Source organism: Nonomuraea sp. NPDC026600, from assembly GCF_040638335.1.
In the GTDB taxonomy this organism is placed as follows: domain Bacteria; phylum Actinomycetota; class Actinomycetes; order Streptosporangiales; family Streptosporangiaceae; genus Nonomuraea.
The window spans coordinates 1-55,804 of sequence record NZ_JBEZYD010000005.1; the positions used below are offsets into that span (position 1 = coordinate 1).

A 55,804-nucleotide genomic window follows, 5' to 3' on the forward strand; every position below is an offset into this window, starting at 1 on the left:
CCGCCCAGTCCTCCACCTTGATCACCCTCCAGAGTGACTGAAGGGGGTCAGTTTTCAGCCGTCGCCACGGGGTCAGTTTTCACCCGTCGTCGACAACAGGACACGCGGAGCTTCGAAGCCGGGTGAGAGTTTTCTCCATGTCTTCAAGTCGCCGCTTGTTGGGTGGCGGGCGGCCGGGCGGTCCGGGCAGGCGTGCGGCCTCTCCGGGCCGGTCCAGCTTGGCTACCCCGCCGCACATCGAACGAGGCAGAACTGTCGGCAGGAAACTCACCAGCTCGACGTAGGCAGGTCACAGTGCCAGCTGGACGTGCCGAGATAGCAAGGCTTGAAAGCCTATTTCTGCACCAAATCTCTACAGTGCGCCCGCTATTCGATCATAAGGATGTGCTTCTCTAGCTAGAGGCCACCGTGGCCCTGCTCGCGGGAGCATGTGGCAATTGGGGGTCCGTGGTTGACTGGCGCAGCGATCAAGTCGCATCCGGCGCGGGCGAAGATGAGAAACCGCTGGCCGGTCCTGGTCCTCATCGTCCTGACCGTCGTCTTCTCCTCAGGATGCGGACTCTTGGAAGTGGCCGCCGGTGGGCAGTTGTGTCAGAAACGGGCGGATTATGAGAACGCCCTTGTCCGGAAGGCTTTGAGCCCCGTTCTCTCCCAGGCGGGGCTGGTCGGGTCCATGGAGGACCAGAGCGACTGCGATTCCTCCACGTACGGGTCGTCTGTGTATGTCTCCATTGAGAATGTGAAGCCGAAGAACGTCGTGGCCGCCTTCGTGAAGGCGGGGTGGAGCAGCAGGCCGACCTCCGAGCACACCCGGGACTGCGCTGCTGGGTGCGACGCATACGACGTGACCAAGAAGTTCGGGGAGCGGGTCGTCGACCTGGCCGTCGAGGGAGCCCATAACGTGAAGATCTTGGCCTCGGCGGCCGACGACTGCTGGGATGCCGACGGCTACCGGTGCGTCGACGGGTAAGGGACAACGTTCCCGTGATCTGTACTTCCTTGTTGGGTGGCATGCAGAAGCGGCGTGGAGGCCGTGACGATCGCTGACGTCGGCGCTCGCCGTAGGTGACGTCCTGGAGCGGACTCGCGTCGTGCTGTTCGTGCTCGTCAAGCGGACTCCTCCGATCATGGTGTCACGACCGATCGTGGGCCCTACAGCCCGAGGGCGTTCGACGAGCGGTGTACGGCGACAACGCCTTAGACGATCACATGTCGCCAGCCCGCGACAACCGCCTGCTCTGCGGATGAGCTGCCTTCCTACTTGGGGATCAGGCGTCGTAGGAGCCGTCCCAGGGTTCGTAGAAGCCGATGGTGTCCGGGTGGATCTCGGCGTGTTCGATGTCTTCGAAGGTCTCAACGACGAGACGGAATAGCACTCTCGTCGACGGCCGCTCGGTTGTTGTCGCCTGTTCCGGCGCCTTCGATGTGGGAGCCGAGGTGATCTCCGCGAGCGTCGACGACTTCGGGTCCTGCCAGAACTGCTCTACGAGCGGGGCTAGTATCTGAAGCCGCTCTCAGCCGGAGGGCAGGACGCGTCCGCCCAGCTCATGCCATGTGAACCGGCTGGATATCCACTGCTCCAATAATCCAGGTGTTGATTAACTGGTGCGGTGACGATCACGTGCTTCGGTGCAGGCCGTCCGTGATCGGGATGATCGGCGCCGCGCCTCTCCTGAGGCTGGGTGTCTGGTATTAGCAATTGAAAGACTGAAGGTTGCCGCCTGAGGATGCCGGGATGAGACACTTCCGCCGGCCGTGGGATGAGGACCGTGGAGACGAGTACGCCAGTTGGGGGACGTCGATCTACTACCTGTCCATCGACGACACCGGAACCGCGCGTCAGCAGGTCGAAATGTACGCCAACGGAGTGGTCCTCGCGTACGACGAACAGCATGATGAGGACGAGTTCGGGGGGCTGACTTACGCGGATCTCGATCTGGAGGAGTTCGCGCCGTTCGAGATCACGCGGCAGGAGTTCGCCGATGCTCTGGCTGAGCTCAAGCCCATCAATCGGCGCCGCGGTGAATGACTGACAGGGGTGACGATCGGTGCGTACGACCGCGGACGTTCGCGGACTTCCGCCGACCGTTCGCGCAGGTCAGACGGCGTGATGGGGTCCCGGACCGGTGTACGGGCTCGCGCATTCAACTGTCGTTGGTTCTCCGCTGGGGTAGCGAACGGCGGCGCGACGTCGCGCGGGATCAGCCGCGCGCGCGGGAGCGATAGCCGGCGATTTTCGCGAGGTTCCCGCAGCGCTCCATGGAACACCACCGGCGCCGGCGCGCCTGGGAGTCGTCGAGGAACAGCAGCGTGCACCCAGGGTTCTCGCATTCCTTGACCCTGGCCAGAAGCGGGCTACCGACCAGCAGCACCGCGTCGCGCGCCACGCCGGCCAGCGCGGCGCGCACGGGATGCGCGGCATGCCAGCGCAGGATGGTCTGGGGTTCGTCCCCTTGGGTGCCAGGCAGGGCCAGCTGGGGGGCGAGATCGGGACGGGCAGCCGCTTCATTGACCCGTTGAACATCAGCCGGATCCGGGGCATGTTCGCCCATCGTGGCCAGCAGGAGCCGATAGAGCGCCTCACGCAAGGCGCGCGCGACGGTCAGGTCGTGCGCGGCGACGCGCATGTCGTCCTCGCCTGCACACAGCTGCGCCTGACTGATCCAGCGAGCCAGGGCGGCCGGGTCGGGCAGCCGCTCGATGGGAGAAGTGCGGCGCTTACCAAGAGTGGCGACGAAATTCAGGCACGGGCGCCCCCCGATGAACGGAAACGACATCTCTGGGTCGGCGGCATCCCTGGAAAGGGGCGGGGTCATGCATCGATCTTAGCAATTGACACCAGTTGATGCGGTGTCACATGATGACACTATATCAACCGGTGTCATCGAAGGGGTGGCCGCAGCCAGAAGGTGCCGCCGCCGTCGCTTCGCCAGGATTCCGCCCCGAACCACCACAGACCAGAGGAGACCCATCAGTCATGAAGATTCTCGTCGTTGGAGCCGGGGCCACCGGAGGGTTCTTTGGTCTCCGCCTCGCCCAGGCCGGGCGGGACGTCACCTTCCTCGTTCGCCCGCGCCGCGCCGAGCTCCTGCGCGAGCGCGGACTGCGTCTGACCGGTCTGGACGCCGATGACGTGCTCGTTCCCAAGCTCGTGACCGCGCGCGAGATCGCCGAACCCTACGACCTCATGCTCGTCTCGGTGAAGGCCGATTTCCTGCCGTCCGCACTCGGCGACGCCGCTCCGGCGGTCGGCCCGCACACCGCCGTGGTGCCTTTCCTCAACGGGATCGCGCACATGGACGTCCTGAACGCCCGCTTCGGCGCCCCCGCCGTACTCGGCGGCGTCGTGAAGGCCATTACCATGCTCGACGACGCGGGCGACATCGTCCAACTCGCCCCACTCGCCGCAATCATGGTCGGCGAGCAGGACGGCCGCTCCTCACCTCGCCTGGGCGCGATCGAGCAGACGCTGACCGGCGCCGGGTTCGACCTGAGCGTCTCTCCCGACATCATCACGGCGATGTGGCACAAATGGGTGTTCATCAGCACCCTCGGCGCGCTGACCTCCTTGATGCGCGGCGCGGTCGGCGATGTCGTGGCCGTTCCCGGCGGTGAGCGGCTCGGCCCGGCCATTCTCGCCGAAGCGGCCGCGGTCTCGGCTGCGGCAGGACACCCGGTCCCGGCCCCCCAACTGGACGCCACCTCGGCGGTCGTGACCGAGCAGGGATCGCCGGACACCGCGTCGATCTACCGCGACCTGGCCGCCGGCCGTCCCACCGAAGTCGAACACATCCTCGGCGACCTGACCGCGCGAGCACGGGCGCTGGGCGTGAACACCCCCCTCCTCGACCTGGCCACCCTGAACCTGAGAGTCCACCAGCAGCGGGTCACCTCCGCGCCGCAGGTCAGCCAAGGCCGAGATGCCCTGACCCCAGCTGTCTGCCAGCCCAGCCCGGCTTGAGACAGGGCTGTCGCCGCCACGTCGGCGCCGATCACCGCGCACCGCTGGGTGGGAAGGCGTCGGATAAGCCCCCCAGCGCCGTACGGTGAAATCTGAGCCGTTCCGGTACGGCAGTGTGCTGGTGAGGGCTCGTCGCGATCGACGCACCGGCGCGATCGTGATCGACGGCGGAACGTGACCACCTGGAGGCCGTCAGGAGGTGACCGCGACCTCGGGCCAGCCGTGCACACCCACGCCGATCCCGCCGAGGTACAGGTCGATCCCTGCGGCGGTGTACGGCACGGTGTTGTCCGGCAACTCTCGAAGTGGCGCCCATGTGAGTTCGGCGCATTTGCCTGGTTCGGCGTTCACCGGCTCGCTGTACCACCGCGAGGTGGCGAAGAAAACACCGATCCGGGGACGTCCTTCGGGAGACAAGTGGTGGACGACAGTGGCAGGGCGCAGGTCGTGCGGGTCGATGGTGACGCCGACCTCCTCGCGGGCTTCCCGGATGGCGCAGTCGATCACGGTTTCGCCCTCTTCGAGGTGGCCGGAAGGCAGGCAGTACCAGCCGTCGCGGTATCCGGTGCCCTCGCGCAGGCACAGCAGGACGCCGTCGGCGCGTTCGAGGATCACGTGAACGTCGATGGTCACCTGATACCGCGGCTTCATGGCACTCCTGCTGTCGGCTACGCGGCTTGGACGCGTGACAGTAGCGCGCTGGCGTGACAGATGATGGCGTGAACGGCGGCTTGCGGCGAAAACTCACTGGTGTCCACTCGGAAGATGGGGAAGCCGTCGTCGAGGAGTACGGCGGCCAGTTCGTCGTGCAACTGCACCTCCGGGGCGCTGGAGCCCGCGTGCTCGAACCGGGAATGTGAACCACGCTCGGCCAGGTGCGCCTCCAGCAGATGAGGCGCGGCCGTGACGATGACGGCCAAGTCCGGCCGACGGGCGGGCGCGTTGAGGTGGCCGACATAGTCGAGCCTTGTGGAGTTGCGCGAAGGTGACGGCATCCTCGTGCGGCGATCGTGTTCGCGGCCACCATGGGGTGCACCTGGCGGCAGGGTATGAGATCTCGAACCAAGACCTAGCCATAAGTGAGTCGCTGTGGGCCTTCCGCCATCTCCGCCAAGGTGATCCTTGGACTGATCTCTCTTTGAACATCTTGTCTACGTATTCGGATGGAATGGGCATCTGCATCGCAGTTTCGGCGGCTGGTCGAGCCACACATGCAGGACCCAACGAGACACCAAGCCACCTGGTCACGTAGAGTTGCTCCCATCATGGCGTGCGGTTCTTCCGCACGAGAGGGGCTATGCGCCCCGCGATGAGGAGGGCAGCCGGGTAATGCTGCTGAGTTTCCGCGTCAGCAATCACCGCTCGCTTCGTGACGAGCAACAACTACTACTAACCCCAACATATGGGGAAGATGATCTTGGAGGCGGTTGGGAAGCGGTCCCTGTCGCGGCGCTTTTCGGCGCCAATGCTTCCGGCAAGTCCAATGTTCTGGATGCTTTGGCATATATGCGCAACATGGTGCGCGGTTCCCTTCGAGAGAGCGAGCCTGGGACTGGGGTTTCGCGCCATTCATTCGCATTGGATCCAGCCATGCGCGATGAACCATCCACGTATGTTGCTGATATTGTCCTTGAAGGGATTCGATACACATACGGCTTCGCGGTTGACGACTCACAAGTGGTCGAAGAGTGGATGTTCAGCTATCCAAAAAAGAAGAAGAGGGAGATCTTTCATAGACGTGGCGACGATTATTCAATCGGCGACCAATCTCCTGCTTCTATGCACCAGGTGGCGGCGATCACGGAGTCGAACGTGCTGTTTCTCTCCGTCGCGGCACGCTCAAAGCAGGATTTGGTTCGGCCGGTCTATGATTGGTTTTCCGAGATAATTTATCGCAACCCCCAAATTCTTCGATTTTCGCGCCTGAGCGCACTTGTCGAATCTCTGGAGCGTTTCGGCTATCTGGAAAGAATGACATCTCTACTTCAGGCCGCAGATACCGGTATCGAATCTGCGGAGATCGTGGAGGAGAGTGATGCAGAGCTGGCCCAAAGGTCCGCGCTCATTAAGGGGCCTGGCGGCCATTCGCCTACACGGCGCAAGGATGTACTCTTCAGGCATCGAGGTGAAAGCGGCACGTTTCCGCTAAATCTGAGAGACCAGTCTTTGGGGACGCAGACGCTGTATGATCTTGGGCTCGGTGCTTTCGGATCGCTGGACACCGGATCGGTGCTCATCGTTGACGAGCTGGATTCAAGCCTGCATCCTTACTTGACGGCCCAGCTTGTAAGATTGTTCCGCGATCAAGATGTTAACGTGCACGGTGCTCAGCTGATTTTTAGCAGCCATGACGCTACTCTCCTCGGACGGATCCAAGGAGAAGAAGTGCTACAACGCGACCACGTCTGGTTCACCGAAAAGAATGAATGTGGCGTTACCGAGCTGTTTTCGCTTTCGGACTTCAAGCCGCGTCGTGAAGACAACCGTGAACGCCGATACCTGGCTGGTCGCTACGGTGCCGTTCCGATCGTCAGTGATGAACTCTTCGCTACCGCACTAGCTGAACGTCGAGAGGCGGACGATGTCCCCTCGAACACCTAAGAAAGGAAAGGGAGGCATTCGGACAGATACCGATCTTGAGCACAAGAAGAAGGGGACGCGGAAAGAGCGTGCGAGCTTCCTAATCCTCTGCGAAGGAAAGACTGAAAAGGATTACTTCGTAGGGATGCGGTCGCGACAGGGTCCTCATATTGATGTTGACGCCCCCAAGGTCGATCATCTTTCCATAATCCGTGAGGCTGTCGCCAGACGATCGGACGAGTACGATGCCGTCTGGTGCGTGTTGGACACGGAGTTGGATGAGGGTCTTACGTCTGCGCTGATAAGTGAGGCAAAACGTGGTTCGATTGACCTTTGCCTGTCGACCCCATGTTTCGAGGTCTGGTTGATCATGCATCACACAGACTGCACCCGATCGTTTCTGTCGGCGAACGAGGCGAAGCGCAGGCTGAGATCTGTGGCACCAGGCTGGAGCGAAGGGAATACTCGATTTTCCGATTTCCTCCATGGGTTGGATGCGGCCTGCCTTAGGGCTCGCCAGCTCGATCCGACCGGAGAAGACTTTCTAAGGAACCCTTCAACTAATGCTTGGCAACTAGTTCTGGCCATTCGACCAAAAGCATGATCCGATGTTCCCTGGACAAGATCAACGCCGTTGTGTTAAATCGCTGGGCTAGGCGTCAAGAGGTTGAAGAGACAAACGGGACTCCTGTAGATTAACTTTCGCCAGGGAGCGATCACAAAGGACGCCCGAGCGTTAGCGTCGGACGCCCCGTGGCGTGCTCTCATTCGAGAGCATCTCTGCCGTTTCGCTGGAGGAGCCATCGGTAGGGCGTTACCCCAAGGCGAAAGGCTCATCTTGCCGCAGGTTTCCCGATTATCGTGGTTGGCGCTGCCGGCATGGACGGCGGCTGTGGTCGCCGCCGCCTTCCCAACATGGGAGCTGTGGCGCGAACGACTCGCCAGTGAGGAGTTCGCCCGGACCCATGAGGAGCCCGACCGAATTTATGGGTACGTGTGCCAATTCAGCGGCGGACCGACACTGTCCCCGCTTGCCCCTCTGCGCCGTGATCTCGATGCGGTCATGGAGATCACTGCAGAGGGGGCGCTTCCGGCTCTCGTGGTCCTCCTCGGCCTCCTCGCGTGTCTCGCCCGCAGGGATAGTGGGGTAACAGCCCGGCGGGTGGCGGGACTCCTCGTCCTGATGTCAGTGACCGGACCTCTCGTCTCGCCGTACAGCGAGTCGGTGTCCTGCGGCGAGATGCTCCCGCTCCTCAGCACTACTTGGTTCAGGGTTGTGGCCGGCGCGTGGGGGACCACCCAACTGTGTCTGCTGATGGCTGCGGTGCTGGTGCTCGCAGCGTCGTGGGCGATACGTCCTTCCAGCGGAGAAGAACCGGTCCCGTCAGAGACCGGGATGGCATGGCGCCGAGCGGCGGCGGCTCTGGTCGACTACCTGATCGTAGCTGGGGTCCTGGGCGTCGTCGTGGGGCCGCTCTGGGCTGTGGTCGGCATCGGCCCCGGGTCTCACGTGGGGGCCGGACTTCTGGAGCATGTCGGCGTGTTGCAGAGCAGCGTGAGGCCCGCTGACCTGGCCATCCCGTCCGGGCTGTTCCTTTACTTCTGGGTGTCGCACGCCCTGTGGGGGCGGACGTTGGGCAAGAGGCTCCTGGGCGTGCGTGTCGTCGCCGCAGGGACGGGCGGACGGTTGGGCGCGGGCAGGGCGGCTCTTCGCACGCTGGCTTTCCCTCTCCTCGTTTTCGTCCCCGAGGTAGGGCTGCTGTGCCTTTTCGCGGACGGGTTGTGGATGCTCATCGATCCAGAGGGCCGTGTTATTCATGACCGCTGGCTGGGCGCCGCGGTGGTACGCGACCGGGCGAAGAACGCCCAGCCTCAGACGTAGAAGGGCTTTTCTTCTGGGAGCGCCCCCGTCGCCGACGAGCGGTACTTAGCATGATCGTCGGCGGCCCGACGCTGGAGACCTCTACGATGCCGCGTGTGGATCGTGACCAGATTCTCCTGACCCATCCCGGTACCTCGAAGCCCAAGTACCTGGAACTCCGGATCGACGGGGTTGAGCTGCACCGGAATTGGTGGGCCGGTACCGGGAAGCCTCAGGGACGCACGAAGTCGTTCGAGCACGGGCGCGCGGCGCGCGAGGCCCTGGAGAAGGTCGTCGCCGAGAAGATGCGCGACGGGTACGCCCTGCTCCGAGACGTCGCCGCAACCGAACCGGGCGACGTCGTCGTCCAGTGCGCGACGCGGGCGACGAACGGCGTCGTGGCGATCGCCCTGCACCCGGACGGCCACACCGTCGCGGTCGCTCGCGGCATCCCCGGCCAGACCGGTCAGGCCGGCGCCGATGTGCAGACAGTGGACCTGCGGACCGGTGCCCGCCAGGTGATGTACACCGATGCGTATCAGTACTCACTGATCCACACCATGGCGTTCGAACCGGACGGATCGCACCTGACGTTCACCGTCCGCAACACGAGCAGCATGGCGGAGGCGAGCTACACGGTGGCGCTCGCCACCGGTCATGTCCAGCGCCTGCCCTACACCCGACCAGGGTGGGACACCGCCCGCCAGCGGATGCTGGTGGTTGACAACGATCATGCGCTGCGAGTGCTGGGTCCGGACGGCGGTTCGTGCCTCGATCTTCCGGCGGGCAAGCGCTTCCAGACCACCGCCGCACTGTCGCCGTCGGGCCGGCTCGTCGGCCTCACCCACGACCCGGACAACCGCGATACGGAGTACGACCTCGAGATCTGGGATGTTGACGCTGGTCGCCGAGTGCTCGCCGCCCCGTTCCCCTTCCCAGCGGGATTCCAGGGGATCAGCCGCCGGTTCGACAAACTGGCGTTCGACGGGGCCGAGCAGATCCTCGTCGCGAGCGGCGCGACGTCAGGGTGCTTCGGCGTCTCGGTGGAATCCGGTGCCCTGTGCTGGGCGATCGAGGGCAAGCGGGATGGGTACGAGCGGTTGGCGGACTTCGCGCTGTCACCCGACGGGACCCTGCTCGCCGGCGCCCGCCAGGGTGGCCCGGTCATCGTCCACGACGTCGCGACGGGACAGCCGCTGGAGCCGCACTTCGCTGTACCCGGTGAGTCGTCGGCCTGGTACCAGGCGGTTGGTTTCTCCGCCGACGGCCGGCTTCTGGCGGTCGGCGATTACCCCGGCCGGGTCACGGTGTTCCGGTTCGACGGCGTGGAGTTGACCAAGCCAGGCGGTTGACGGCCCGTGGCGGCCGGATCCCCCGGCTCACCATCGACGACGTGCTTACCCGTACTTAAGAGTCTTGGGTTCGAATCCCGAAGGTGGCTCCAGCTCGAAGGCCCTTCCCGATGAAGTCACCGGACTTGACCGCTCAGGAGGCGTCCCCATAGCTCGTTGGCAGCCGAGGCGGACACCCATGCACTCTCGACGATGCCGGTCGAAGCGCCGACCGAGGTGCGCCGCACGAACCACAGGCCGCCCGCCGTACACAGCTCGAATTGCGGGTTCTGACCGATGCACGTGTGCTCGCGCACCCGTACCCGGTGCGCGCGTGGAAGGCTCGGTTCCCACAGCACCGACTCAAGCTGCGCCTGAGGAGCGGCTACGTGCATGAAAGCCCAGCTCAGATGGGCATGATCTGGTGTCGAGCCTGGTGTCAACCTTCAGTTGATGTTTGACGGTTTGGCATCGGCTGATATTCACACCGTGCCTGGATCTCGTAGTCGACGTGGCCGCCGGCTCGCAGCTGGGTGTTCTCCAGAACGACGGTGACGAGCACACACCGGCGAGTTTCTCTATCAAGAGAGCTCGTGCTTATCCATCGACGTGACAGACGCACACCCATCCAGGATGGGAGAATTCTGGTATCCCCACCCTGGCGAGGCTTCCATGACTGAGATCATTGTTGCCCTGATTGGGCTGCTTGGCGTGCTGATCACAGCGGTCTTCGGCTACGTACAGTGGCGCAAGACTCATCGCCATATGGTTCTTGGGAAGAGCCAAGCAGCGGTCGCTGCTCAATCACGGACCAGAACCGAGGAGAAGGTTCTTGGCAAGCAGCGCGCACGCCTCGTCGATCGGCTGGCCGACGACCTACGGCATGTGTCTCTGCTGAATCGGGCCAAGCCGCTCGACCTGGACAAGCTCTATGTCCAGCTCCGGATACACAACCAGATGCCACTGCGTTACGTGCAGCAAGAGGAGATTCGGGACCTTCGGGGCAAGGATTTCATTGACCTCCATCGGCTCACCCGCACCAGGCAGGAGGAGAAGGAGGCCGAACCGCTCACTCCCGAAGAGGCGCTGGCGAAGTTCCGCCGGATCGTGGTTCTTGGCGATCCAGGCGCAGGCAAGACGACCATGCTGCGCTATCTCGCGCTTCAAGCGGCGCGGGGGCAACTATCCGGTAAGGCGTGTCTGCCGGTCTTCGTCGAGTTAAGGCGCTTCGTGCGCATGGAGGTGCCCGATCTTCTCGGTTACGTAGAGCGTGCGTGGGCCGATCGGTACGGGGAACCGGACGCAGCCACTCTTGCCGACCACGTGTTGACCACGGGGGAAGGGGTGTTGCTCCTGGACGGTCTGGACGAGGTGCTGGGCGGAGAAAGCAGGGACGCCGCCGACCAGATCTACCAGCGGGTCCTCCAGGAGATCGACCGCTTGGCTGCGCGCTATCCCAACGCGCGGATCGCAGTGACCTGCCGCAGGGCAGGCTGGCGCGGGCAACTGCCGGCCTTCAGGACACTGGAGGTGCTCGACTTCGACGATGACCAGATCAAGCAGTTCATCACTCACTGGTTTGGGTCAGATCTATCGCGGGTCAACGGTCTGACCGAGGCGCTGGCTCGTAGCAATCGGATTCATACTTTGAGCAGTAACCCACTGCTCCTCTCGCTGATCGCAATTGTCTACGAGAGTGACCTCGAACTTCCCGAACGCCGATCCGAGCTGTACAAGCGCACCATCAGCGTGCTGCTCACCGAATGGGACGCGCACCGGGACATCAAGCGCTTCGCTCGCTTCACCAGCGATCGGAAACGCGACCTCTTGGAAGAGATCGCCTGGCACTTCCACCGCCAGGGCTTGGCCTACTTTCCCAAAGACGAGCTGCTGCTCATGATCGCGGAATTTCTCCCGACAATCGCCATCGATGCCGCCGACGCACCTCACATACTGGCAGAGATAACCGAGCAGTACGGCCTGTTGAAAGAGCAGGCGCACGAGATATACGGCTTTCTCCACCTGACTTTGCAGGAGTACTTCGCGGCCGAAGTGGCGACCAGGATCGGGCAGCCCGCCATCGATGTGATCAGTGTGGCCAGTCACGATCCATGGTGGGAGGAGGTTATTCTGCTCCTGGCCGGCCGCCTGCATGATGCGACTCCGCTGCTTCTCGCATTGCTGTGCCGCACCGAGGCACCCTCGCCTGGCGAGCCACTTGCAGTCAGCGACGACATGTTTCACAGTGATCTCTTTCTGACGGCCCGCTGCCTGATCGGTGTGCCCAGGGTTAAGGCCGGATGGCTGCGTGGACAAGTCATAGACGAGGTGAAAGCGGTGATGCTGAGGTCTCCGCACGCCTTCGTGTATAGAAGAGCGGGAGAGTTGCTCGCGGAGATTTGCCGGGAGGTCGAGCTCAAACCGGAGGACATCCCACCAGACCGCCGTGATCTGCTCGTCACTGGGCTCGGGCTCGACAAACGCAATTTCGTGGCGAAGTTGACCGTTCCTGTGCCGGGCGAGCTCGTTGCCTTCGCGGAGGTACTCGATCGCATGGGGCTTCCTGCCGGGTCGGATCCTGACGCTGAACTCCTCGCTCCACTTGCGCCTGAATGGCTTCAGCGGCTCGCACCCTACTTTGCTCACCCAGATGTCGGGGAGGCGCTGGGCGAGCTCATCGAGTCTGCGGGCACGGAAGGAGCCACAGCGGCGGTGCCGGCCCTTCGCATGTTACTTGACATTGCGATAGAGGATTCCCGCGCCGACGATCTCCTGGTGCCCTGTAGGAAGGCTCTCGTCCAGCTCGGGGAAATTCAGGTCGACGAGCTGTGGGCGCTACTGACTACAGGTCATACAAATGACGAATATAACATCGTCCACGAATTGTGCGAACTCACCAGTGACGGACTGTGGCGGCGCCTCCTCGACCACCTGACGGACGCTCGGACGAATCCTTACCATCTTGACGAACTCGGCAGAGAACTCGCCAATGCCCGCACCCCTGAGATGGTGCAGCCGATTCTGGAGCTCCTTGGCGACGAGAGCCTTCCATGGGTCGTCCGCTGGCCGCTCACAGAGGCGCTCGACAAGTTCGACACCCGCACGGCTCTACTGGACCTGCTGGACAATAGAGCTCTCCACCCCATGATGCGGATGGGTATTGCAGCTACACTGACCGTTCAGGGATACGAGGAATGCGTGCCGATGTTACTGGCCGCGATCAGGGAAGATTCCCTTGACCTGGGCGCCAGGACCAGGCACCCCGAGTCGCGATACCGCTACATAAAGATCTATGCTAATCCGCTTGAACGCGTCCTCGGCGCGCTGAGCAATTCCACGGATTCAACGATTCCTTCGACACTCCTCGCTTGCTTCGACATCGCGATCGTGACCGAACCTCCAACGAGCCGCAATCCCAGGATCTCCTTCAAGGCATACCAACTCGTCCTTGCGCTGGCGAAGGTGGCGCCGCAGGAGATCACATATCGGCTGCTAGACCTCATCCAGCGCCTTGACCCCATGTCGCACGCGGTAGGTGTCGACGCCCCACTCCGAAGCCTGCGAGAAGCCTTTCCAGCGGATTTGGCGGCCCACATGCTCAGCCGTCTACGCGGCTTCTCCCTGCCGGTTGGCGCGGCAGGCGATCTCGCTCGCCTGCTTGACACGGTTGGAGATCGCGCCGGTGATGTTGCCACGCTGACTCAGCTATCGGAGATAGCGGCGGACCCCAACCTCCTGTGGAACACAGAAGCCGCCCTTGTCGCCCTTGAGAAGGTGAGCAGGCGAGCGAAGATCCGCATCTCACCCGATGGGACCGTCCAGGAGAGCCCGACATCTTGACCGAAGGGCTCGAGCTCCGCCCGCGCACGCATCGCCACTGGTTGGCCAGACCTGCCGAGAAGAACGCGGAAGTGGTCGGCCAGCTTTCTGGGCAGGTTGGGTCAGTCGTCCAATTCCTCCACCGCCACCGTCTCGTCCGCGGGCGGCGGCTGGATGTCTACCTTCATCCCCCAGTTCGACAACCGGAGGTCTTCCACACAGGGGTAGTAGGGGTCGTCACCGGCGGACCTGTCGCGGCTGTCGTTCGGTTCGCGCCATGAGCTCCATGCTCTGCGAACGAGCTGGTCGCGGCCGATCCACAACCGCCAGGACACCTTCCAGGTGGCGTACTTGCCGGTGGGCCTGCTGCGGAAGCCGATGCGCATGTCCGGGTTCGCCTTGTAGAGCTGAGCGAAGGTGATGGCACCCTCGTAGAGGGAGGTGCGCACACCGTCGTAGACCCCGGCGGGCCGCTTACGCGTGGTGGTGGCAAGCACGGCTCTGAGTGTGGCCGGGTCGCTGAGGCTGACATGGCCGGACTTCAGGAAGAGCCGGCACGGCGGCCAGTCGTAGGTCACCCAGGTCTTGCCCGGCGGCAGCGGATCGTCGGTGTTGGGCTTGACATACGACTCGTAGCCGCGCTTACCGATGCAGATGTTGCGGGTGCCAGCAAGTGCCAGATTGGGATTCTTCAGGTCCGTCGCCACGATCTTGCCCTTGCCGAACCCCACGACACCGCGCACCGGCTTGACGGCAGACCATCCGCCGAACGAGTACATCCGAGAATGCTGGACGATCTTCACCCCGTGGCGCGGGACGAGCTGGCGCTGAATGGCGCCGGCCGGATCTACGACGGCATCGGCCCGCACAGCCGGACCTGCGGTCACCGTGGATGCGGCCATCAAGAGAACCGCCGCCATTCGTCGCCTCATCACATGGGGATCTTCGCAGCGGCGGATCTCATCAGAATCACATCTTGATCGATGGCTGGACCTAGGAGGGGCTAGAGGGCTGCCAGGCGGTCGAGGTCGGCACCTGCTAACAGGTGTCCTGACTGCAGGGGTCAGAGGCGGCCCGTCGCAGCGTCCAGTGCGTACACCTTGCCATCGGTGCTGCCGAAGTACACAAGCCCATCGACCACCACGGGACTGGACCAGCTGATGTCGCCGAGGGTGGTGTGGCTCCAGCGCTCCCGGCCGGTGGTCGCGTCCAGCGCATGCATCTTGTCATCGAAGCCGCCGATGTACACCACGCCGTCGGCCACCGCCGGACGGGCGTCGATCTTGTCTCCGGTGGAGTAAGTCCAGCGCACCCGGCCAGTGGCCGCGTCCAGTGCGTACACCTTGCCATCGGTGCCACCGACGTACACCACTCCCTTGGCCACTGCCGGGCTGGAGAGGACGGCGCCGCCGGTGGGGTAAGTCCAGCGCACCTGGCCAGTGGCCGCGTCCAGGGAGTACACCTTGCCATCGCCGCTGCCGATGTACACCACTCCATCGGCCACCGCCGGGCCGGAGTCGACGGCGCCGCCAGTGGGGCGGGTCCAGCGCACCCGGCCGGTGGCCGCGTCCAGTGCGTACACCTTGTCGTCGTCGCTGCCGATGTACACCACTCCCTTGGCCACTGCCGGGCTGGAGAGGATGGCGCCGCCGGTGGGGCGGGTCCAGCGCGCGCGGCCGGTCGCCGCGTCCAGGGCATACACCTTGCCGTCGCGACTGCCGACGTACACCATTCCGTCGGCCACCGCCGGATTGGAGTTGACTTCGCCCTTGGTCGCATGGGTCCAGCGCGCGCGGCCGGTGGCCGCGTCCAGCGCGTGCACTTTCTTGTCGCGACTGCCGACGTACACCATTCCGTCGGCCACCGCCGGACCGGAGTAGACGTTGCCGCCGGTGGTGTAGGTCCAGCCCACCCGGCCGGTGGCCGCGTCCAATGCGTACACCTTGTGGTCGCTGCTGCCGATGTACACGATTCCGTCGGCCGCTGCCGGGCTGGAGATGATGAATTCGCCGGTGGTGTAGGTCCAGCCGTTCGCGCGGATCGGTGCGGTGGAAGCGCCAGGTGCAGAAGGCGTGCCGACGACGGAGGCGGCCGTTTGCGGCCCTCGTGAAGCCAGTAGCCACCACAGCAGCAGGCCGGCGGTGATGACGGCAAAGGCCGCGGTGGCGGTCGCCGCGGTTCTCCGTCCGGTCCGGGCCCGTGACGTAATGGCGGTACGACTGGACTCACTCGGGGGTGGATCGGCGGGCCGGGTCGCCCTTGAAGAACTTGAAGAGGACGCCTGGCTTTGGGAAGCCGGGTTGCGGGTGAAGACAAGTCGGCCGGCGGTGTCGGTGCCACGCTGGTTGGGCTCAGGCAGGCCCCGGCTGTGGAGACGGTGGCGCAGATGCGGGTAGAGCAGGTCCAAGGTGAGCCACTTCGGCCCGCCGGGCAGGCCGGTGCGGACCAGGTCCAGAAGTTCGCCGGTGAAGGACGTGCAGGCGTTGGCCTGCCGGCCCGGCGGGGGAACATGAGCGGTGTGGTCGCTGGCGGTTAGCGTGTAGGCGCCACGGATGCCCGCGCTGTCGGCGACGCCCTCGGCGGACAGCGCCTGGACGGCACGGCCGGAGTAGCAGCAGTCCAGGATCACCACTTTGACCCGTGCGGGGCTGTCCAGCAGCGCTTGACGCAGGCGTTCGTACTCCAGGCCGGTGACGTCGGGATCGCCCTCGTCGGTGCCGGTCAGGGGCAGGCACAGATGCCCGTTCTGCAGGATGATCCCGTGTCCGACGAAGTACACCAGCAGCACATCGGTGGTGTCACGGGCCAGACGCCGCAAGGTCCGCACCAGGCCGGCCACGTCGGCAGGGTTGGGGATGAGGGTGATCTGCTCCGCCGGCCAGCCACACAGGGCGGGGTCTGTCAGGACTTGGTGCAGTCCTTCAAGGCTGTTGGCGGCAGCGGGTAAGGGCCGGAACGCCTTGTCGTCATAAGCCGAGACACCGATCAGGATTGCCTGGGAGCGGGGGTAGTCAGGCGAGCGGGGCGTCTCAGGACTCATCGGGCGCTCGCAGTACTTGGCGCAGCAGGGGCGCGATGTCCTGGTCTTTGATCCGCCGGGCGTCCAGTTTCACTTCGCCGGAGGCTTTGACGGTGATGGTGACGTCCGCCCGGCGGGTGGCCAGCCAGACGGTCAGCGCCCGTGACAGGGCCGCGACCGCGCCTGCTGAGCTGAGTGCCAAGACGAGCGTGTCCAAGGCCCCGCCCAGCTCGTCCTCCGCCGCCGGCCTCCGCACGACCCTCACCGTCCCGGTCAGCGCCCGCTCACTGGTCAACCATTGCCACAGCCCGGTGAACTCCGCTATCTCATCGCCACCTGTGAGCTGGATCTGTGCCTGCATCAGTCACCTCTATACCGATGGGACTATGACTCCCAGCAAAGCATGGGGAGTGAGCCCTTCACTGCGGATTGCATCAAAGCGTGACCAACTGACAGCAGACCGTCAATGGACGCAACGCCTTCGCTAAGGACGCCGAATGCCAACGTCCCGACGTCGGGCATCGAACCCGGCGAAAAGGACAAGGCGCCAAGGCGTACCGATCACCGTCAGTCGTGGGCTAGGTTTCGTGCGCGACGGACAGGAGGCTGAAGTGACCGAGACGATGGTGGCGCAGGTCATGGCTGAGTTGGCCGTGCTTGAGGACCCGAGGGTGCGCGAGGTGAATGAGAAGCACGGTGACGATCACGGTGTGAATCTCGGCAAGCTACGCGTGCTCGCGAAGCAGCTCAAGACGCAGCAGGATCTCGCGCGCGAGCTCTGGGAGACGGATGACACCGGGGCGAGGCTCCTGTCGATCCTGATCTGCCGTCCGAGGGCATTCGAGCGCGACGAGCTGGACACCATGCTGCGCGAGACGCGCGCCCCCAAGGTGCACGACTGGCTCGTGAACTACGTGGTGAAGAAGAACCCGTACTCCGAAGAGCTGCGTCTCGCCTGGTGTACGGACCCGGATCCAGTGGTCGTGAGTGCCGGCTGGGCGCTGACCACCGAGCGGGTGGCGAAGAAGCCCGAGGGCCTCGACCTCGCGGGGCTGCTCGATGTCATCGAGGCGGAGATGAAGGACGCCCCGGATCGTCTGCAGTGGGCGATGAACCACTGCCTGGCGCAGATCGGGATTCAGCACGCCGAGCACCGCGCCCGCGCGATCGACATCGGCGAGCGTCTGGAAGTGCTCAAGGATTACCCGACTCCGCCGAACTGCACGTCTCCGTTCGCGCCCGTCTGGATCGCCGAGATGGTGCGCCGTCAAGAGGTCCCAGCTGTGTGAGAAGACCGCCGGACCGCGGTGTGTGCCGTGGTCCGGCGGCTGTGGTTACCTACCAGTGCTGCTTGCCCGTTGGCCACGTCTTCTGCGGCAACGGCTGCTGCTTGAGCACGTTCTCCTCGGGTGTGCCCACGGCGCAGCGGGTGCCGGGCGGAGGCATGGTCAGAGCGATCAGGTACTGGTCGATGATGTCGGTCTGGCACTTGTCCTTGCCGTAGATGCGGTGTCCCCAGCCCTCGTAGGTGAGCAGCACAGCCTTCGGACCGAGTTGCCGCGCCGCGTTGGCGGACCACATGTACGGCGTGGCCGGATCATGCAGCGAGTTTCCCAGCAGGATCGGTGCGTCGCCTGTGTACTTCAGCGGGTGCGGTGGGTTGGTCGTGGTGGAGTTGAGGCAGATGGGCATGTCGTCGATCGGGTACGGGTGGTAGCGCACGTCGGGCGCCAAACGCTGGGAAACGCCCATGTAGAAGGCGTATTCGGCGTAGTTCCGCACCCGCAGGTTGTAGTCCTGGCAGAGGATCCGGGTGGGCAGTTCGGCGGTGTCGCCCTCCACGGGCCCCCGGCCCGGCAGGGGCGGGACCCAGGACGGCTCTGGGCCGCCGCTCAGCCAGTTGATGACCTCGCTCAGCAGGCGCCAGTCGGGCCCCTCGGTGCCGAGCGCGGCGTTGTAGATGACCTGTAGCTCGGTCATCGGGCGGTCCGGGGCGGTCGGGTAGTACAGCTCGCCGCGCCGGGCCTTGGCCAGCAGATCCTTCCACATCTGACGGACGTCACGCCCGTGCAGGATGCAGCTGGTGTCGGCCTCGCACCATCCCACGAACTCGTCGAAGGAGTCCTCGATGGCGATCGCCTCGGTGCTGAGGAAGCCCGCGACGCCGAGACTGTGGTCCATGTTGCTGTCGAGCGCGAGGGCCCGGATCCGCTTCGGGAACATCTCGGCGTACATCTGGCCCATCAGCGTCCCGTAGGAGATGCCGTAGTAGGTCAGCTTCTCCTCGCCGAGGGCGGAGCGGAGGGCGTCCATGTCGCGTGCGACGTTGCGTGAGTCGACGTGGTCGTACAGGGGGCCGGTGCGTGCCCGGCAGTCCCGGTGCAGCTTCTTGGTGAAGGCGTCCCAGGCGTTGTAGTCGGCCTGGCTCGACATGACGGTGTGCGGCATCTGGTTGTACACCGAGGCCGAGCAGATCACCGGGTGGCTGCGGCCCACGCCCCGGGGGTCGAAGCCGACGATGTCGAAGCGCTTCTGCAGCTCTTCGGTGTAGGAGCCGGGGGCGCCGTACACGGCCTCGACGCCCGACCCGCCCGGGCCGCCGGGGTTGATCACCAGGGAGCCGACCCGAGCTGTCGGGTCGGTGGCCTTGCGCCGGGCGATGGCCAGGTCGATGGTCTCGCCGTTCGGCTTGGACCAGTCGATGGGGACGGTCAGCTTGCCGCACTCGGCACTGGGTTCCTCCTCGCAGGGCGCCCAGGTGATGCTGCTCTGCCGGGTGGCCGTGGTGGTGCCGGCTTCCGGCTCGGTCGCCGCGGACGCCGCAGGAACAGGTAAGACCGCCGCCAGTGCCAAAAATGCGGCTGCGAGCAGATTTGTCCTTCTTCGCACGTTGCTCCAATCTTGGTCGGCCTGCACGCCCCCCGTTTTACGAGCGTGCGGCCAGTCTTGATCATGGCTTGTGCGGGACTTTGATGTGACTTGCACGCATAAATTTGCGCAAAGTCGACGCACCCAGGACGGACGGCGTTGTTCGCGCGGCGGTTCGAGGATCCACCTGGACAGATAGTCTTCGCATAGATAGTCTCCGCATTGACTATATATCGAGAGCGGGGAGCGCCACTGATGTGGACGTACGAGCACAGCATCGAGACCAATGCCATGCCCGAGGCGATCTGGCGCCTGTGGGCCGATGTCGAGAGCTGGGGAGCCTGGAACGCCGACATCGAGAGCACCCAGATCAGTGGCCCGTTCGCGGCGGGCGCTGAGATCGTGATGACTCCGGCCGGGCAGGACCCGGTGCGCCTGCGGGTCGCCGAGGCGACTGCCGACGAGCTGTTCGTGGACGAGGCTCGTATCGACGGCCTGCTCCTGCGCACTGTCCACCGGCTTGACCGGGGCGAGCGACTCCGCACTCGGGTGGTGTACCGGATGGAGATCACGGGTGCTGCGGCCGATGAACTCGGGCCACAGATCGGCCCGGCGGTCACCGCCGACTGGCCGGCCACCATGGCCGCCCTCGTCGAGCGGGCGCGCGGCTGATGGCTCTCAGTCCTGGCGAGAGCCCGGGCTTCCTGCTCTGGCACGCCACGCTGCGTTGGCAGCGCGACATCGCCGCCGCCCTGGTCCCCCTCGGCCTCACGCACGTCCAGTTCGTGCTGCTGGCCTGCACCTGGTGGCTCAACACCCAGGGGGAGCACCCCAACCAGCTGGCTCTGGCCCGCCAGGCCGGCACCGACGTCAAGATGACCTCGCAGGTCCTGCGCGCCCTGGAGACCAAAGGACTGGTCGAGCGCGAGGTCGATCCCGCCGACACCCGGGCAAAACGGCTGCGGGTCACCGCGGCCGGCGCCGAGCTGGCGCCCCGCGCGATCGCCGCCGTCGAACAGGTCGACGCGCGCTTCTTCAAGCCGGTGGTCCTCAACGACGCGGTCACCCTGCTCGCCCGCCTGGCCCACCCCGATTCCTGAGGCGCCCCACGGTATTGCGCCGTCACCCCGTCACCTGGTGGCTGACGGCGCCCGCGCGGTTCCGACCGGGATGCCCTCCGGGAGACAGGTGGTGAACGACGGCGGCAGGGCGCGGGTCGATGGCGACGCCGCCCTCCTCGCGGGCCCCGGACGGCGCGGTCGCATCAGGCGGGCCCTCCCGGGAAGATCCGGGAGGGCCTGGTGCGCCGTGTGGTGGTCGCTGCCCTTGAGGTGGTGGTCACTGCCAATGAGGTAGTGGTCACTGCCCCTTGAGGTAAGCGTCGGCCTGCTTGGCCATCTCGGTCTGCAGCTTGGCCAGGCCAGCCCGGTCGAGGGCCTTCTTCAGCTTGTCCAGCCCCTGGTCGACGTCGACCGCGCCGATGAACAGGGGATTGGCGAACTGCGTCATGGCGGCGGTGACCTGGGTGTTCTCCCGCTTCACCGGCTCGGGGTCGGGGGTGAAGCTGGCGTACGGGTCGATGGTGAAGTTGTCGGCCTGCTGCGCCCAGTCGAACCAGGCCGCCTCGGACGCGGTCATGTCCTTGATCCGGCGCTCCAGCTTGGCCCGCCAGGAGAGCGCGAAGCCCGGGAAGGTGTAGGTGGACAGCATCTCGTACTTGTCGTCGCCGACGGGGTTCCAGTCCTTGCCCTGGATGCCGTACGTGATCAGGTCGTGGTTCTCCTTGATCGACAGCCAGTCCTCCAGTTGCAGGGCCTTCTCGTTGCTCTGCCCCTTGGCGTTGAGCACGAGGAAGTTGTCGGCCTGGAAGGTCTGGTACGGCTTGGCGTCCTTGCCGCCCTTGAGCGGGATCACGTTGGACAGCATCGCACCGGGGACGTTCTTGGTCAGCTCGGGCAGCATCTGCGAGGTCAGGCCGTCGGTCATGGCCCATCCCGTGGCGATGCGGCCCGCCTTGAACTGGGATTCGAGCGCCTTGGAGTCCACAGTGAGCGCGTTCTTGTTGATCAGACCGTCCTGGTAGTACTTGCGTACCAGGCGGAGCGCGTCCATCATGCCCGGCGCCTCCCAGAACGGCACCGGGTTGGCGGAGCCGGTCTGCTTGCCGTCGGCGGCGAGGACGAAGGCGAGCGATTCGCCGGTGAAGGACGAGATGCTCGTGCGGGGGTTCTCCCACATGGAGGGGTTGAGCCAGCCGACCGGGTTCCACGCGACCAGCAGTTTGGGCATGCGGGAGTTGACCCCGATCGGGGTGATGCCCTTTTCCTTCTGCTTGACGTCGTACCAGAACTTCTCCAGGCCGGCGAAGTCGGTGATCTCGCTCATGCCGTACCTGTCGGCCAGATCCTGGCGGATGGCGAAGTGGTGGAAGCGGGCGACCGAGTTGATCTGCGGCAGGCCGTACAGCTTGCCGCTCCACCGGTTCAGCTCGATGATCTTGGGGTCTATGGTGGCGGTCAGGTTGGGGTACTTGCCGCTGCTGAGCAGGGAGCTCAGCTCCACGATCGAGCCGCTGGCGGCGAGCTGGGTCATGTTGAGCCAGCGGGCCTGCAGCGCGGTGTCGAAGCTCTCGCCGGCGGTGAACTTCAGCAGCGCCTGCTGGCCGTAGTTGGCCCACGGGATGAACTGCGGCTTGATGGTGAAGCCCTGGTCGGCCTGGAGCTTCTTGTTGACCTCGGCCAGGACGGCGTCCCAGCCGGCCGGCACGTCGCCGGGGAGCAGCAGGCTGAGCGTGAGCGCCTTGCCGGGCGCGCTGCTCTGGCCGCCCTTCGGCTGCTGCGACGAGGAGCAGCCGGCACCGGCGAAGAGCGCGGCGAGGGTGAGGCCACCTCCGACGCTCAGCAGGCCGCGCCGAGACAGGTTCTGATCAGACACGGTGTCTCCTTGGTGGGGGGAGCGAGGTCAGCCCTTGGTGGCGCCAAGGGTGATGCCTTTGACGAAGTAGCGCTGGGCGAAGGGGTAGGCCAGCAGGATCGGGCCGATCGTGACGGCCGTGAGGGCCAGCCGGAGCTGGTAGACCGGAGTCGCCTGCTCGGCGAGCTGCGGCAGCATCTGCGTGAACGAGATGTTGGAGATCAGGTTCTGCAGGACCAGGGGGAGCGGGAACTTGTGGACGTCGTCGAGGAACAGCAGCGCGGTGAACCACTCGTTCCAGTAGTGCACGGCATAGAACAGGCCCACGACGGCGAGGATCGGTTTGGACAGTGGTAGCGCGATCTGGAAGAAGATCCGCAGCTCGCCCGCGCCGTCCACCTTGGCCGATTCGAAGATCGACGCGGGGAGCTGGCGGAAGGCGCTCACCTGGATGAAGACCAGGAACGGGGCGACCAGCAGCGGCAGGATCACGGCGAAGTAGCTGTTCTGCAGGTGCAGATACTGCGTGACCAGCAGGTACAGCGGTACGAGCCCTCCGGTGAACAGCATCGGCAGGTAGGCGAAGACGGTCAGCGGCCGGCTGATGTACGGCAGGCGCCGGGCGATGACCCAGCTCACCCCCGAGGTCACGGCCAGGGACAGGGCGGTGCCGACCACGGTGATGAAGACGCTGGCGATGTAGGCGTCGAGCACCGCCGGACCGGTGAAGATCATCTTGTACGCGGTGAGGTCGAAGGCCGAGGGGAAGACGCTGTACCCGGTCACCGCAAGGTCCACCTCGCTGGTGAAGGACCCCGAGATGATCAGCCAGAACGGGATGGCGCAGGCCAGCACCGCGAATCCGACGCCGATGATGCTGATGATCGTGAAGGGCTCCAGCTTTCTACGGCTCATAGGACGCTGGTCTCCTTGGCGTACTTGCGCTGGATCATGACCGCGATCACCACGAGAATGAACCCGATCACCGACTGGAACAGGCCCACCGCGGCGGTGGTGCCGAAGTCGCCGAGCTGACGCAGGGCGCGGAACACGTACGTGTCGATGACGTCCGTCGTGTCGAAGAGGGTGCCGTTGTCACCGACGATCGCGTAGATGGTGCCGAAGTCGCCGTAGAAGATGCGGCCGACACCCAGCACCGTCAGGACCCCCGCAGTGGGCCGCAGCAGCGGAAGAGTGATCCGCCAGGCCATCTGCGCCCTCGACGCGCCATCGATCATCCCGGCCTCATAGACCTCTTCGGGGATCCCGGTGATCGCGGCCAGGAAGATGACGCTCATGTACCCGCCCAGCTGCCAGACCTTCACCACGGTGAGGATCCACGGCCACGGTCCCGGCTCGGTGTACCAGTCCAGCGTGGGCAGGGAGAACACGTTCAGCATGTCGTTGACGGCCCCGCCCCCGCCGGAGGCGCCCGCGAGGAAGACCTGCAACATGATGCTGATCACGACGGGGGAGACGAAGTAGGGGAAGAAGACCACGGACTGGGAGACCCGTTTGAAGAGCGTGCTCCGGATCTCGTTCAGCATGATCGCCAGGGTGATCCCCGCGGCGAGGGTCGTGGCCAGGAACAGGGCGTTGAGGAAGATCGTGTTGAACATGATCCGCGCCGCGTCCCCGGAATCCAGGAAGTACCTGAAGTTCTCCAGGCCGTTCCAGGGGCTGCCGAAGATGCCCTGAGAGACGTCGAAGGCCTTGAACGCGACCACCAGCCCGGCCATGGGCAGGTAGTTGAAGACCACGAAGTAGATGACCGCCGGCAGCGCGAGCAGCCCGGCCGCCAGGCTCACCCGCGCCCTCCTGGACCGGACGCGACGCTTGCTCTTGGGCGGCTCTGACGGCGGTCTCGTCTGCGTTTCCTGCCTGGTCTCCACCCTGCTCATCGCCAAGACTGCTCTCTCGCCACATTCGGCCGGTGGCATCGGGTGCAGTTCATGACATTCCTCCAGATTGGGCATCACGGCAGTTCTGGGCTCTGACATCCGCCGCGATGGTTGGCGGAGCTGTCCGGCGATAGAAACCGGTCTCTGCGAACGCTACGACTGCACAGCTCGTCCCACAAGAATGCGTTACGTATACGTTACAAATGACTACTTTTTGATCAAGGGAGATGCGGCTACCTGCGTGAACATTGACTTCCGGGCAAGCGTTGACCATTGGGAGGCCGTGGTCCTACCGTAGAAACCGATATCTACGAACTGGAGGGCCTCTCCGTGTCCACCCGCCCCAAGGCGCTGCTCGCCCTGCACGAGGAACATCTCGCGCTGCTCTTCCCCGCGCCCCTGCTGCGGCGTCTGGACGCGATCGCGGACATCGACGTGACGCTGGTCGCCGAGCGGTTCGACGATCCCCGCCTGTCCCTCGCCGAGACCGAGATCCTGATCACCGGCTGGGGCTGCCCCCCACTGGACGAGGCACTGCTGGCCGCCGCCCCCAGGCTGCGAGCCGTGCTGCACGCGGCCGGCTCGGTGAAGAACCTGGTCTCCCCGGCCTGCTGGGAGCGCGGCCTGCTGATCTCCTCGGCGGCCGACGCCAACGCGGTGCCGGTGGCCGAATACACCGTCGGCGCGATCCTGCTGGCCGGCAAGGGCGTCTTCACCCTGAGCGAGCGCTACCGGCGCGAGCGCACCTTCACCCTCGCCCAGATCCAGCCCTCGGTCGGTAACTACGGCCGGCGGGTGGGCATCGTCGGCGCCTCCCGGATCGGCCGCAAGGTGATCGACCTGCTCGCGCCCTACGACCTGGACCTGTGCCTGTACGACCCCTACACCAGCGTCGAGGGGATACGGCAGGCATCACTCGAAGAGCTGCTCAGCCGCAGCGACATCGTCAGCCTGCACGCTCCGGCCACCCCGGAGACCGGGCACATGCTGGACCGCGAGCGCCTGGAACTGATGCCGGACGGCGCGGTGCTGATCAACACGGCCAGGGGCAGCCTGGTGGACACCGACGCGCTGGTGGCCGAGCTGAAGTCGGGACGGCTGTCGGCGATCCTCGACGTCACCGAGCCCGAGCCGCTCCTGCCGCACTCGCAGCTCTTCGACCTGCCCAACGCCTTCCTCACCCCGCACATCGCCGGTTCGCATGGCAATGAGTTGTCCCGGATGGGCGCCGCCGTGCTGGACGAGTTGGAGCGGCTGGCCGCCGGGCTGCCGCTGGCGCATCGGGTGACTTATGACGACATGGAAAGGGCAGCCTGACGGGCTAGGCGTCCAGCACTTAGACGATCGCGTATGAATTCCGCACTTCAAAGCATTGGTCATCCTCTCCGGTCCTCCTACGTTTGAGCATCAGTTGATCCTTCGATAGGAGACATCGGATGCCACAACGGATTCTGGTCACCGGAGCGACCGGCACGGTCGGCCGTCAGGTGACAGCACAACTGCTCGAAGCCGGCGCCGAGGTACGCGCGCTGACCCGAGGACCGGCCGAGCTCCCGCCCGGCACCGAAAGCGTGCGCGGTGATCTGTCGGTGCTCGATTCCCTGTACGCCGCTGTCGAGGGCGTCGGGGCGGTGTTCCTGGTCTGGCCGTTCGCCTCGGCTGAGGGGCTGGAGGCGGTGCTGGCGGTGGCGGCCGAGCATGCCCGCCGGGTGGTCTATCTGTCATCGGCGGCGGTGCGTGAGCATGAACGGCAGGCCGAGCGGCTGATCGAACGGTCCGGGCTGGAGTGGACGATCCTGCGCCCGCACGCCTTCGCGGCCAACGCCCTGCGCTGGGCCGAGCAGATCCGCGCGGAGGGCGTGGTGCGTGCGCCGTACGGCCAGGCCGCGATGTCCCTGGTGCACGAGCGGGACATCGCGGCGGTCGCGGTGCGGGCACTGACCCGGGACGGACACGCCGGCGCCGTGTACGAGCTGACCGGGCCGCACTCACTGACCCAGGCCGAGCAGGCGCGCGTCATCGGCGAGGCGATCGGCCGCCCGGTGCGCTGGGAGGAGACCTCCCCGCAGGATGCCCGTCGGCAGATGCTGGCCCGAGGCTGGCCACCCGAGGCCGTGGACGGCATCCTGCGCGCCCAGGCCGAGATGGCCAACGGCCCGGCGCCGGTCACCGCCACCGTGGAGGAGGTCACCGCGGGTGCGGCGCGCACGTTCCGCTCGTGGGCGGCCGAGCACGCGCACGCCTTCGGCGCAAATCTGCGGAACGCGCAATATTCCGGTTGATAGGAAAGTTCTAGTATGCGTATATTTGGGTCATGGAGGAGACGCGGCGCGACCGGAAGAAGCGGCTGACCAGACAGCGGATCGTCATGGCGGCCATCAGGCTGTTCGAGGAGCAGGGGTACGAGCAGACCACGATGGCGCAGATCGCCGCGGCGGCGGATGTAGACCCCAAGACGTTCTCCAACTACTTCCGCAGCAAGGACGACGTGCTGTTCGTCGACGTCGGGCGGGACTACGACGTGATGCTCGAGGCGATCGCGAAGCGCGGGCCGCAGGAGAGTCCGGGCGAGGTGCTGGGCAGGATGGTCCAGGAATACCGAGCCCACCGACGGCCCAAGGTTCCCCGCCGGGAGCCCGAGGAGCTGTCGGCAACGGCCCGGCTGGTCCTGACCTCGCCGGCGCTCCAGGCGAAAAGCCTGTACATGCTGTTGGAGCTGCAGCAACGGATCGCCGACGAGCTGGTGCAGGCGTTCCCCGGCCAACTGGACCCGATCACGGCGGCGGCGATGACCGGATCCCTGCTGGGCGCCATTCAGCAGGCGGGCCTGACGAGTGTCCAGCTCGGCCGGTCGCAGGACGAACTGTGGGAGGCCACCCAGCGTGGCCTCGACATCGCCATGTCCGGCCTGCTCTCGGTGCGGCCGCCCACCGAACGAGCCCCGGCGCCACCGGCGTCCGCCGGAGAAGGGACCAACTGATCATGAAGGAGAGCGCCCGGCAACTCGCCCGCGACGCGCGACGCGCCATGCGCGAAGGACCTGCGGCGATCGCACGGCGGCAGCGTGCCCACCTGGCCGAGATGGTGGGCTACGCCCGCGCCAACTCGCCGTACTACCGCGAGCTGTACCGAGACCTGCCGGAGCAGGTCGACGACCCCACGCTGCTGCCGGTCACCGACAAGAAGACGCTGATGGGCCGCTTCGACGACTGGGTCACCGATAGCGAGGTGACCCTTGAGCGAGTCCAGGCGTTCGTGGCCGACCCCACCCTCGTGGGGGAGCGGTTCTGCGGCCGGTACCTGGTGGCCACGACCACCGGCACCAGCGGGGTGCGCGGCATCTTCCTGATGGATGAGCGGAGCATGGCCGTGGAGACCTCCCTCGGGTCACGCGCCGGCGCCGGTGTGGGAGTCGGCGACGTCCTCCGCACCCTCGCCCGCGCCGGCCGTAGCGCCATCATGTCCGCACCCGGCGGCCATTTTCTCAGTGCCGCCGGGACGGCCCGGTTCCGCCGGGACAGCCCGCTGCTCGGCCGGGCGATGCGGGTCTTCTCGATACACCAGCCGATGCCGGAACTGACGGCCGAGCTCAACCGGTACAACCCCGCGATCCTGGTCGGCTTCCTGAGCATGCTCACGCTGCTGGCCGGCGAGCAGGAAGCCGGTCGCCTGCGCATCCACCCGGTGCTGATCATCGGTGGCGGTGAGACGTCGACGGCGGGTGATCTGGACCGGCTCGCCACCGCGTTCGGTGCCAAGGTGCGCGTCGCCTACGCCGCCACCGAGTGCGGCTTCCTCAGCGTCGGCTGCCGGCACGGCTGGTACCACGTCAACAGCGACTGGGCCGTGCTCGAGCCGGTAGACGCCGACCACCGGCCGGTCGCGCCGGGTGAGTGGTCGCACACGGTCCTGCTCAGCAACCTCGTCAACCGCGTTCAGCCGATCCTGCGCTACGACCTCGGTGACAGCGTCCTGCTCCGCCCCGATCCCTGCCCGTGCGGCAGCCCGCTGCCCGCCATCCGGGTGCGGGGCCGCGCCGCCGACATGCTCACCTTCCCCACCGGTCGCGGCGAGAACGTCAGCATCTCGCCCATGGCCTTCGGCACCCTGCTGGACCGCGCCCCCGGCATCGAACAGTTCCAGATCGTCCAGACAACGCCCACCACGCTGCGCGTGCGCCTGCAGCCCGAGGACAGCGCCGACGCCGACCGCGTGTGGGAGGCGGTGTGCAGTGAGATCACTCACCTGCTCACCGAGCACAAGGTCGGTGACGTCACGCTCGAACGCGCCGAGGAGCCGCCGCAGCGGGCGCCCGGGGGCAAGTACCGCAGGATCATCCCGCTGGCCAAACCGTGACCATAGCCGCATCCAAGATCGCCTGAGGTTCGCGGTGTCTTCTCGCCCGCGGGCCGCGAATGGTCACTGAGCATTGATGGAAGCGGTGCTCATCTGGTGCAGGTAGGCGTCGATCAACGCGTGGGTGGCGCGCGGTTGTTCGATCTGTGGCAGGTGGCCGGCCTCGGGGATGATCTCAAGCTGGGCGTTGCCGAAGGCGGCCGCGTACGCCGTGCCGTAGGCGGGGGTGACGATGCGGTCGCTCTCTCCCCAGAGCAGCAGGGTAGGCAGGTGGACGCGTGCCAGGCGGTGCGCGAGCTTGGGATCGTGCATGTAGGGGTCGCCGGCCAGGATGCGCATGGTGGCCATGTTCGCCTGCCGGAGGGCGAGTTGCTCGGCGGGAATGCCGGCGGGGTCGACGTAGAAGCGGGCCGAGTCGTGCCAGGAGTACTCGGCGACGCCGCGGGCGTCGAGGGCGAAGAAGTCTCTGATCGGTTCGGTGGGGACGTGTACGCCGACGGGGTCGATCAGCACGAGCCCGGTGATGATTCCCGCATTGTCGAGTACGGCCATCTCGGCGGCGGTCCAGCCGCCGAGTGAGGAGCCGATGACCAGCACGTCGGACAGGTGATGGTCGCGCAGGTAGTGCAGGTAGGCGAGGGCGAGGTCGTCGATGCCGGTGAACCGGTCAGGGCGGGGGGTGCCGTCCCAGCCGGGGTGGGTGGGAGCGATGGTGTGGGTGGTCCGCGCGAGATGGTCGGCGAGCCCGGCGACGGTGGCGGGGCCGCCACCGCCGTGCAGGACCAGGACGGGCCGGCCGGTTCCGGCCTCGGACAGAGTGAGCGGCAGGTCCGGATAGAGCGCGATGGTGCGGGGTGCAGGCATGGCCACACCATAACTAAACTTGTTGATATAAGCTAGTTGAGTAAGCGCTAGACTGGGTCCATGCCCGGTGAACTGCAAGTCCTTGGAAGAGCGGTCAAGCAAGCCCAGTACCGGCAGCACCGGGCGCTGGACAGCCGGCTCGCCACCGTCGGCACCACGCTGGCTCAGTGGGACGCCCTGCGCGCGATCAGCCGTACACCAGGGGCATCGGCCCGTGCTCTGGCCGCGGCGACGTTCCAGAGCGAGCAGGCGTTCGGCACACTCGCCAACCGACTGGTGGCGCAGGGCCTGATCGAGCGCAGGCCGGGCCATGGGCGACGCATCGAGCACCATCTGACACCCGCCGGCGAGCAGGTGCTCGACGCGGGGCACCAGGTCGCCGACGAGGTCCTGGCCACCTGCTATTCGACCCTGTCGCCAGGGGACCGCGCGACCCTGCTCGATCTGCTGCGGCGCCTCAACGAGGGCGGCGATGCCTAGCCTCTCACGCGTCCTGCCGTGACCAGCTCTTGCCGTAACCAGCAGAAAGAGGCTCTTCACCAGCGGAAAGGTGGTGAAGGCCTCTTTCGTTGTGCCCGGCAGGCTACGGCCGCGGGAACGCGGCCCGGCCGTGTCGCTCAGGCGAGTCGCCACTCCTGGTTGCGCTGGGCGGGCAGGCAGGTCCACTGGTGGACGTTGGCCCCCTCCTCCGTGCTGACACCCGCCACGTCCAGGCACTTGCCGCTGTGACGAGCGACCAGGGAGAAGTAGCCGTTGTCCTTCTGGACGAGCCGCCATTCCTGGTTGCGCTGGGCGAAGAGGCAGGTCCACTGGTGGACGTTGGCTCCGTCGGCGGTGCTGACGCCCGAGACGTCCAGGCACTTGCCGCTGTGCGTGGCGCGGAGGGTGTAGTAACCATCGCTGGTCGCCACGAAGTTCCACTCCTGGTTGGCCTGTCCGTTGATGCAGGTCCACTGGTGGACGTTGGCGCCGTCGGCCGTGCTGACGCCCGAGACGTCCAGGCACTTGCCACTGTGACGGGCCACCAGGGTCGCCGAGAACTTGGGGAGCAGCCGCTCCGGCGCGCCGGCGGTGACGGCGTTCGCCGCTGACGCCGTGGTGAACGGGCCGGCCAGCAGAGCAGCCGCGACAGCAACGGCTTGACCAGCATGAATGAGTGTCATCGAACCTCCTGAGACGCTCTCGAAAGATCAGCAGGTCCGTAGTAACACGGATCACTCAGCGTATCGGGGAGTTGCCGTATGTGTTGATCTTCGTGTCGCGCTCCAAGTAGCCCCTGATCGGCAGCCCTGACCGTCGCTGCAGGACGGCCTTAAGGATTCCGTAAATGGGTTCCGCCAAGCTGAAGGCACAGGAAGACGGCGGGGCCGGACGGACCCGCTTTCCGCACCACGAGCGAAAAGAGTGGGCAGATGGCGAGCAGGCTGGTGGTTTCGACCTTCGTGTCGCTGGACGGTGTCATGCAGGGTCCCGGCGGGGCCGGCGAGGACGACTCCAACGGATTCCCGTACGGCGGATGGCTGCCTCCGCACGTGGATGAGGGGTTCGGCCGCATCATGAGCGAGCAGTTCGAGCGCGCGGACGGCATCCTTCTGGGCCGCAGGTCGTACGAGATCCTCGCCTCGCACTGGCCCGGCGTGCCCGACGAGGAGGGTGGCGCCAAGATCAACGGCATGGCGAAGTACGTCGCCACGCGGACGCCGATGACCGCCGAGTGGCGCAACACCCAGGTCCTGGTGGGCGAGGCCGCTCAGACGGTCGCCGATCTCAAGCGGCGCACCGACGGAGAGATCCTCGTCCAGGGCAGCAGCGACCTCATGCGGACGCTGCAGCAGGCCGAACTGATCGACGAGTACCGCCTGCTGGTCTTCCCCGTCATCCTCGGCCAGGGAAAACGGCTCTTCGCCGAGGGGACCACTCCGGCCGGGCTGAAGGTCACCGGGTCGACCGTCACCGACGCCGGCGTCGTGTACACCACCTACGAATGGGCGGGCAAACCCTCACTCAGCTCACTGTGAAGCGTGCGGGGCGGCGCAAGGGCCATGGGTCCACCGTCTCCAGGGCGGAGGCGAGCCGGATGAGCACGGCCTCGTCCCAGGGGCCCGCCACGAGCTGGGCGCCGATCGGGAGGCCGGTGGGGGAGGTGTGCAGCGGAAGGCTGATCGCCGGCAGGCCGGTGATGTTGCAGACCGCGGTGAAGGAGATCATCTGGGTTTCGGTGACCCGCAGCCCGTCGGGGTTGTCGTTGGCCTCCCGCAGCACGGCGTCAACGGGCGGCGGGGGGCAGGCCATGGTGGGGGTGAGCAGGACGTCGAAGTCGCCGCCCCACTGGGCGACGACGGCGCGGGATTCGAGCTGCAGGCGGAACGCGGCCTGGACGTACTCGCCGGAGTGCCTGGTGGCCGCGCGCTCCATCCGGCGGCGCAGGTGTGCTTCGGCGAGTTCCGGCTGGTCGTACGGCATGGCCCACAGGGCGGCGTCCAGCACGGTCTGCGCGTACCCCGTGATGGCCTCCTCGGTGAAGAAGCGGGGAGAGACGGGGAACACGTCGTGCCCGAGCGACTCCAGAAGCCGCGCCGCCCGCTCGGCCGCTTCGACGCAGACGGGGTCCACCGGCATACCGGTGGGCGCCTGGGTGAGCAGGCCGACGCGCAGCCGCCCGCTGTCGCGCCCCACCTCGTCGGCGAAGGGGCGTTCCGGCGCGGGCGCCTGGTACCAGGCGAGGCGGTCCGGTACGGACATGATGTCGAGCAGTGCGGCCGCGTCGCGCGTGTAGCGGGTGATGGCTCCCTCGACGGTGGCGTGTTCCCATGCGGCCACCTGTTGCGGGACCCGCCCCCGGCTGGGTTTGAGCCCCACCAGGCCGCAGCTGGAGGACGGCATGCGGATCGAGCCGCCGCCGTCGTTGGCGTGCGCCACGGGGCTCAGCCCGGCGGCCACCGCGGCCGCCGCGCCGCCGCTGGACCCGCCTGGGCTGCGGGTGGGGTCCCAGGGGTTGCGGGCGCTGCCGAAGCGGCGGTTGTCGGTGGTGGACAGCAGGCCCATCTCGGGGCTGTTCGTGCGGCCCATGAGCAGGAACCCGGCGTCCAGGAAGCGCTTGACCACCGGTTCGCTCCCGGGCCTGGGCCGGTCGTTCACGCCCAGGGAGCCGTAGGTGGCGGGCTGCCCTTCCACCTCGGTCAGTTCCTTGATCGGGATCGGCACGCCGTGGAAGGGCGGCAGGTCTTCGCCGTCGGCGACGGCCTGCTCGGCCCGTCTGGCGGCGGCGCGCACGTCGTCGTCGTTGCGCCAGACGAAGCAGGCGAGGTCAGGGCCGTAGCGGTCGATGCGCTCCAGGTAGGTTTCGACGATCTCGACGGGGCTCAGTTCGCGCTTGCGGATGGCCGTGGCGAGATCGGTGGCGGCGGCGAAGGGATCCATTTCAGCTCCAGACAGGGATCAGCGGACCATGAGCAGCTCGTCGAGCCGCTGACGGGTTTCGGGGCCGGTGGGCGCGTCGAGCACGACGCGGCCCGCCTCCATGACGACGGCTCGGTGGCACCAGTCGAGCATCAGCCCGGCGTGCTGGTCGACGACGATCACGGCGGCGCCGTCGGCGGCGACGGCGGCCAGCGCGGCGAGCACCCCGCTCACGAGCGAGGGTTGCAGGCCCTGGGTGAGCTCGTCGATCACCACCATCCGCCGCCCGGCCAGGATCGACCGGGCCACGCCGAGCTGCTGTTTCTGCCCGCCGGACAGGGTGCCGGCCGGCTGGCCGGCCCGTTCGGTCAGGAGCGGGAACAGCTCTCGCGGGTCGGCGGCGGGGACGAATCCCTTCCGGGTGGCCAGGCGGAGGTTCTCGGTGACGGTCAGCGACGGGAACACGCCGCGGTCCTCGGGCATGAGGGAGGCGCCCCACCTGGCGAGCAGGTCGGGGCGGCCCGGCGGTACGGTGCGGCCGTCGAAGACGACCTCGCCGCCCTGCCGGTCGGCCAGCCCGAAGACCGTGCGCAGCAGGGTCGTCTTGCCGGTTCCGTTGCGTCCCAGGAGCGCGACGACCTCGCCCGCGGCGACGCTTATGTCCACCCCGTGGACGACGTTCGCCTGGCCGTATCCGCCGGACAGTCCGTTCAGCGTGAGCATCAGTGTGCCCCCAGGTAGGCCTCGCGCACGGCCGTGTCGGTCACGATCGCGTCCATGGGGCCGTGCGCGATGATCCGGCCGCCGTCCAGCACCACGACCTCGTCGGCGAGCTCCCTGACGATCTCCATGTCGTGTTCGACGACGAGCATGGCGCAGCCGGTCCGTACGGCGACCTGCTTCAGCTCCCGGGTGAGCCGCCAGGCGTCCTGCCGTCCCATGCCCGCCGCCGGCTCGTCCAGCAGGACCAGTCGCGGGGCTCCGGCGAGCACCATGGCCAGTTCCAGGCGCCGCCGGTCGGCCAGCGGGAGGGTGCCCGCCTCGATCGCGTCGTCGGTCTCCAGGTCCCTGTACTCCTCCGGCAGGTCGGCCCGGGCCGGTGCCTCCATGCGCGCCAGCCGGATGTTGTCGGCGGGGGACAGCTCCGTGATGACGCTGGGGATCTGGAACATGCGGCCCAGCCCCATGGCGACCCGGCGGTGCACCGGTACGGCGGAGGCGTCCCGGCCGAAGATGTCGAGTGTTCCGGCGTCGGCCGCGAGCTGACCGGCGACGATGGCCAGCAGGGTGCTCTTGCCCGCGCCGTTGGGCCCGATCAGGCAGACGCACCGGCCCGGCGGCACGGTGAGGTCCACGCCGTCGAGAACCCGGACAGGGCCGAAGGACTTGGCGATCCCCCGCAGCGACAGGGCGGCTTCCGCACCTGGCGCGGGCGCCGGCCCAGGCCGTCCGGGCCGTGCGGCGGCCGGGGGCAGGGTCAGGGTGGGGGCGCCACGGGCGAGCCGGGCGCGGACGAGCCCGGCCAGGCCGCCCGGCGCCACCTGGACGACCAGGACGAACAGGGCGGCGAGCGCCAGGATGTACCAGCCCTGCCAGGTGGGGCCCAGGATCTGCTGGCCGATCGTGAGCGCGCCCGCGCCGAGCAGGGCGCCCAGCGTGGATTCCCGGCCGCCCAGAGCGAGCCAGACCAGGACACCTGTCGACAGGCCAAGGCCGAACACCGGCGGGGAGACCAGCCCGGCGACGGGGGCGTACAGGGCTCCGGCGACCGTCGAGACGGCCGCGCTCGCGGCGAAGGCGGCCGACCGGACGCGGACGGTGTCGATCCCCGACTGCGCGGCGCGTTCGGGGTTGCGAGCGGCGGCCGTCAACCGGGCGCCGAACCGGCTGCGGACGATCAGCCAGGTGCACAGCCCCACCACCACGGCGACCGTGACCAGGGTGCGGTAGTAGGTGGTGACCACGTCCGAGGTGGACACCGCCAGGCCGTTGGTCCCGCCCGTGACCGACGTGAGCGTGGTCGCCGCCTTCTGCAGGAGCAGGCTGACCCCCAGCGTCAGCAGGATCAGCGGCGCGTCGGGTATGCCGGACGCCAGGCCGATCCTGACCACGATCAGCCCGAGCACGGTCGTCGCGGCCAGGGCCACGACCAGCGCGAGCGCCAAGGGAACGCCGTGTTCCTCGCTCAGCGCCACCGCGTAGGCGCCGCAGCCGAAGAAGGCCGCGTGGCCGACGCTGAGCAGTCCGGCTCGCCCCCATGCCAGGTCCAGGCCATAGGTGAACAGCCCGTAGCACAGACCGAGGGTCAAGGTGGCGACGGCGAAGGCGCTGAGCCCGAAAGGCGCCGCCGCCAGGGCGAGCAGGACCAGCACGGCGGCGGCCACGGCGAATCTGCCCCTGCGCCCAGCGGCGCTCACGAGCATCCCTGCTTGGCCACGGTGTCGGCGATCGGGCCGAGGTCGCGCGTCACCTTGTAGGCGCCGCCCGGCTCGATGGTGGTCTCCAGCATGTTCGCCTGCAGCAGGTGGTTGGCCGGCTCGAAGCGCGTGCCCTTCCCCAGCGGGGAGTCGAACCGCAACTGCCCGATCTGGGTGTTGATCGCCTGCGGGTCGTTGCCGCCGGCCTTGCCCGCGGCGGCCAGGAAGAACTGGATGCCGAAGTAGGCGTTCCCCGCGACCTCCGGAACGGGCGGCGTCCACTTGTTCTTCGCCCGGTAGTCGGCGACGAACTTCTTGCTCTCGGCGTTGTCGAGCTGGTCGGTCCAGCGCACGATGTGGGTGCGCCCGTTCACCAGGTCGCCGAGCGCCGGGTAGTAGTCGGCGTCCAACGGTGCGCCGTCGTACCCCAGCTTGGCGGTGAACAGCCCGAACTGCTTGGCCTGCTGACTGAAGGCCACCGCGTCCGCGCCGACCACCATGGACAACAGCACGTCGGGTTTGGCGTCCTTCAGCCGGGTGATGACCGCCTGCCAGTCGGTCTGGCCGAGCGGGCTGTACTCCTCCGCGACGATCGTGCCGCCGGCCGACTTGGTGAGTTCCTTGACGATGCCGGCGTAGAAGTGCGGGTAGTTGTAGTCCGATCCGGTGATCGCCACCCGCTTGCCGTACGTGCGGATCATCTCCGGGACGCTGGGCAGGAGTATCTGGCGGGTGGACTCACCGAAGCCCCACGAGTAGGGGAAGCAGCGCTCGGTGTCGCCCAGGATGGCCGTGCCGAACGGGACCTTGGCGTCGTCGGCGACCTTGCTCACCGCTTCCGCGGTGTCGCCGGTGATGGTGCCGAACAGCATCGACGCGTGATCCTGCTGGATGAGCCTGCGGGCGAGCTGGGTGGAGGTGGCCGGGTCGCCGGCGTCGTCGACGACGACGTACTCGACCTTCTTGCCGTTGACCCCTCCGCTGTCGTTGACTTTCTGCACGCCGAGCTCGAAGCCGCGCTGGAGCGCCTTGCCCGCATCGCTCACCGGGCCGGTGAGCGGGAGGACCACGCCGATCTTCAACGCCGCCCCGGTGTCGCCCGCGGAGTTGGAGACGGCCGAGCCGCTGCACGCCGTGAGGGCCAGCAGGGCGGTCATGGTGATCGTCAGGACGGCCGTGCGGGAGTAAGGATGCGTCGGGACCATGAAAGCAACCTCCGTATGTGGGAACGCGACCGGAGCGCCGCGGCCCCGATGACGACGATGTAGAAGAGCGCGTCGGCGAGGGTGTCGGTGAGCCAGGTGCGCAGCAGCACCGCCAGGGCCGCCACCAGGAGCGCCGCGATGACAGCCGTCCCCAGGGCGCCCGGGCGGCTGAACAGCAGCGCGAAGAACACGGGCACGAGCAGGCCGAAGCCCATGGTCGGATTCACCGCCAGGAGCGGGCTGTACAGGACCCCCGCCAGCACGGCCAGCATCCCTCCGGCGACGAAGGCCGCGGTCCGTATCCGGCGCGGATCGGTGCCGAGCAGCGCCGCCATCGTGGCGTTGTCCGCGACCGCGCGCAGCGTGAGCCCCCAGCCCGTCCGGTAGGCCACCAGCAGGACGCCGCCGATGACGGCCGCGGCCACCAGGGCGGAGATCAGCCGGTACGCCGGATAGGGAGTGCCCAGCACCTCGACCGTGCTCCCCACGGGAGCCGCGACAGTCCGCGACGTCGAGGTGAACAGCAACTCGGCGCCCTGCCGCAGCGCCATGCCCACACCCCAGGTGACCAGCATCGTGGCCAGGCCGTCCGCCAGCGGCCGCCGCAGCAGAGCCCGCTCGATCACCATCAGCAGCGGGACGGACAGCACGAGGGCCAGCAGCACCCGCCACCCGAACGCGACGGTGGTGGCGGTGGCGGCCACGTAAGCGCCGGTCATGGCCAGGTCGCCTTGGGCGAGGTTGACCACCCGCAGCGCGGCGAAGACGATCGCGACGCCGAGGGTGAGCAGACCGTACAGCCCGAACTGGCTCAAGATGGCGAGCAGAACGTCCACGCTGGTCCGCCTTTCACCTGTTGACCAGAAGGAATGCTCAGATGATGGCCGCGAGGTGACGGACGAACTGGTGCGACAGCGCACACTTGTGGTCTTCCAGCGCTTGGGACGACACTGAGTGACGCGCAACGGCTGGTGGAGGAGTAGCCATGCCCTACGAGCAGAGACCGGACGGGACCCTCGTCTACGGCTATCTCGACCCCGCCGCACGCCCGGGTACGCACGCGTCCGACGCGGTTCTCGTGCGGGATGAGGGCCAAGTTTATCAGGCGGAGATGCGGCCGTACCGCTTCGGCCTGCTGGGCGCGTGCGAGATCGCCGGCGAGCAGCGGGTACGGGTGAACTCCCTCCGCTCGACGGCCGTGCCGGAAGGTGAGCATCTCCTCGGCCTGGTCCGGTACGGACACGCCTGGCTGGAACAGGACGGTCGCCTCGCCTCGCTGTCCCCCGGCGAGTTCACGCTCTACTGCGGCTCGCGGCCGTTCCGGCTGGAGTTCGACGGCCCCTACCGCTACTTCCTGATCAGGATCGCGGCGATCCCGGCGGATCCTCTCTTCGGCACCGCCCGCGGCGTCACCGCGAACCATGAGATCCTCCGGCTGCCCAGCGCCCGGATCCTGGCGGCCATGCTGATGGAGCTGGCCGACCAGGCGCCGGAGCTGGGTCCGCTGGCCGGGCACGAGCTGGGCCACCACGTCACCGCCATGCTCAGGACGGTGCTGTGCGAGTCGTCCCGGCCAGGCCCGGCCGGTGAGGGCGTTTCCCTGCTGGAGCGGATACTGGACCACATCGACCGCCACCTCGGGGACGACCTGCTCCCCGGCACGATCGCCGCCGCCCACCACGTTTCGGTGCGCTACCTGCACAAGCTGTTCGAGCAGCAGGGCCGGCCGGTCAGCGACCACGTGCGCAGCCGGCGGCTGGACCGCATCCGCCAGGACCTCGCCGACCCGGCACTCGCCGGCCTGCCCGCCCAGGCCGTCGCCGGACGCTGGGGGATCAAGGACCCCAGCCACTTCAGCAAGCTGTTCCGGGCAGAGTACGGGATCTCACCTCGCGAGTTCCGGCGCGAGGCGACCGCGTCACCTGGTGAGATCGTCCGCCACAGGTAGCAAGGCCTGCCGGTATGATTTGGGTCCGAACGAATTTCGGCTCAGAGGCGAAGGAGTGGCCGCGTGCCCGGGCAGCGATCCATTACCGAGGCGGAGAAGCTAGCCGAGGCGAAGCTCGGGGGCACGCCGGTGCGCCACGAGCGCATGGCGCTGGTGGCCAACATCTACCGCGCCGCGGCGGCGGTCCGTCAGCATCTGGAGAACGCGGTGCTGAGGAGCAGCGATCTCAGCTGGACCGCGTTCGTCGTGCTCTGGGTGATGTGGATCTGGGGGGAGTCGGAGAGCCGCCACGTGGCGGAGGAAGCCGGCATCTCCAAGGGCACGCTGACCGGCGTCGTTCGCACACTGGAGTCGCGCGGCCTGGTCAAGCGCGCGGAGCACGCCTCCGATGGGCGGCTGTTGCTGCTCAGCCTCACCGAGGAGGGCGAGGTGCTCATGCGGCGGCTCTTCCCCGACTTCAACGATGAGGAGACCTTCGTCACCGCTCGACTCGACGATGACGAATGCCGGGCTATGGCCGATGGGTTGCGCAAGGTCGTGCTGCAGGTGGAGGAGCAGGGCGAGGCGCGCAGGACCGCGCTGCTCGACGGTGCCGAGCCCGCCCCCCGTCGCAGCGGTCGCCGCCGTCAGGCCGCGCCCGAAGCAGGCTGACCCGCCCGGCGCTCACCGGTCTGCCGGGGCGAGAGCCGGATCAGGCACGCGGCAGGGCCGCGCCGACGAAGGCGTCGAAGAGGGCCTGCTGGACGGGGTCCTGATGGGCGCCGTCTTCGGGGTGCCACTGCACGGCGGCGAACCAGGAGGCCAGGGCGGGCGCTTCGAGTGCCTCGACGGTCCCGTCGGCGGCCTCGGCCGTGGCGACCAGCCCGGCGCCGGCCAGGGTCACGCGTTGGTGGTGGTAGCAGGACACCGTCACCTTCTGCACTCCGGTGATGCCTTCCAGGAGTGACCCGGGCAGCAGCGCGACCGGATGCACGAAGTGGCGGTGCCCCCCGTCGCCGGCGTCCTGCTCCAGGGTGCCGCCGAGCGCGGTGTTGACGACCTGGAGACCGCGGCAGACGGCCAGCAACGGCAGGCCGGCGGCCATCGCCTGACGGGCGACCTCCAGATCGAAGCCGTCCTGCTCGTCGTCCACGTCGTAGACGCTCTCGTGCGCGATCGCCGCGCCGTACCGGTGCGGTGCGATGTCGCCGCCGCCGGGCAGCAGGACGGCGTCGAAGCGGGCCAGGCGGGCGGCCACCTCCGCCGGGTCGGCGGTGCCGCCCGGAGCGTGCGGGTGCAGCGAGACGGGTTCGCCGCCCGCGCGCCAGACGGCCTCGACCAGCGCGCGGGCGTTCACCTCCGCGGCGTGGCGGAGGGCGGAGGCCGAGGCGGAGAACCGGGCGGGGACGGCGATCAGGGGACGGGTCAAAGCTGGATCCAGGTGGTCTTGAGCTCGGTGTACTTCTCCAGGGCATGGGCGGACTTGTCCCGGCCGTTGCCGGACTGCTTCATGCCGCCGAACGGCACGGTCAGGTCGCCCTCCTCGTAGCAGTTCACCCAGACCGTTCCGGCGCGCAGGGCGCGGGACACCTGGTGCGCGGTGGACAGGTCGGCGGTCCACAGCCCGGCGGCCAGGCCGTACTCGGTGGCGTTGGCGAGCGCGACCGCTTCATCCAGATCGTCGAAGGCCAGCACGGACAGCACCGGCCCGAAGATCTCCTCGCGGGCCAGCCGCATCCCCGGGGCCACCCGGTCGAACACGGTGGGCTCCAGGTAGCTGCCGCCGGTGCCGGCCAGGGTGCGCGATCCGCCGGTACGCAGCCGGGCGCCCTGCCCGACACCGGTCTCGACATGGCCGAGCACCCCTTCGAGATGGGCCTCGCCGACCAGGGCGCCCATCTCGGTGGCGGGGTCGAGCGGGTCGCCGACCCGCAACTCACGGGCGCGGGCGACGACGGCCTCGGTCACGCGCTCGGCGATGGAGGAGTGGACGAGCAGGCGAGAGGGCGCGGTGCACATCTCGCCCTGGTTGAAGAAGATGCCCCAGGCGGCCGTGGCCGCCGCCCGGTCCAGGTCGGGGGCGTCGGGCAGGATGATGTTGGGTGACTTGCCGCCGAGCTCCAGCCAGACCCGCTTGAGGTTGGAGTCGGCGGAATACCGCAGGAAGTGGCGGCCGACGGCCGTGGACCCGGTGAAGGCCAGCACGTCCACGTCCGGGTGCAGGCCGAGTGCCCGGCCGGCGGCGGGGCCGTCTCCCGCGACCACGTTGAACGCGCCGCGCGGCAGCCCCGCCTCGGTCGCCAGCCGCGCCAGCGCGAGCGCCGACAGCGGCGAGCGTTCGGAGGGCTTGAGTACGACCGTGCAGCCCGCCGCCAGGGCGGGGGCGACCTTCCAGGCGGCGATGGTGAGCGGGAAGTTCCATGGCACGACCGCGCCGACCACGCCGGCGGGTTCGCGGGTGACGAGCGCCAGGGCGTCGGGGGCCGTGTGCGGCGATTCGTCGGTGAGTTTGTCGGCGAGCTGGCCGTACCAGCGGAAGGTGGAGATGGCGGCACGCAGCTCGATCTCGTACGCGTCCTTGATCGGTTTGCCCATCTCCAGGCTGATGGTCAGTGCGAGGCTCTCGCGGTGTTCTTCCATCAGATCGGCGAGCCGCAGCAGGGCGCGGCCGCGTTCGGCGGGTGCCAGGCGCGGCCACGGACCGTGGACGAAGGCGCGGCGCGCGGCGGCCACGGCGAGATCGACCTCGGCGGGTCCCGCGTCCGCGACCTCGGCCAGGACGCGGCCGTCGCGCGGGGACACGACCGTGAAGACGGCGCCGCCGCCGGGCTCGTCGGCGCCGTCGATGTGGTGCTGGGTGGCGAAGGCCGGCCGCGTGGCGCGGTCGGCCCACTCCTGGTGTCCGATCATCACGCGGCCCGGCCCCGCGTTCGCATGGCGGCGAGCACGCCGAGGAGCATCACGACCGGTACGCCGCACGCGAGCCAGATCGCGGTGGCGGTGGAGCCGCCGATGAGCGTGGGGAAGTTGGCCAGGATCAGCCAGAGCGCGCCGCCCATGCCGAGCGCGCCGAGCGCCGGTGCGATGAGCGTGTGCCACGGCCGTGTGTCGACGCGTTCCCGGCGGAAGAACGCGATCACCGAGACCGAGGTGAGCAGGTACATGAGCATCATGGCCAGCACCGCCACGCCGCTGAACCAGGAGAACAGGGTGAGCACCGGGTCCCCGCCGGTCACCGCGAACGGCAGGATGAGCAGCACGGCGATGATGGTCTGCGTCGAGCCGGCCAGCCACGGCGCGTGGCGGCGGTTGAGCGAGGCCAGCCGCCGGGGCAGCACCCCATCGCGGCCGAGCGAGAACAGGTAGCGGCTGGCGGAGTTGTGGAAGGCGAGCACACCGGCGAACAGCGAGGTGGCCAGCAGGATCGGCAGCACCTCGTTGGCCCAGGCGCCGAGCTGGGCCGCCACCGGAGCGAAGACGAACGCCGCGGAGTCGCCGCTCTCCAGCGCCTGGCCGGCGGCGGCGACCGCCTTGGAGGAGCCGTGAGCGGAGACGAGCATCCACGAGATGAAGACGAAGAAGGCGCTGACGACGAGCACGGACAGGTAGGTGGCGCGGGGGACGGTACGCCGTGGGTCGCGCGCCTCCTCGCCGTAGATGGCGGTGGCCTCGAAGCCGAACATCGAGGCCACGGCGAACATCAGCGCCACCCCGGGGGCACCCGACAGAGCGGCGCTCGGCGAGAAGGTCTCGGCGAGGCCGAGGCCCTCAGGACCGCCGCCTTTGACCAGGGTGACCAGGCCGAAGACGAGCAGGATGCTGAACTCGGCGAGCACGAAGATCGCCAGCACCTTCGCGCCGAGCTCGATGCCGGCCTGCCCGAGCCCCTGCACGATGGCGATGGTCACCAGGGACCAGACCCACCAGGGCGCGGCCAGACCGGTGTACTGGTCGACGAGGCCGGAGACGATGGCGCCGTACAGGCCGTACATGGCGGCCTGGATGGCGCAGTAGGCGAACAGCGCGACGGCGGCGCTGCCCGTCCCGGCGGTCCTGCCGAGGCCCTTGCCGATGTAGACGTAGAAGGCTCCGGCGTCGACGACGTGCCTGCCCATGGCCACGAAGCCGACCGAGAAGAGCAGGATGAGCAGCCCGGAGGCGAGGTAGGCGGCGGGGACGCCGGGACCGTTGCCGAGGGCCACGGCGATGGGGACGGCGCCGGCGATGCCGGTCAGCGGCGCCTGCGCGGAGAGGACGAAGAAGAGGATGCCGAGCACGCCGAGCGCGTTCGGCTTGAGCCTCCTGGCGGCTGGAGGCTCGGCGGTCGCCGCTGCGGTGGTCGCTGGAGTGTCCACTGGTGGTTCACCTGCCGGTCTGGGGGGAGCGGATCGTTGGTTAGGAGACGGTGCGCCGAGGCGCGCGGATGCCGCGGAACTCCCACTCGCCGCCGAGGGCCGTGGAGAGGACCTCTTCCGACTCGGTGGGTTGTGCCCCGATATCGGGGCGGATCATGGTGGGACCGGTGACGACGCGGTTGGCGAGCCGTCCCAGGCCCTCGGCCTCGACCTCGACCAGGTCGCCCGGCTGGACGGGCCGGGAGTTGGCCGGGGTCCCGGAGAGCAGGACGTCGCCGGGGAACAGGGTGATGGTGCGGGCGATGTCGGCGACGAGATAGTTCATGTCCCAGGTCATCTCGTCGGTGGAGCCGTCCTGGACGAGCTCTCCGTTGACATAGGTACGCAGGTACTTGCCGTGGAATTCCCAGTCGGTGACCAGCCCGGGGCCGAGTGGGCAGAGCGTGTCGGATCCCTTGACGCGCAGCATGGAGCCGGCGTCGGTGTCGCGGAAGTCGTGCAGGCCGAAGTCGTTGGCGACGGTGTAGCCCGCGATGTACGCCCCCGCCTCCTCCTGGGAGACGTTGCGGCAGGTCCGGCCGATGACGATGGCGATCTCGCCCTCGTAGTTGAGCCACTTGCAGCCCTCGGGCCGGACGACGTCGCCGCGGTGGGAGTTGAGGGAGGAGGTCGGTTTGTGGAAGTACGTCGGCGTGGCGGGCAGCCGGATCTGGAACTCCTCGACCCGGCTGCGGTGGTTGAGGTGCACAGCGATGATCTTCGAGGGGACGACCGGCGGCAGGTGGGCCGCCTCGGCGGCCTTGACCCGGCGGCCGTCGCCGGCGACCAGCTCGTCGCCGTCTCGTACGGTCTCGACGACGGCTCCGTCGAGGAGGACGCGGCGGTACTCAGGCATGGGCGTGCTCCTGCTCTGCGCGGAGGGGGGTCCAGCCGCCGGATGGGCGGTCGAACCAGAGGTGGACCTGGCCGGTGCCGATGGAGTTCTCGTACTCGCCGTACTGGCGGGCGGGCGCGGTGCAGGCCGCCTCGCCCAGAGCGCCGGCCATCATCAGGTAGTGGTAGAAGCGGGCCTCGGGCTTGAACCTCCAGAACTCCGGCATCGTCCGCAGGACCTGGTCGTGGCGGCCCTGCTTGAACCAGGCGATGCGCTCCAGGTCGGCCGCCCGCGCCTCCGGGGTGAAGATGTGCCGGGGATCGCCGGCCTCGTGGTCGCGCAGCTCGCGCAGCGGCCAGAAGGTGTGCGACAGCGCGCCCGAGGCGATGATCAGCACCCTGCGGCCGGGGGTGGCGGCGATGCCGTCGGCCAGGGCGCGGCCCAGACGCAGGTGGTCCTCCATGTCACCGGTCTGGCACACCCCGATCGTCACCCACCGCTTGTCCGGCAGGCCCTCGCCGAGGAACTTCCACAGGTTGGTCGTGGCGTAGTAGATCGGCAGGTACGCGTCGTCGATCGGGGTGATCCAGGTGCCGTGCTCGTCGGCGAACGCGGCGACGTTGCGGGCCAGTTCGGGGTCGCCGGGGAAGTCGTACGGCATGCGGCACATGCCGCGCGGCAGCTCCTCGGAGGTGAACAGCCCCGCCCGGCGGTCGTGCGCGGTGACCACGAACTCCACCGTGGTGGCCCAGTGCGAGTCCAGCACCACGACGGTGTCGTAGTCGAGGGTCTCGAAGACCTCGCGGCGCAGCTCGCGCAGGCCGGTGACGAGGGTGATCTCCTTGCCCTCGTTCAGGTCCAGGCGCTCCTGCTCGGGCAGCACGATGGTGGGGACGTGCGCCAGCAGGCCGGCCCCGACGATCTCACCCATGGTCCCGCCATCCCTCCGGTGCGGTGACGGTGTTCTTCAGGTCGCAGTAGAAGTCGAAGCTCCACGTGCCGCCCTCCCGGCCGACGCCGGACTGGCGGGAGCCGCCGAAGGGGGCGCGCAGATCCCGGACGAAGAAGCAATTGACCCAGACCGTGCCCGCGACGAGGCGGGACGTGACGCGCTCGGCGCGGTCGCGGTCGCCGGTGGCGAGGGTGGCGGCCAGCCCGAACGGGGTGTCGTTGGCCAGCCGGACCGCCTCCTCCTCGGTGTCGAAGGTCTGCAGGGTCAGCACCGGCCCGAAGACCTCCTCCTGGACGATCTCGCTGTCCTGGGCGACGCCGCTGAGCAGCGTCGGCCGGTAGTACAGGCCGCCGAGATCGGTGTTGGGCCCGCCGCCGATGACGGCGCGCGCCCCGGTGGCGAGCGCCCGCCGGACGAAACCATCGATCTTGTCGACCTGCCGGGCGTGGATGTTGGGGCCGATGTCGGTGGCCTCATCGCGCGGGTCGCCCTGCCGCAGCGTCGCGGCCTTGGCGGTGAAGCGGCGGACGAACTCCTCCGAGATGGAGGACTCGACGAGTAGCCGGGTCGCGGCCAGGCACACCTGGCCGGCGTTGTCGTACTGCTCGACCGCCAGGTCCACGGCCAGGTCGAGGTCGGCGTCCGCGAAGACCAGCAGGGGCGACTTGCCGCCCAGTTCGAAGCTGGCCGGGACGAGGTTGGCGGCGGCGGCCCCGGCGATGTGCTTCGCGGTCGGCACGGAGCCGGTGAAACTGATCCGGCGCACGCCCGGGTGGGAGACCAGGGCGGAGCCGGCCTCGGCCCCGTACCCCTGCACGACGTTGAACACGCCCGCGGGCAGCCCGGCCTCGGCGGTGATGTCGGCGAGCAGCGAGGCGGTGAGCGGGGACCACTCGGCGGGCTTGAGCACCACCGTGTTGCCGGCCGCCAGCGCCGGGGCGATCTTCCAGGTGGCCAGCATCAGCGGCGCGTTCCACGGCGTGATGAGCACGCACGGCCCGGCCGGATCCCACGAGACGCGATTGGTGTGGCCGCGCGTGTCGAAGTCCTCGTGCGCCAGTTCCAGCAGCCAGTCGGCGAAGAACCGGAAGTTGTGCGCCACGCGCGGCATTACGCCTCGCCGGTGCGAGCGCAGCAGCGCGCCGTTGTCGCTGGTCTCGACGATGGCCAGGTCGTCCAGCCGCTTCTCGACGCCGTCGGCGACCGCGCGCAGGAGCCGGGCGCGGTCGGCGCGCGGCGTGGCGGCCCAGACGGGGAAGGCGGCCGCGGCCGCGGCGACGGCCGCCTCCGCCTCGGCCTGCCCGCCGCGGGCGATCTCGGCGAGGACGCGGCCGTCGATGGGCGACTCGTCGGTGAAGGTCGTGGGGGAGGCGACACGCTCTCCGCCGATCCAGTGCCGGGTGTCGACGGCGACGCCGCCGATGGTCGCGATGTGCTGTGTCATGAACGGTCCTTCGCAAGGGATTCGAGCAGGGTGCCGCCGTCCCAGACGACGCCGACCTGGCGGTAGTACGCGGCGATGGGCTCGCGGACCTCCAACCTGGCCAGTTCCTCGGTGGGCGCCTCGAACAGCTCCAGATCGGCCTCGCCACGCCAGGGCACGCCGCCTTCGAACGCCGCGGCTCCGGTCTCGACGAGTTCGTCGAGCGCGAGCCCGCCGCCCTTTTCGATGGAGGGCAGGAGGCGGTGGTGCGCCATGGGGTGGCCGTTGACGAAGCCGTTGCTCTCCGCGGGCTCGCGCAGCGTCACCACGGCCTGGGCCAGCCTGCGGTCGGCGGCGGCGAGCGTGGCGCCGAAGCGGGCGCCCGCCTCGATCTTCGGCGCGGGACCGTACGGGTGGGGGCGGGTCAGGTGGATCGAGCCGAGCTTCTTGGGGTAGCCCTGGTGGATGCCGCGGGCGATGGCGAAGTCCTTGTCCACCCAGATGTAGACGCAGCGCGAGTACGTACGCCCTCTGTAGGAGCAGCGCACGACCGCGAACGCCTCCTTGTACTGGGCGCGCACCGGGTCGAGCAGCTCCTCCCGCGAGGTCGCGCAGGACTGCCAGTCCGCCCAGATCAGCGCCACCGCGCCCGGGTCGTCCGGGGCGAGCTCCAGCGGCTCGGGCAGCAGTTCGCGCACCCGGGCCGGGTCGGTGCGGTACTCGACGGTGAGCAGGTCACCCGAGTAGTGCCACGGCGGTGAGGGGATCAGGGAGGAGCGTCCCGTGGCGGTACGGGGGTAGAGGAAGCCGCTGACTGTGGTCATGTGGTGCGATTCCTTACGGGGTGAGGGCGGGTTGCTTGAGCAGGCCGGCGCGGTGGCGGGCGGCCGCGGCGGTGGCGGCGGGCCCGCCGAGCGCGACGACGCCGGCCAGCCGTCCGCCGGCGTGGTAGCCGACGACGACGTCCCCGCCCAGGTCGCCCTCGAGCACGCGGATGTCGTCGAGGCCCAGCGTGGGGGCGCCGAAGGACTGCAGGCGGAAGTCGTGCTGGTCGCTCCAGAAGGTGGGCAGCGGTGCGAACGGCTCGGGGTCGGGCTCGGTGCCCGTGAGGTGGGCGGCGAGGGTTCTGGCGGCGCGCTTGGCGGTGTCGCCGGGGATCGACCAGTGCTCGATCCGGCGCGGCACGCCGTCGTAGCGGGCGTTGGGGAAGCGGGCCACGTCGCCGACGGCCACGACGTACGGCAGACCGCCCACGCGCAGCAGCTCGTCGGTGAGCACGCCGTCGGCGAGGTCCAGGCCGTTGCCGGCCAGCCACTCGGTGTTGGCCACCGAGCCGACCGCCTCGACCACCACATCGGCGGGCAGCGTCCGCCCGTCCGCCAGCACGACGCCCGTGACATGGTCGGCACCCTCGACTGCGGCGCCGGGCGTGACGTGGCCGGTTCCGTCCTCGACGTGGCCGGTTCCGTTGAAGGCGGTGACCCCCGTGCCGAGGGCGAAGCGCACGCCGCGGGCCTCGTGCCGCGTGCGCAGCTCGCGGGCCAGTAGCCCACCGAGCGGGCGGAGCATGGGCAGCGGCTCCGGGTCGGCCACGGTCACCTCCGCGGCCCCGAGCGCGACGGCGGTGGCGGCGACCTCGCAGCCGATGAACCCGGCGCCGACCACCACGACGCGAACGCCGGGCCGGGTCAACTCCGAGCGCAGCGCGCGAGCGTCGGCCATGGTGCGCACGGTGTGGCGGCCCGCGGCGGGCCCGGGACAGCGCAGCCGCCGCGGCCGCATTCCGGTGGCCACGACCAGGCCGTCGAAGGCCAGCTCGGCGCCATTGCCCAGGCCGACGACACGGCGGGCCAGGTCGGCGGACGTCACCGCGGTGCCGAGGAGCCATTCCACGTCGGCGGTGCTCGCCCGGGGCCGGAAGGCCAGCGACTCGAAGGACTCCCGGCCGGCCAGCACCTCCTTCGACAGGGGCGGCCGGTTGTAGGGCATGGCCGGCTCGTCGCCGACCACGGTGATCGCCCCGGTCCAGCCCGCCGCGCGTAGCTGCTCGGCCGCGCGCAGGCCGCCCATCGACGCTCCGGCCACGACGACACGAGGTGACATGGTCAGCCCTCGATCGTGATGGCCTGGAGCGGGCAGACGTCGGCGGCGTCCTCGACGTCGGCGCGCAGCGACTCGTCAGGCTCGGCGACGTACGCGAGGTGCCCGGCGTCGTCGAGACGGAAGACGTCCGGAGCGGCGAAGACGCACTGCCCGTGGTCCTGGCACTTGGTCAGGTCGACGACGACCTTCATGAGCCGCACCTCCTATCGTTTGGGTCCAAACAACATAAGAAGCCACCCAGGGCCTGGTCAAGAGGCTGGCCGGAGATGATGGATTTACATCGCCCCTATTGCGGGGTCGATGGCCTGTACGTATCGTTTGGCCTCAAACGATGTGTGGAGCAGTGCCGCCGTACCTCCACCGCCCGCCCGAGGGGACGCCGATGAGTGCACACGACACCTCGTACGACCAAGAGCACATAGCGCGCCTCGCCGCCCAGAACGTGGACGTCGTCCGCGTGGTCTACCCCGACCTGATCGGCACCGATCGAGGCAGGGACGTCCTGATCGATCACCTGGCCGGCGCCTGCGAGCACGGACTGGCCTTCTGCCGCGCCGTCTACCACACCACCCCGCAGGGAGACGTGGTGCCGGTCGAGGGCGGCCTGGACGCCGGGCTGCCCGATGTCGTGGTCCGGCCCGACCTCGGCACGCTCAAGCCGCTGCCGTGGGAGCCGGGGGTCGCCTGGTGCCTCGGCGAGGTCCTCGATCCCGTCGCCGGCGTGCCGGTTCCGGAGTCGCCGCGCGACCTGCTGCGCGGCGTGCTGGGCCGGTGCCGCGAGCAAGGGCTGCGCCCCGTGGTCGGTCCCGAGCTGGAGTATTTCCTGTGCGACCCCGACCCCGGCTCGCCGGCCGGCTGGCGGCGCTACGCCGAGGCACCGGGCAACGTCTACACCGCCGGGCGGCGCGGTGACCCCGACGGCCACCTCCTGCGCACGCTGCGCCACCTGCGCGATCTCGGCGTCGGCGTGAGCATGGGCAACCACGAGTTCAGCAGCGGCCAGTTCGAGATCAACCTCATGCATTCCGGCGCCCTGGACGCCGCGGACCGGACCTTCCTCTTCAAGTCGGCGATCAAAGAACTCGCCCGCGCCGAGGGACGCCTGGCCACCTTCATGGCCAAGCCGTTCAACGACGAAGGCGGCTCCGGTTTCCACGTCCACCTGTCCTGCACCTCGGGTGACGACGACGCCAACGCCTTTGACGACCCGTCGGCGCCGTACGGGCTTTCGGCCACCGCCCGCCACGCCATCGCCGGTGTCCTGGCGCACGCCCCGGCGCTGGCCGCGCTGGCCAACCCCACCGTCAACTCCTACAAGAGGTTCGGCCCCGACACGCTCGCGCCGTGGCTGATCGACTGGGGACTGGACAACCGCAGCGCCATGGTGCGCGTCCCGCCCGAGCGCGGCCCGGGCGCCCGCTTCGAGCTGCGCCTCGGGGACGCGAGCGCCAACCCGTACCTCCTGCTGGCCGGCACGATCGCCGCCGCGCTGCTGGGGGTGCGCGCCGGCCTGGAGCCGCCCGCCCCGCTGGAGGGCTACGGCTACGACACCGCCCGTGCCGCCGTGCTGCCGATGACGCTCGCCGCCGCGCTCGACGCCTTCGAGGCCGATGGCGAGCTGATCGAGCTGCTCGGCAAGGGCTTCGCCGCCTCTTTCCTCACTTACAAACGCAACGAGATCGAACGCTTCCATCGGCACGTCACCGACTGGGAGTTCACCGAGTACGCCTACCACCTGTGACGCCGAGGAGCACCACCATGATCCCTGAGCCCTTTCCCCTGGACGAGATCGACCTCGCCGACCCGGGGAACTTCACCGACGGTCTCACCCCGTGGCGGATGTTCCACACACTGCGCCACGAGGACCCCGTCCACTGGCAGCCGGAACCGGCGCCCAACGCCGGCTTCTGGGCCCTGACCCGCCACGAGGACATCGCCCGTGTGGACCGCGACAGCGAGACCTTCACCTCCACCAAGTTCGTCAACCTGGAGGAGGTGGACGACGACCAGATCAAGCGCCGCGCCTCCATCCTGGAGCTGGACGGCGTGCGCCACCGCGCTCTGCGCGGCCTGATGCAGCGCCAGTTCGGCGCCGCGGTCATCGGCCAGTACGCCGACTTCCTGCGCGGGCTGACCGCCACCACCCTCGACGCGGCCTTCGCCAAGGGCGCCTTCGACTTCGTCGCCGACGTCTCCGCGGACTTCCCCATCAACGTGCTGGCCCGGCTGCTCGACGTGCCCGAGGACGACACCAAGCAGCTCATCGACTGGGGCAACCGCATCATCGGCAACACCGACCCCGACTACGCCGACGTGCTCCTGGGCAGCGAGGAGAGCGAGCAGTACCGGCACCTGCCCTTCCGCTCGCCCGCCTCGCTGGAGGTCTTCGAGTACGGTCGCGAGCTGGCCAGGCAGCGGCGTGGCGGCACCGGCATCGATCTGGTCTCCCGGCTCGTCAACGAGACCCCGCGCGACGGTGTCCCCCTGTCGGCCCAGGACTTCGACAACTACTTCCTGCTGCTCGTCGTCGCCGGCAACGAGACCACACGGCACGCCATCTCGCACACCATGCTGGCCCTCATCGAGCACCCGGACCAGCTCGACCTGCTACGGCGTGACCCGTCGCTCATCCCCGGTGCCGTCGAGGAGTTCCTGCGCTGGGCCTCACCGGTCTACCACTTCCGCCGCACCGCGACGCGCGACGCGGAGCTCGGTGGCAAGCAGATCAAGGAAGGCGACAAGGTCGTCATGTGGTACGCGTCGGGCAACCGCGACGAGAAGGTCTTCGCCGATCCCTACAGCTTCGACGTCACCCGGACCAAGAACGACCACGTCACCTTCGGCAAGGGCAGCCCGCATCTGTGCCTGGGCAACCTGCTGGCCCGTACCGAGATCCGCATCATGTTCGAGGAGCTCATTCCCCGGATCGCCGACATCCGGCTCACTGGAGCGGTGCCGCGCGTGCGCTCCAACTTCGTCAACGGCATCAAGAAGCTCCCCGTGGAGGTCACTCTCGCCTGAGAGAGACTGCATATACCTTGACGGGAATATACTTGACGGGGAATATAGAGAGCATGTCCGTCGATACGTTCTCCGTGCTCTCCGAACCGACCCGGCGCCGGATTCTCGACCGGCTCCTGGAAGCGGAGAGCAGCGTGAACGACCTGGTCGACGCGCTCGACGTCAGCCAGCCCACGGTCTCCAAGCAGTTGAAGGTGCTCAGGGAAGCCGGTTTCGTCACCTGTCGTACGGAGGCGCAGCGACGGATCTACCGCATTCAGGCGGGACCCTTCCAGGCGCTCGACGACTGGCTTCAGCCATATCGCGCCCTGTGGGACCGGCATCTCGACGCTCTCGAGCGCCACCTCAACAGTCTGGAGCAATCATGACCTCCGACGCCTACCACCCGAGCCCGTCGGCCCAGGTCGACTGCGAGGCGGCGGAAGACCGCTGGACGCTGGTCTTCACCCGCGACCTGCGCCATCCGCCGGAGAAAGTGTGGGCCGCGCTGACCGAGCCCGAACAACTCGCCGCGTGGGCCCCCTACACCGCCGACCGCGATCTCTCCCAGGCGGGCCACGCCACGATCACGATGATCGACGACGAGAAGCCCCAGGACATGGCGGCCGAGGTCGTGCGCGCCGAACCACCGACGCTGCTGGAGTACACCCTCGGCACCGACCTGCTGCGCTGGGAACTGGCGGCCACCGACACCGGTTCCCGGCTGACACTGCGGCACACCGTCAATGACCGCGACTGGCTTCCGAAGGTCGCGGCCGGCTGGCACCTCTGCCTCGACGTCGCCGAGAAACTGCTCGAAGGGCATCCGATCCCGCCGATCCGCGGCGCGGCGGCCGTCGACTTCGGCTGGTCCGAACTCAACGATCAGTACGCGCAGAAGTTCGGCATCCCCAATACCGGTCTGCCCGAACACCTCAAGGGTGAGAGCGAGGCGCCCTGATCAATCAGGTGCACAATGGCCGGGCCGGTTCCCGGCAGCGCAGCGGCGGGCGGCTCGCCCCGCCTGCGGGCTGTCCGTCCGGCGGCGATACATCAGCGGGTCCGTGTCAGTTCCAGCACGTCGGCTAACTGCCGCGGGGTCGGCAGGATGCGCAGCCCCTCGTCGATCTCGCGCTCCGCCCACTCGCGGTGCCGCGGCTCGGCGCGCGAGTCGAGCGCGACGCGCGCCTGGACCCGCAGGAAGTTCAGCCGGGACGCAAGGAGCATCGAAAAGTCCGCCGGTTCGGTGATGCGGCCCGGGCCGCCCTCACGCACGTACGCCTCGTACATGCCGCGCATGGCGTCGAGGTCGGCGATCGAGTTGTCGCAGAACCAGTCGAACAGCGCCCGGGCCAGTTCCCGGCCCGGCTCGGCCGGGCCGAGGTTGTCCCAGTCGACGACCACCAGCGCGCCAGTGGGGTCGGCGAGGACGTTCTCCGGGTGCAGGTCGCGATGGCAGACGATCAGCCCGGCGGGATCGGCGGGCGCGACCGCCGCGGACAACTCCGGCAGCGCGGTCAGCAGGTCGGTCAGTCGCGCGGCCCACACCACGCCCGACGCGGACGCTTCCGCCCACCCAGCGGACGCTTCCGCCCACTCATGCGCGGTGGGGACGCGGTCGTACCAGGGATCGGGCGGTCCGCCGCCCGGCTCGACCGCCACGGCCGGGGCGCATCGGTGCAGGCGGGCGAACAGTGCTCCGAGCTCTCGCGGCGTGGTCGGCGCCGTCAGCTCGACCGGCCGCAGGTCGACCCAGTCGTACACGCGCAGCCACGACCCGCCGGGCGGCGCGAGCAGGTGGCGTCCTTCGCGGTCGGGGTGGCTCGCCGGCAGCCGTACCCCCGCCTCGGCCGCCCGCCGCGCGAACGCCAGCTCCGCCTCGATCAACGCCTCCGACGGCGGCTCGGCGAAGATCTCTTTGAGCGCGTAGCGTGCCGGGCCGACGTCCAGTCGCCAGATCTGCCCCAGCGCACCGCGCGGCCCCGGGGACGCCACGACGTCCGCATCCCACCCGAACGCCTCCCGCACGTATGCGACCAGCTCCTCGACCACGATCAGACCACTGTGGGCAGCAGGACGACCGGCGGCCGGCGGGTGAGTACCGCGAAAATCCGGGCGACGAGGTTCACGCGAACAAGTATGGACGCTCACCGCTGCCGGGTGCGCTCGCTGAACCTGGCGGTGAAGCGGGTCAACGTCTCGCGGTCGACATCGAACAGGCGCCCGGCGACCTGGACGGCGGCTTCGATGAACCGCTCTCGCACGGCGGATTCCGCCACGTGGGTAACCTGACCGCCTTGTATCAGCACCCGGCCGTCCACGATGACGGTGTCGACATCGGCGGACCCGCCCAGCAGCAAGAAGCCCTCCAGCGGCCGAGGGCGGAGCAGATAACGCCAGTCGTCGATGCGGACCAGGACCAGGTCGGCCCGCTTGCCCGCCTGGAGGCTGCCGATCTCGTGCTGCCAGCGCAGCGCGCCGGCGGCCAGCCGGGTGGCCATGGCCAGCGCCGTTGAGGGAACGATCGCGGTGTTGTCCGACCACAGTTCGTTGTGCGTCAGCCAGGCCTGGCGCATGGCCTCGGCCATGCCGCCGATCGGCAGCCCCTCACCATCGGTGGACAGCGACAGCTCCAGCCCCGCGCGGGCCAGCCGGAGCAGCGTCCGGGTGCCCGACATCGGCGACTCGCCGGTGGTGCCGTACTTGGCGGGTGAGTGGTTGAGGTGGACACGCGCCTGTAGCAGCATGGCCTGTTCCTCTTCATCCGGCCAGGCGCAGTGCACGGCGATCAGGCGGTGGTTCAACAGGCCCAGGTCGGCAAGGCGGCGCACCGGGCTGGTGCCCAGATAATGGCGCAGGACATCGGTCTCGTCCGGCAGTGCCGCCACGTGCGTGGCGAACGGGAGCCGATGCCGGTCGGCGAAGGCTGCCAGGCCGTCGCCGAGTTCGTCGCTCATGTTGGCGGTGTAGATGGCCGACGGCATCACCCGGATGCGGCCGCTGCCCTCGGCCTGGGCGGCCCGCCGTACCGATTCCAGGCGGTCCAGCACCTCGGCGGCCTCCCGGGTGCGGCGGAAGCGGCTCTCGCCGGGCGCGCACACCCCGTCGCCGGCCCAAACACTGACCGCGCCGCGCAGGCCCAGCCTTGTGGTGGCGGCGATCAGCGCCTCGGGCTTGTTCATCGAACCCACGTCGCCGAAGGTGGTCGTGCCCGCCTTCAACTGGGTCAGCAGCGAGTACTCCGCGATGGCCCGAGCCTCCTCGGGCTCCAGAGCGTCGGCGAAGGAATATGCGGCGTCGAACGTGGTCGACAGAAGCCGCACGTCACCGCCACCGGCGAACGGGCCGGGTACATCGGCGTGGTCGCACCAGGGGTCCGGCTGGCGCCGCCGCGGCCCGAACTGGGACAAGCCCCTGCCGAGCACCTCGTGCCAGTGCGCGTTGACGAAGCCGGGCAGGACCATCATCCCGCTCGCGTCGACAGTGCGCATTCCGGCACGTTCCCGCCGGCCGAGCGCGGCCACGGCCTCGTCCACTGTCCGGGTCTCGCCCACCGCGACGATCCGCCCGTTGACGGCCAGCACCGAACCCGCCGGATGGGTGCGCGCGTTCTCATCGGCGGTGTACACGTATCCGCCGCGGACCAGCAGCGTGTCGTTCTCCATGAGTCAGTGACGGCGGCGCGTGTTCAACGCCGGCCGCTCAGGAACGCGCGGACAGCGGGCGCGATCGCCGTCGCGAGGTCGTCGGCGGTGTGCAGGTCGGAGGAGACGCTGACCGGCGCGAGGTGGCCGTCCCGCACCACCCGGGCGACGAGCTCGGCGAGTTCGGTCGGGTGCCGCGGGTCGGTTCCGGGGATCACCAGGGTCGGCGGCCGGACCGCGGCGAGTTCGTCCCTGCTGCGAAAAGCCCGATCGTGGCCGATGGCCGCCGCGGCGGCGATGCTGGCCGGGTCCGAGCGCGGAATCGCATCGCGCACCATGGCTCCGATGACCGGCGGGAAGTGTTCCAGGATCGGTGCCCAGGCCGCCTCGATGCCATCGGCGAGCACACGGGCGGCGAACGCGTCGAGGAACGCGATCTCGGCCTCCTTGTCCTGGTCGTCCTCGATGTCCTCGACACTGATCAGGATGGCGGCGCGTACCCGGTCCGGGTGGGTCAGGGCGGTGCGGAGGGTCACCGTGGCACCCAGGCCCGTGCCGCCCAGCGTGGCGTCGTGGGTGCCCAGGTGATCCAGCAGAGCGATGACGTCGGAGGTGTACTGCTCCCAGGTATGCCTGCCCGGATCGATGCAGACCGACCGGCCGTAGCCCCGCACGTCAGGAAGGATCACCGTGTGCAGGTCGGCGAGGCGGCGAGCCAGCGGCAACAGGCTGTGGTGGTCTGGGCCGCCGCCGTGCAAAAGGACGAGTGGCGGCCCGCCCGCGCCGACCGTGGTGGCGTACAACGAGCAGCCGTCTCCGCCTTTGTAGGTGAACTCGCTCATCGGGAGGATCCTTTCTGCGGGCGGGCATCATCCATGGGCATCTCATACGTCAATCGAAATTGCCTGTATGCCAGGGTAGAAGGGCATGTGAGCTGGCGGCAAAGACGAATCTGCTGCGATACTCATAGCCAAATGGCTATGGACAACCGCATCTCCCTGCACAAACTCGAGGTCTTCTGCGCTGTCGTGG

At 68.2% G+C, this 55,804-nt stretch carries 54 protein-coding genes (1 of these 54 cut by a window edge); 24 read left to right on the forward strand and 30 right to left on the reverse strand.

Features of this window, described 5'->3' with window-relative positions; translation table 11 throughout:
* The first annotated feature begins 451 nt into the window (after window positions 1-451).
* Window positions 452-970, forward strand: coding sequence for a hypothetical protein (locus tag AB0F17_RS12945; RefSeq protein WP_358020886.1), 519 nt, complete (start codon window positions 452-454; stop codon window positions 968-970).
* A gap of 765 nt (window positions 971-1,735) precedes the next feature.
* The gene (locus tag AB0F17_RS12950; RefSeq protein WP_358020889.1) at window positions 1,736-2,029 is read left to right on the forward strand and encodes a hypothetical protein; all 294 of its coding nucleotides are present in this window, start codon (window positions 1,736-1,738) and stop codon (window positions 2,027-2,029) included.
* A gap of 172 nt (window positions 2,030-2,201) precedes the next feature.
* Here AB0F17_RS12950 and AB0F17_RS12955 read toward each other — a convergent pair whose 3' ends face one another.
* On the reverse strand, window positions 2,202-2,816 hold the full coding sequence (locus tag AB0F17_RS12955; RefSeq protein ID WP_358020892.1) for an ABATE domain-containing protein: 615 nt from the start codon (window positions 2,814-2,816) through the stop codon (window positions 2,202-2,204).
* Between the two features lie 161 nt (window positions 2,817-2,977).
* Between AB0F17_RS12955 and AB0F17_RS12960 the strand changes: the two genes are divergently transcribed.
* Entirely contained in the window at window positions 2,978-3,961 is a 984-nt protein-coding gene (locus AB0F17_RS12960; protein WP_358020895.1) for a 2-dehydropantoate 2-reductase, read from the forward strand.
* 192 nt (window positions 3,962-4,153) lie between these two features.
* Here the strand turns inward: AB0F17_RS12960 and AB0F17_RS12965 are convergent, their stop codons facing one another.
* Window positions 4,154-4,612, reverse strand: coding sequence for an NUDIX domain-containing protein (locus AB0F17_RS12965; protein ID WP_358020898.1), 459 nt, complete (start codon window positions 4,610-4,612; stop codon window positions 4,154-4,156).
* 17 nt (window positions 4,613-4,629) lie between these two features.
* Window positions 4,630-4,956, reverse strand: a complete 327-nt coding sequence (locus AB0F17_RS12970) for a hypothetical protein (protein WP_358020901.1) — start codon at window positions 4,954-4,956, stop codon at window positions 4,630-4,632.
* Between the two features lie 334 nt (window positions 4,957-5,290).
* Between AB0F17_RS12970 and AB0F17_RS12975 the strand changes: the two genes are divergently transcribed.
* The 4 genes from AB0F17_RS12975 to AB0F17_RS12990 all read left to right on the forward strand — a co-directional run bounded on the left by AB0F17_RS12975 (window position 5,291) and on the right by AB0F17_RS12990 (window position 9,754).
* The gene (locus AB0F17_RS12975; RefSeq protein WP_358020904.1) at window positions 5,291-6,562 is read left to right on the forward strand and encodes an ATP-binding protein; all 1,272 of its coding nucleotides are present in this window, start codon (window positions 5,291-5,293) and stop codon (window positions 6,560-6,562) included.
* Window positions 6,543-7,145 (forward strand): RloB family protein, encoded by a 603-nt coding sequence (locus AB0F17_RS12980; protein ID WP_358020906.1) that lies wholly within the window; start codon window positions 6,543-6,545, stop codon window positions 7,143-7,145. The genes AB0F17_RS12975 and AB0F17_RS12980 overlap by 20 nt, the downstream gene beginning before the upstream one ends.
* Window positions 7,146-7,604: 459 nt before the next feature.
* Complete coding sequence (locus tag AB0F17_RS12985; protein ID WP_358020908.1) at window positions 7,605-8,423, forward strand: RDD family protein; 819 nt, start codon at window positions 7,605-7,607, stop codon at window positions 8,421-8,423.
* A 95-nt stretch (window positions 8,424-8,518) separates the two neighbouring features.
* The gene (locus AB0F17_RS12990; protein ID WP_358020910.1) at window positions 8,519-9,754 is read left to right on the forward strand and encodes a hypothetical protein; all 1,236 of its coding nucleotides are present in this window, start codon (window positions 8,519-8,521) and stop codon (window positions 9,752-9,754) included.
* A gap of 116 nt (window positions 9,755-9,870) precedes the next feature.
* Here the strand turns inward: AB0F17_RS12990 and AB0F17_RS12995 are convergent, their stop codons facing one another.
* Entirely contained in the window at window positions 9,871-10,128 is a 258-nt protein-coding gene (locus AB0F17_RS12995; protein WP_358020913.1) for a hypothetical protein, read from the reverse strand.
* A 277-nt stretch (window positions 10,129-10,405) separates the two neighbouring features.
* On the opposite strand from AB0F17_RS12995, the gene AB0F17_RS13000 reads away from it, so the two are divergent.
* Entirely contained in the window at window positions 10,406-13,573 is a 3,168-nt protein-coding gene (locus AB0F17_RS13000) for an NACHT domain-containing protein (RefSeq protein ID WP_358020916.1), read from the forward strand.
* Between the two features lie 101 nt (window positions 13,574-13,674).
* Here the strand turns inward: AB0F17_RS13000 and AB0F17_RS13005 are convergent, their stop codons facing one another.
* From AB0F17_RS13005 to AB0F17_RS13015, 3 genes are all read right to left on the reverse strand, one after another.
* Complete coding sequence (locus AB0F17_RS13005; protein ID WP_358020919.1) at window positions 13,675-14,472, reverse strand: hypothetical protein; 798 nt, start codon at window positions 14,470-14,472, stop codon at window positions 13,675-13,677.
* A 143-nt stretch (window positions 14,473-14,615) separates the two neighbouring features.
* Entirely contained in the window at window positions 14,616-16,592 is a 1,977-nt protein-coding gene (locus tag AB0F17_RS13010; protein WP_358020922.1) for a PQQ-binding-like beta-propeller repeat protein, read from the reverse strand.
* Entirely contained in the window at window positions 16,582-16,932 is a 351-nt protein-coding gene (locus AB0F17_RS13015; protein WP_358020925.1) for a hypothetical protein, read from the reverse strand. The genes AB0F17_RS13010 and AB0F17_RS13015 overlap by 11 nt, the downstream gene beginning before the upstream one ends.
* Before the next feature lie 250 nt (window positions 16,933-17,182).
* Between AB0F17_RS13015 and AB0F17_RS13020 the strand changes: the two genes are divergently transcribed.
* Entirely contained in the window at window positions 17,183-17,860 is a 678-nt protein-coding gene (locus tag AB0F17_RS13020; RefSeq protein ID WP_358020928.1) for a DNA alkylation repair protein, read from the forward strand.
* Window positions 17,861-17,909: 49 nt separating this feature from the next.
* Here the strand turns inward: AB0F17_RS13020 and AB0F17_RS13025 are convergent, their stop codons facing one another.
* Window positions 17,910-19,460, reverse strand: a complete 1,551-nt coding sequence (locus AB0F17_RS13025) for an alpha/beta fold hydrolase (RefSeq protein WP_358020931.1) — start codon at window positions 19,458-19,460, stop codon at window positions 17,910-17,912.
* A 234-nt stretch (window positions 19,461-19,694) separates the two neighbouring features.
* Here AB0F17_RS13025 and AB0F17_RS13030 point away from each other — a divergent pair, with 234 nt between their 5' ends.
* Window positions 19,695-20,111 (forward strand): hypothetical protein, encoded by a 417-nt coding sequence (locus AB0F17_RS13030; protein WP_358020934.1) that lies wholly within the window; start codon window positions 19,695-19,697, stop codon window positions 20,109-20,111.
* Window positions 20,111-20,539 carry a MarR family transcriptional regulator gene (locus AB0F17_RS13035; protein WP_358020937.1) on the forward strand — a complete coding sequence of 143 codons (429 nt, stop codon included), beginning with the start codon at window positions 20,111-20,113 and terminating at the stop codon, window positions 20,537-20,539. Before AB0F17_RS13030 ends, AB0F17_RS13035 begins: the two co-directional genes overlap by 1 nt.
* A 259-nt stretch (window positions 20,540-20,798) precedes the next feature.
* Here the strand turns inward: AB0F17_RS13035 and AB0F17_RS13040 are convergent, their stop codons facing one another.
* The 3 genes from AB0F17_RS13040 to AB0F17_RS13050 are packed head-to-tail and all read right to left on the reverse strand — an operon-like array spanning window position 20,799 to window position 24,160.
* Window positions 20,799-22,373 (reverse strand): DUF3502 domain-containing protein, encoded by a 1,575-nt coding sequence (locus AB0F17_RS13040; protein WP_358020940.1) that lies wholly within the window; start codon window positions 22,371-22,373, stop codon window positions 20,799-20,801.
* Between the two features lie 27 nt (window positions 22,374-22,400).
* Entirely contained in the window at window positions 22,401-23,267 is an 867-nt protein-coding gene (locus tag AB0F17_RS13045) for a carbohydrate ABC transporter permease (RefSeq protein ID WP_358020943.1), read from the reverse strand.
* The gene (locus AB0F17_RS13050) at window positions 23,264-24,160 is read right to left on the reverse strand and encodes an ABC transporter permease subunit (protein ID WP_358020946.1); all 897 of its coding nucleotides are present in this window, start codon (window positions 24,158-24,160) and stop codon (window positions 23,264-23,266) included. Before AB0F17_RS13050 ends, AB0F17_RS13045 begins: the two co-directional genes overlap by 4 nt.
* 423 nt (window positions 24,161-24,583) lie before the next feature.
* Between AB0F17_RS13050 and AB0F17_RS13055 the strand changes: the two genes are divergently transcribed.
* The 4 genes from AB0F17_RS13055 (at window position 24,584) to AB0F17_RS13070 (ending at window position 28,609) form a co-directional block, all read left to right on the forward strand.
* The gene (locus tag AB0F17_RS13055; protein ID WP_358020949.1) at window positions 24,584-25,570 is read left to right on the forward strand and encodes a hydroxyacid dehydrogenase; all 987 of its coding nucleotides are present in this window, start codon (window positions 24,584-24,586) and stop codon (window positions 25,568-25,570) included.
* Window positions 25,571-25,689: 119 nt separating this feature from the next.
* Window positions 25,690-26,535 (forward strand): NAD(P)H-binding protein, encoded by an 846-nt coding sequence (locus AB0F17_RS13060; protein ID WP_358020952.1) that lies wholly within the window; start codon window positions 25,690-25,692, stop codon window positions 26,533-26,535.
* 32 nt (window positions 26,536-26,567) lie between these two features.
* Window positions 26,568-27,233 (forward strand): TetR/AcrR family transcriptional regulator, encoded by a 666-nt coding sequence (locus tag AB0F17_RS13065; RefSeq protein ID WP_358020955.1) that lies wholly within the window; start codon window positions 26,568-26,570, stop codon window positions 27,231-27,233.
* A 2-nt stretch (window positions 27,234-27,235) separates the two neighbouring features.
* Window positions 27,236-28,609, forward strand: a complete 1,374-nt coding sequence (locus tag AB0F17_RS13070) for a hypothetical protein (RefSeq protein ID WP_358020958.1) — start codon at window positions 27,236-27,238, stop codon at window positions 28,607-28,609.
* Window positions 28,610-28,672: 63 nt separating this feature from the next.
* Here the strand turns inward: AB0F17_RS13070 and AB0F17_RS13075 are convergent, their stop codons facing one another.
* Window positions 28,673-29,473, reverse strand: a complete 801-nt coding sequence (locus tag AB0F17_RS13075) for an alpha/beta fold hydrolase (protein ID WP_358020961.1) — start codon at window positions 29,471-29,473, stop codon at window positions 28,673-28,675.
* A gap of 60 nt (window positions 29,474-29,533) precedes the next feature.
* Here AB0F17_RS13075 and AB0F17_RS13080 point away from each other — a divergent pair, with 60 nt between their 5' ends.
* The gene (locus AB0F17_RS13080; protein ID WP_358020964.1) at window positions 29,534-29,953 is read left to right on the forward strand and encodes a MarR family winged helix-turn-helix transcriptional regulator; all 420 of its coding nucleotides are present in this window, start codon (window positions 29,534-29,536) and stop codon (window positions 29,951-29,953) included.
* Between the two features lie 137 nt (window positions 29,954-30,090).
* Here the strand turns inward: AB0F17_RS13080 and AB0F17_RS13085 are convergent, their stop codons facing one another.
* A complete protein-coding gene (locus AB0F17_RS13085) occupies window positions 30,091-30,636 on the reverse strand; it encodes an RICIN domain-containing protein (protein ID WP_358020967.1) in 546 nt (181 codons plus the stop codon).
* Between the two features lie 249 nt (window positions 30,637-30,885).
* On the opposite strand from AB0F17_RS13085, the gene AB0F17_RS13090 reads away from it, so the two are divergent.
* A complete protein-coding gene (locus AB0F17_RS13090) occupies window positions 30,886-31,491 on the forward strand; it encodes a dihydrofolate reductase family protein (protein ID WP_358020970.1) in 606 nt (201 codons plus the stop codon).
* On the opposite strand, the gene AB0F17_RS13095 is transcribed toward AB0F17_RS13090, so the two are convergent.
* Genes AB0F17_RS13095 through AB0F17_RS13115 form a run of 5 tightly spaced genes read right to left on the reverse strand, consistent with a single transcriptional unit; the run spans window position 31,478 to window position 37,330 of the window.
* A complete protein-coding gene (locus tag AB0F17_RS13095; protein WP_358020973.1) occupies window positions 31,478-32,893 on the reverse strand; it encodes an amidase in 1,416 nt (471 codons plus the stop codon). The two genes, AB0F17_RS13090 and AB0F17_RS13095, sit on opposite strands and share 14 nt — an antisense overlap.
* An 18-nt stretch (window positions 32,894-32,911) precedes the next feature.
* Window positions 32,912-33,595, reverse strand: coding sequence for an ATP-binding cassette domain-containing protein (locus AB0F17_RS13100; RefSeq protein WP_358020976.1), 684 nt, complete (start codon window positions 33,593-33,595; stop codon window positions 32,912-32,914).
* Window positions 33,595-35,289, reverse strand: coding sequence for an ATP-binding cassette domain-containing protein (locus tag AB0F17_RS13105; protein ID WP_358020979.1), 1,695 nt, complete (start codon window positions 35,287-35,289; stop codon window positions 33,595-33,597). Before AB0F17_RS13105 ends, AB0F17_RS13100 begins: the two co-directional genes overlap by 1 nt.
* A complete protein-coding gene (locus AB0F17_RS13110; protein WP_358020982.1) occupies window positions 35,286-36,494 on the reverse strand; it encodes an ABC transporter substrate-binding protein in 1,209 nt (402 codons plus the stop codon). Before AB0F17_RS13110 ends, AB0F17_RS13105 begins: the two co-directional genes overlap by 4 nt.
* A complete protein-coding gene (locus tag AB0F17_RS13115) occupies window positions 36,455-37,330 on the reverse strand; it encodes a branched-chain amino acid ABC transporter permease (protein ID WP_358020985.1) in 876 nt (291 codons plus the stop codon). Before AB0F17_RS13115 ends, AB0F17_RS13110 begins: the two co-directional genes overlap by 40 nt.
* Window positions 37,331-37,479: 149 nt before the next feature.
* Here AB0F17_RS13115 and AB0F17_RS13120 point away from each other — a divergent pair, with 149 nt between their 5' ends.
* Together AB0F17_RS13120 and AB0F17_RS13125 are read left to right on the forward strand one after the other, a co-directional pair.
* Entirely contained in the window at window positions 37,480-38,442 is a 963-nt protein-coding gene (locus tag AB0F17_RS13120) for a helix-turn-helix domain-containing protein (protein ID WP_358020988.1), read from the forward strand.
* A gap of 63 nt (window positions 38,443-38,505) precedes the next feature.
* Entirely contained in the window at window positions 38,506-39,093 is a 588-nt protein-coding gene (locus tag AB0F17_RS13125) for a MarR family transcriptional regulator (protein WP_358020991.1), read from the forward strand.
* A 40-nt stretch (window positions 39,094-39,133) separates the two neighbouring features.
* On the opposite strand, the gene AB0F17_RS13130 is transcribed toward AB0F17_RS13125, so the two are convergent.
* The 9 genes from AB0F17_RS13130 to AB0F17_RS13170 are packed head-to-tail and all read right to left on the reverse strand — an operon-like array spanning window position 39,134 to window position 48,319.
* Window positions 39,134-39,850: a gamma-glutamyl-gamma-aminobutyrate hydrolase family protein gene (locus tag AB0F17_RS13130; protein WP_358020994.1), complete on the reverse strand. Its 717-nt coding sequence runs from the start codon at window positions 39,848-39,850 to the stop codon at window positions 39,134-39,136.
* Window positions 39,847-41,331 carry an aldehyde dehydrogenase gene (locus AB0F17_RS13135; protein ID WP_358022324.1) on the reverse strand — a complete coding sequence of 495 codons (1,485 nt, stop codon included), beginning with the start codon at window positions 41,329-41,331 and terminating at the stop codon, window positions 39,847-39,849. Before AB0F17_RS13135 ends, AB0F17_RS13130 begins: the two co-directional genes overlap by 4 nt.
* Window positions 41,331-42,776 (reverse strand): APC family permease, encoded by a 1,446-nt coding sequence (locus AB0F17_RS13140; RefSeq protein ID WP_358020997.1) that lies wholly within the window; start codon window positions 42,774-42,776, stop codon window positions 41,331-41,333. The genes AB0F17_RS13135 and AB0F17_RS13140 overlap by 1 nt, the downstream gene beginning before the upstream one ends.
* Window positions 42,777-42,816: 40 nt before the next feature.
* On the reverse strand, window positions 42,817-43,671 hold the full coding sequence (locus AB0F17_RS13145; protein WP_358021000.1) for a fumarylacetoacetate hydrolase family protein: 855 nt from the start codon (window positions 43,669-43,671) through the stop codon (window positions 42,817-42,819).
* Window positions 43,664-44,581 (reverse strand): 3,4-dihydroxyphenylacetate 2,3-dioxygenase, encoded by a 918-nt coding sequence (locus AB0F17_RS13150; RefSeq protein WP_358021003.1) that lies wholly within the window; start codon window positions 44,579-44,581, stop codon window positions 43,664-43,666. Before AB0F17_RS13150 ends, AB0F17_RS13145 begins: the two co-directional genes overlap by 8 nt.
* Complete coding sequence (locus tag AB0F17_RS13155; RefSeq protein ID WP_358021006.1) at window positions 44,574-46,046, reverse strand: aldehyde dehydrogenase; 1,473 nt, start codon at window positions 46,044-46,046, stop codon at window positions 44,574-44,576. Before AB0F17_RS13155 ends, AB0F17_RS13150 begins: the two co-directional genes overlap by 8 nt.
* On the reverse strand, window positions 46,043-46,849 hold the full coding sequence (locus AB0F17_RS13160; RefSeq protein ID WP_358021008.1) for an acetoacetate decarboxylase family protein: 807 nt from the start codon (window positions 46,847-46,849) through the stop codon (window positions 46,043-46,045). The genes AB0F17_RS13155 and AB0F17_RS13160 overlap by 4 nt, the downstream gene beginning before the upstream one ends.
* A 13-nt stretch (window positions 46,850-46,862) precedes the next feature.
* Complete coding sequence (locus AB0F17_RS13165) at window positions 46,863-48,128, reverse strand: FAD/NAD(P)-binding oxidoreductase (RefSeq protein WP_358021011.1); 1,266 nt, start codon at window positions 48,126-48,128, stop codon at window positions 46,863-46,865.
* Window positions 48,129-48,130: 2 nt separating this feature from the next.
* A complete protein-coding gene (locus AB0F17_RS13170; protein ID WP_358021014.1) occupies window positions 48,131-48,319 on the reverse strand; it encodes a ferredoxin in 189 nt (62 codons plus the stop codon).
* Between the two features lie 191 nt (window positions 48,320-48,510).
* Here AB0F17_RS13170 and AB0F17_RS13175 point away from each other — a divergent pair, with 191 nt between their 5' ends.
* Genes AB0F17_RS13175 through AB0F17_RS13190 form a run of 4 tightly spaced genes read left to right on the forward strand, consistent with a single transcriptional unit; the run spans window position 48,511 to window position 52,089 of the window.
* Window positions 48,511-49,869, forward strand: a complete 1,359-nt coding sequence (locus tag AB0F17_RS13175; protein WP_358021017.1) for a glutamine synthetase family protein — start codon at window positions 48,511-48,513, stop codon at window positions 49,867-49,869.
* A gap of 17 nt (window positions 49,870-49,886) precedes the next feature.
* On the forward strand, window positions 49,887-51,149 hold the full coding sequence (locus AB0F17_RS13180; RefSeq protein WP_358021019.1) for a cytochrome P450: 1,263 nt from the start codon (window positions 49,887-49,889) through the stop codon (window positions 51,147-51,149).
* A 53-nt stretch (window positions 51,150-51,202) separates the two neighbouring features.
* Complete coding sequence (locus AB0F17_RS13185; protein WP_358021021.1) at window positions 51,203-51,517, forward strand: metalloregulator ArsR/SmtB family transcription factor; 315 nt, start codon at window positions 51,203-51,205, stop codon at window positions 51,515-51,517.
* Window positions 51,514-52,089, forward strand: a complete 576-nt coding sequence (locus AB0F17_RS13190; protein ID WP_358021024.1) for an SRPBCC family protein — start codon at window positions 51,514-51,516, stop codon at window positions 52,087-52,089. Before AB0F17_RS13185 ends, AB0F17_RS13190 begins: the two co-directional genes overlap by 4 nt.
* Window positions 52,090-52,181: 92 nt before the next feature.
* On the opposite strand, the gene AB0F17_RS13195 is transcribed toward AB0F17_RS13190, so the two are convergent.
* The 3 genes from AB0F17_RS13195 to AB0F17_RS13205 all read right to left on the reverse strand — a co-directional run bounded on the left by AB0F17_RS13195 (window position 52,182) and on the right by AB0F17_RS13205 (window position 55,614).
* Entirely contained in the window at window positions 52,182-53,180 is a 999-nt protein-coding gene (locus AB0F17_RS13195; RefSeq protein ID WP_358021027.1) for a phosphotransferase, read from the reverse strand.
* Between the two features lie 95 nt (window positions 53,181-53,275).
* The gene (locus AB0F17_RS13200) at window positions 53,276-54,793 is read right to left on the reverse strand and encodes an amidohydrolase family protein (RefSeq protein WP_358021030.1); all 1,518 of its coding nucleotides are present in this window, start codon (window positions 54,791-54,793) and stop codon (window positions 53,276-53,278) included.
* A gap of 23 nt (window positions 54,794-54,816) precedes the next feature.
* On the reverse strand, window positions 54,817-55,614 hold the full coding sequence (locus tag AB0F17_RS13205; RefSeq protein WP_358021033.1) for an alpha/beta hydrolase: 798 nt from the start codon (window positions 55,612-55,614) through the stop codon (window positions 54,817-54,819).
* Window positions 55,615-55,752: 138 nt separating this feature from the next.
* Between AB0F17_RS13205 and AB0F17_RS13210 the strand changes: the two genes are divergently transcribed.
* Window positions 55,753-55,804: the 5' portion of a LysR family transcriptional regulator gene (locus AB0F17_RS13210; protein ID WP_358021036.1), read on the forward strand. 857 nt of this gene lie beyond the right edge of the window; 52 of the gene's 909 nt are visible here — the first part of the coding sequence; it begins with the start codon at window positions 55,753-55,755; its stop codon lies off the right edge, out of view.

Coding starts and splice junctions, on each gene's coding strand:
- AB0F17_RS13120 (WP_358020988.1), top strand. CDS start 37,480: ATGCCCTACGAGCAGAGACCGGACGGGACCCTCGTCTACGGCTATCTC.
- AB0F17_RS13145 (WP_358021000.1), bottom strand. CDS start 43,671: ATGCCTGAGTACCGCCGCGTCCTCCTCGACGGAGCCGTCGTCGAGACC.
- AB0F17_RS13110 (WP_358020982.1), bottom strand. CDS start 36,494: ATGGTCCCGACGCATCCTTACTCCCGCACGGCCGTCCTGACGATCACC.
- AB0F17_RS13065 (WP_358020955.1), top strand. CDS start 26,568: ATGGAGGAGACGCGGCGCGACCGGAAGAAGCGGCTGACCAGACAGCGG.
- AB0F17_RS13035 (WP_358020937.1), top strand. CDS start 20,111: ATGGCTCTCAGTCCTGGCGAGAGCCCGGGCTTCCTGCTCTGGCACGCC.
- AB0F17_RS13015 (WP_358020925.1), bottom strand. CDS start 16,932: ATGCAGGCACAGATCCAGCTCACAGGTGGCGATGAGATAGCGGAGTTC.
- AB0F17_RS12995 (WP_358020913.1), bottom strand. CDS start 10,128: ATGCACGTAGCCGCTCCTCAGGCGCAGCTTGAGTCGGTGCTGTGGGAA.
- AB0F17_RS13185 (WP_358021021.1), top strand. CDS start 51,203: ATGTCCGTCGATACGTTCTCCGTGCTCTCCGAACCGACCCGGCGCCGG.
- AB0F17_RS13180 (WP_358021019.1), top strand. CDS start 49,887: ATGATCCCTGAGCCCTTTCCCCTGGACGAGATCGACCTCGCCGACCCG.
- AB0F17_RS12975 (WP_358020904.1), top strand. CDS start 5,291: ATGCTGCTGAGTTTCCGCGTCAGCAATCACCGCTCGCTTCGTGACGAG.
- AB0F17_RS13010 (WP_358020922.1), bottom strand. CDS start 16,592: ATGAGTCCTGAGACGCCCCGCTCGCCTGACTACCCCCGCTCCCAGGCA.
- AB0F17_RS12970 (WP_358020901.1), bottom strand. CDS start 4,956: ATGCCGTCACCTTCGCGCAACTCCACAAGGCTCGACTATGTCGGCCAC.
- AB0F17_RS12965 (WP_358020898.1), bottom strand. CDS start 4,612: ATGAAGCCGCGGTATCAGGTGACCATCGACGTTCACGTGATCCTCGAA.
- AB0F17_RS13100 (WP_358020976.1), bottom strand. CDS start 33,595: ATGCTCACGCTGAACGGACTGTCCGGCGGATACGGCCAGGCGAACGTC.
- AB0F17_RS13095 (WP_358020973.1), bottom strand. CDS start 32,893: ATGGATCCCTTCGCCGCCGCCACCGATCTCGCCACGGCCATCCGCAAG.
- AB0F17_RS13045 (WP_358020943.1), bottom strand. CDS start 23,267: ATGAGCCGTAGAAAGCTGGAGCCCTTCACGATCATCAGCATCATCGGC.
- AB0F17_RS13075 (WP_358020961.1), bottom strand. CDS start 29,473: ATGCCTGCACCCCGCACCATCGCGCTCTATCCGGACCTGCCGCTCACT.
- AB0F17_RS13170 (WP_358021014.1), bottom strand. CDS start 48,319: ATGAAGGTCGTCGTCGACCTGACCAAGTGCCAGGACCACGGGCAGTGC.
- AB0F17_RS13085 (WP_358020967.1), bottom strand. CDS start 30,636: ATGACACTCATTCATGCTGGTCAAGCCGTTGCTGTCGCGGCTGCTCTG.
- AB0F17_RS13080 (WP_358020964.1), top strand. CDS start 29,534: ATGCCCGGTGAACTGCAAGTCCTTGGAAGAGCGGTCAAGCAAGCCCAG.
- AB0F17_RS12960 (WP_358020895.1), top strand. CDS start 2,978: ATGAAGATTCTCGTCGTTGGAGCCGGGGCCACCGGAGGGTTCTTTGGT.
- AB0F17_RS13005 (WP_358020919.1), bottom strand. CDS start 14,472: ATGGCGGCGGTTCTCTTGATGGCCGCATCCACGGTGACCGCAGGTCCG.
- AB0F17_RS12980 (WP_358020906.1), top strand. CDS start 6,543: ATGTCCCCTCGAACACCTAAGAAAGGAAAGGGAGGCATTCGGACAGAT.
- AB0F17_RS13155 (WP_358021006.1), bottom strand. CDS start 46,046: ATGACACAGCACATCGCGACCATCGGCGGCGTCGCCGTCGACACCCGG.
- AB0F17_RS12985 (WP_358020908.1), top strand. CDS start 7,605: ATGGAGATCACTGCAGAGGGGGCGCTTCCGGCTCTCGTGGTCCTCCTC.
- AB0F17_RS13090 (WP_358020970.1), top strand. CDS start 30,886: ATGGCGAGCAGGCTGGTGGTTTCGACCTTCGTGTCGCTGGACGGTGTC.
- AB0F17_RS13030 (WP_358020934.1), top strand. CDS start 19,695: ATGTGGACGTACGAGCACAGCATCGAGACCAATGCCATGCCCGAGGCG.
- AB0F17_RS13165 (WP_358021011.1), bottom strand. CDS start 48,128: ATGTCACCTCGTGTCGTCGTGGCCGGAGCGTCGATGGGCGGCCTGCGC.
- AB0F17_RS12955 (WP_358020892.1), bottom strand. CDS start 2,816: ATGACCCCGCCCCTTTCCAGGGATGCCGCCGACCCAGAGATGTCGTTT.
- AB0F17_RS13000 (WP_358020916.1), top strand. CDS start 10,406: ATGACTGAGATCATTGTTGCCCTGATTGGGCTGCTTGGCGTGCTGATC.
- AB0F17_RS13135 (WP_358022324.1), bottom strand. CDS start 41,331: ATGATCGGACACCAGGAGTGGGCCGACCGCGCCACGCGGCCGGCCTTC.
- AB0F17_RS13175 (WP_358021017.1), top strand. CDS start 48,511: ATGAGTGCACACGACACCTCGTACGACCAAGAGCACATAGCGCGCCTC.
- AB0F17_RS13200 (WP_358021030.1), bottom strand. CDS start 54,793: ATGGAGAACGACACGCTGCTGGTCCGCGGCGGATACGTGTACACCGCC.
- AB0F17_RS13070 (WP_358020958.1), top strand. CDS start 27,236: ATGAAGGAGAGCGCCCGGCAACTCGCCCGCGACGCGCGACGCGCCATG.
- AB0F17_RS13150 (WP_358021003.1), bottom strand. CDS start 44,581: ATGGGTGAGATCGTCGGGGCCGGCCTGCTGGCGCACGTCCCCACCATC.
- AB0F17_RS13160 (WP_358021008.1), bottom strand. CDS start 46,849: ATGACCACAGTCAGCGGCTTCCTCTACCCCCGTACCGCCACGGGACGC.
- AB0F17_RS13060 (WP_358020952.1), top strand. CDS start 25,690: ATGCCACAACGGATTCTGGTCACCGGAGCGACCGGCACGGTCGGCCGT.
- AB0F17_RS12950 (WP_358020889.1), top strand. CDS start 1,736: ATGAGACACTTCCGCCGGCCGTGGGATGAGGACCGTGGAGACGAGTAC.
- AB0F17_RS13205 (WP_358021033.1), bottom strand. CDS start 55,614: ATGAGCGAGTTCACCTACAAAGGCGGAGACGGCTGCTCGTTGTACGCC.
- AB0F17_RS13190 (WP_358021024.1), top strand. CDS start 51,514: ATGACCTCCGACGCCTACCACCCGAGCCCGTCGGCCCAGGTCGACTGC.